The organism is Marinagarivorans algicola (assembly GCF_001292705.1).
Lineage (GTDB): Bacteria > Pseudomonadota > Gammaproteobacteria > Pseudomonadales > Cellvibrionaceae > Marinagarivorans > Marinagarivorans algicola.
Map to the genome: position 1 here is coordinate 1 of NZ_LGAK01000043.1, position 46,549 is coordinate 46,549.

Below are 46,549 nucleotides of genomic sequence, written 5' to 3' on the forward strand. Positions count from 1 at the left end.
CGCGCAAATAAATCTAAAACGACAGCTAAATAAGTCCATTCCTCGCCCGTCCAAATATAGGTCACATCGGTACACCAGACTTTATTGGGGGCGTCGACATCAAACTCACGATTCAGGTGATTGCCTACGTCTACATGCTCCTTTTAGTAACTTGCAGGGACACTCACTCAAAAATTTGCATAATAATTAACCAATAATCGGGGACACCCCAAACAAAAAACTGTTAAATCAATAAGTTAGTATTCTCTGAATCTAAACCCAATCCACAAAGCCGCATCAGTGGATGTATGTAGGCCGTGTATCGGTATGATGGGGTGTCCTCAATTACTCTAATTACCCCTATATCGCGATTGCCAAGCCGTTAAGTGCTGAATTTGGCCTTGGCTGGCGCAAGCCGTAACCTAACCAAACAGAGCCAAGTTGCCCAGCCCTTAAAAGGCAAAATCGGGGTTTAAGGCGCGTAGGGGGTAGCCGCTAAAGTGTTTGCTTTGGCGCATCACAACATGTGTGCTGATGTTGCTAATAGAGGGGCATTCGCGAATGAGTTCGTCGGTCAGCTCAATGTAGCGGGTCATACTGGCGCAGGCAAAGCGAATAATAAAATCGCTGGCACCTGACACTGTGTATGCCTCTAAGACTTCGGGCATTTGATCGACAGCGTGCTCGAGCTGCCGGAAGCTATCGGGTGAATGACTGGACATCGACAGTGCGGCAATACACTGCAGTGGCGAGCAGAGTCGCTCGACATTGATGCTGGCGTGAAAGCTGTTGATCCAGCCGTTTTCAATTAAACGCTGCAGGCGTTGGTGGCAAGCACTCGGCGACAAGCTCACGGTTTCGGCGAGCTCGCGATTGGTGATACGCCCATCGCGCTGCACAGTATCGAGAATACGTAAATCTGTGCGATCAAAATGTTCAGACATCTTTATTGGCATAACGCATGGCGGCCCAAGATAATAGTAACGCTATTAATAAGGTGCATACGTTACATCATAATGCGGTATTTTTCATAATTTAAATATCGCATGCCGACCTAGGCCGCGCAACAAGGCACTGTGAGTGACACAGCGCCTGCCTCGCCCCCAACTTGAGCCTTATTGGGCCCGTCTTTAGGTGTCTTGTACCTTATTTAAGAGTGTCGAGTGAGCGCTCGATGGCTGACACTGCAGTATCTAGTTGCTCGCATGAAATGGTCAATGGCGGTGAAATAGCCAGTGTAGCCACCGAGGGCAATGGCCGTACAATCACGCCTAGCTCGCGTACTTTAGCAGCGGCTTGCTGAGCCCATTTTGCTTTGGGGTCGGGTAATTGACCGCGCTCTTTATCGGCAATGAGTTGTACGCCAGCCAATAAACCACGCCCGCGAATCTCACCTACTAGCGGGTGACCGGCAAGGGTGTCGTGCAGTTTTTGGTGTAAGTAGGCGCCGTTGGTACGCGCTTGCTCGACTAAGCCTTCGCGCTCGATGATTTCGATATTGGCTAAAGCCACCGCAGAGCCTACTGGGTGCCCACTATAAGTATAACCGTGTGCAAAGTTACCCAGTTTGGCCGAGCCTTCTTTGAGTACCTCCCAGATGGGGTCGCTGATAAAAGCCGCTGACATGGGGAAGTAACCGCTGGTTAACCCTTTGGCGGTACTGATCATATCCGGTTCTATGTTTAACTCGGTAGAGCCAAACCAGCTGCCTAAGCGGCCATAGCCACATACCACTTCATCGGCGATAAGTAAGATATCGTTAGCGCGTAACAACTTGCTCAATTGCGGGTAGTAATCGGCGGGCGGCTCAATAATGCCACCGGCGGCGTGGATGGGCTCGGCAATAAACGCGGCGATGTTATCGGCACCTTCGCGCTCGATAAGATCACTGACGTTTTGAATCAGGCGCGAGCAAAATTCTTGTTCGGTTTCGTTTTCGAGTCCGCGAGTATAAAAATGCGGGCAATCGGTACGCAATACAAAATCCATAGGCAGCGGGAAAGCTTTATGGAAGCCACCTAACCCGGTCAAGCTCGCGGTACTGATTGAGGTGCCGTGATAGGCTTGCTCGCGCGCAATGACTTTAACCTTGTTCACGTTGCCACGTAGGTGATGATAATGCCACGCAATTTTAACGAGGGTATCGTTGGCATCACTGCCGCCACTGCCAAAAAAGACTTTGCCCATGGCGCCGGGCGCATGGTGAATAAGCCTTTCGGCGAGGGCCACTTGCCAAGGGTTAGAGGCATTGCTAAAAGTATGGTAAAAACCTAATTGCTCGGCGCTGGTGGCCATAGCTTGGGCAAGCTCACTACGGCCATAGCCGGCATTCACACACCACAAGCCAGCCACGGCATCCAGATACTGACGGCCATCGGCATCAAAGACATCACAGCCTTTGCCAGAAACCATCATTTGGGGGCCATTTTCACACAACGCAGTGATAGAAGAGGCAGGGTGTAGGATCAACTTAGGATCCATGGCGATTAATTCACTCAGTGATTGTTTCATTGCGATCTCCTAGACCTACTTGGTTATTCAATAGTACAAATTATAGAGACAATCGACAAAATCAAATTCGAAACTCACCACCACTGAAAAAACTTTATCCGGTTAAAGCCTATAAAAATCCCCCTTCCTTCGATGACTAATCGCAATCTTGCCAAAAACGCCGCGCACCGCAAGAGCCATCACAACCCTACCGAATATTGTTCGACAAAGGCGTTCTAAAAGAAAAGCACATTCGGCTTGGCTATAGGCATAATTTTGTGACATACATCGATTCAGCGGATTGAGTACAGCACCTATTCGCTCGAATACACAGCCTAAGCTAAAGCATAAATCACTGTATCAACGGCAATCGCAATCATACTGTAATAATCATACGGTAACCAATGAGCACGTAAACTAAGCACCGCTAAGTGCCTGTTTATCAAGGGATTTACGCACCGCATTCACACTCACAAGGCATCACATTAATACACTTATGAATGAACAACAGCGCCAATTAATAGAGCCCATTAACGCCTGGCAAGATGCCATGCTCAAACACACCCTACAAGCGTGCAATATCAACTCCGGTTCGTATAACCGTGAAGGTATCGCTGATGTGATCACGTATTTTGATCAGTTATTTGCTGATATTTGCGATCAACAACAGCGCATTACTTTACCCCCGCTGCAATCGATTAATAACCAAGGGGATGTTTTAGAGCAGCATACCGCTGAAGTGGCGCTATACCACATTCGGCCAGAGGCGCCGATACAAATTTTATGTACTGGCCACACCGATACTGTGTTTCCTAAAGAATCTGCTTTTCAAACCTGCTGGCAAGAAGGCGACCGCTTGCGTGGCCCCGGTGTCGCCGATATGAAAGGCGGTTTGGTTGTGCTGTACCACGCTTTAAAAGCGATACATCAATCCCCTTTTGCCGAGCAATTAGGCTTTACCATTTTATTATCACCCGATGAAGAAATTGGCTCGCCGCGCTCTGCCGAGCATTTAGTACATTGGGCTAAAAAGTGCGATATCGGCATGGTGTACGAGCCGTCATTAGAAGACGGTACATTAGCCGGTGCACGCAAAGGCAGTGGCAACTTTGATGTTGTAGTACAAGGCAAAGCCACCCATGCAGGGCGCGACTTTTTTGGCGGCCGCAACGCTATTGTGGCCGCTGCCAATATCTCGCAGCAGCTCGCCGCGCTCAGTAATAAAGAGACAGGCATTACCGTAAACATTGGTCGTATTGACGGCGGTGGCCCGGTCAATGTAGTGCCCGATAATGCCGTGATCCGCTTTAATGTACGCATCGAGCAGCCAGAGCAACAACAACCCATACTCGAAGCTATACAGGCTGTTATCCAAAACACTGCCGCACAAAATGCTGTGACCGCCGAGCTGCATGGCCGCTTTGGCCGCCCACCTAAACCGATGGATGCCAAACATCAAGCGCTGTTTGAGCAGCTTAAACACTGCGGCGAATTAATGGGTATCCCTATTGGTTGGCGCAGCACGGGCGGCTGTTGTGAGGGTAATAATTTAGCTGCTGCCGGCCTACCGACTATCGATACGCTCGGCGTACGCGGAGGCGCCATTCACAGTGAAGATGAATTTATGTGCATCGACAGCTTTGTAGAGCGCGCGCAATTAAGTGCTTTATTAATGTCGCGCATGCCCGACTTTTTAAAGCCCAAAGCTTAATTTTAAAACAATAGCCCCTAAAAACCAGTCCCTAAGACCTAGCCGAGCCAATAAGGACCTTTATGTTAATTATTAGACCCGTAGCACAACGTGATTTAGAGGATTTATTACAGCTTGCGCACAAAGCCGGGCAAGGTATGACATCACTGCCGCCTTGCGCCGAGACGCTCCAGCGCACCATTAACAAGTCTCAAGCGAGCTTTGACTCACTCACGCCGCGCGCCGAAGATTACTTTTTGTTGGTGCTAGAGGATTTAGACATCCACAAAGTGGTGGGTACAGCCGCTATTTATGCTCGCACCGACTCAAAGCAGGCCTTTTATGCCTACCGCGTGATGCCGGCTATTCATTACTCGCACTCATTAGCCAAAGAAGTTCGCTCTGACGTGCTGCACTTAGCCAACGACTACACCGACTGCTCGGAAGTAGGCACCTTATTTGTTGACCCCGATTATCGCGGTAACGGCCACTGGCTCGCGAAAGCCCGCTATTTATTTATGGGCGTATTCCGAGAGCGCTTTCATAGCCATGTCGTTGCAGAGCTCAGAGGCTGGCTCGATGATCAAGGCAAAAGCCCTTTTTGGGATGCCATTGGCCAGCACTTTTTTGAAATGAGTTTTGATGAGGCAGACCGCTTGTGTGCCACAGGCACCAACCAGTTTATTACCGAGCTTATGCCCAAGCACCCTATTTATACCCGGCTTTTGTCCGAGCAGGCGCGCGCCGTGTTAGGCAAGCCTCATCAAGATGGGCGTCGCGCTTTACAGCTATTAGAAGATGAAGGTTTTGAGAACGAAAACTTTATCGATATTTTTGATGCCGGCCCTATGCTGCGCGCCAAAATTGATGGCTTAACCAGCGTTAAAGCCATTAAAAAAGGCGCCGCAGCGGCACCATCTTTAGCCACTGAAACAGCAGGCACGGCAACACCCGAGACGGCAACACTGGCGCCTCAAATTGTGATGAACGGGCGACTCAATGATCTACGCATTATCAAAACCCCCGTCACTTATGCTAATAGCAGCGACAGCACAACTAATAACGAGGCCACCATTGAGCTGGCCCCGTCGGCGCTAGATGCACTAGGCATTCAGGCGGGCGACCTTATTTACACCATTGACCGCTCTTAGAGCTTTTATCACTAGAGTGCTTTCAAACAGTGGCTATACAAGAGAATATACAATGAGCGATGTAATGCAAAAAAATAGCGACACACAAAATGCATGGGCACAAGGCTCTTACATTAACGGTACATGGCTTGACGGCTTAGGTCAGCCGCTGGCCTCACTAGACCCGGCAACCGGCGAGAGTGTTTGGCAGGGCCACAGCACCACTGACAGCCAAGTCACCGAGGCTGTTACCGCTGCCGCAGCAGCGCAAATACCCTGGCAAGCGCTAGGGCTTGATGCCAGAAAAGACATAATCGAGCGCTTTGCCGCCGAGCTTACCGCCGAAAAAAACCCGCTCGCCGAGCTTATTTGCCGCGAAACAGGTAAGCCCCACTGGGAGGCTTTAGCCGAAGTTGACGCCATGATCGGCAAAATTGCCATCAGTATTGATGCACAACACCAACGCGCAGGTAGCGCGCAGGCAGGCCAAACAGCCATTGCCCATCGCGCCCACGGTGTGATGGCGGTATTTGGGCCGTACAACTTCCCAGGGCATTTACCCAACGGCCACATTGTGCCGGCTTTATTGGCCGGTAATACCGTCGTTTTTAAGCCTAGCGAGCATACGCCTTTAACCGCCGCCTTTACCGTTGAGCTATGGTTGCGTGCCGGCTTGCCAAGCCGTGTTATTCAGCTTATTCAAGGCGAGCGCGAGACCGGTGCCGCCCTTGCCGCCGCCAAAATTGACGGCTTATTATTTACCGGCTCGTCGGCCACAGGTAAGCATTTACACCAGCAATTTGGTGGCCGCCCAGAAGTGCTTTTAGCCCTAGAAATGGGCGGTAATAACCCGCTCATTGCCAGCGATATCACCTCGATAAACACCGCCGCTCAGCACATTGTGAGCAGTGCTTTTATCAGCGCTGGGCAGCGCTGTACGTGCGCGCGCCGCCTTATTTTGGTCGAAAACAAAACCACAGATGCGCTCCTTGATGCCGTGTTAGCACTGGTCGATAAATTTATTATTGGCCCCTGGCAAGCAACACCAGCCCCTTTTTATGGCCCAGTCATTCACCCGCAAACGGCGACGCAATTACAACACGCGCAAACGCAATTGTTAGCGTTAGGCGGTAAAGCATTGCGCACTATGGCGCCTTTAGCTTTGGGCGAGTGCTTTCTTAGCCCCGCCGTAATTGACATGACAGACGCTAAGCCCGCGCCAGATATGGAGTGGTTTGGGCCACTCTTGCAAGTGTATCGCGTGGCCACCATCGATGACGCCATCCGCATGGCCAACAACACACAATATGGCCTAGCGGCAGGGTTGCTCAGCGATGACAAAAGCGAGCAAACTCAGTTTATGAATAGCATTCGCGCAGGCGTCATTAGCATCAACAAACCCACCGCAGGTGCATCGAGCCGCTTGCCCTTTGGCGGGATTGGTGCCAGCGGTAATCACCGCGCAAGCGCCTTTTATGCCGCCGATTATTGTGCATGGCCACAGGCGATGTCCATTGGTGATAACACCGACCAACAAGACATGCCGCCATTGCGAGGAATACAATCATGAATACCGTTGATAATATGAATACCCAAGATGTGCGCGAGGTTAACTTTGACGGCCTGATTGGCCCAACGCACAACTATAGCGGCCTGTCTTTTGGCAACCTGGCCTCGGCCCGTAATGCGCAATTGTGCTCTAACCCTCAAGCGGCAGCCTTGCAGGGCTTGGCCAAAATGCGACGGTTACTCACGCAAGGTTACACTCAAGGCTTTATGCCGCCACAGCAGCGCCCTCAACTAGAAACCATGCGCCAGCTGGGCTTTACCGGTAGTGACCAACAGATTATTAACCAGCTCTACAAACGCAACCCGCGCTTGCTATCGATGGTGTATTCGGCCTCGCCGATGTGGGCCGCTAATGCCGCGACCGTTACCCCTTCAACCGACAGTGGTGACGGCCTGGTGCACTTTACCCCAGCCAATCTATTAACCACGCCACATCGCGCCATGGAAGCGCAAGCCACCACACACAGTTTGCGCACCATCTTTAATAATGCCGAACACTTCAAAGTGCACGCGCCATTGCCGAGCAATAATTTATTTGCTGACGAAGGCGCGGCCAACCATTCGCGCCTGTGTCAGCACTATGGTGAGCGCGGCATAGCAATGTTTGCCTATGGCCGCGACGGTATTGACTCCGGCGATCAGCCCTCGCGCTTCCCTGCTCGCCAAACTCGCCTTGCCAGTGAGGCAGTGGCCCGCAGCCATGGCGTCAATGATGATTACGCACTGTTTTGCCGACAGCACCCCGTCGCCATCGATACCGGTGCTTTCCATAATGATGTCGTTGCCGTCGCCAACGGGCCGGTATTGTTCTTTCATCAATTGGCCTTTGCCACCGACGACTTTGCCACGATTAAGCAACAACTGGCCGAGCAGTTCGCGTTTATGCCTTTATCGGTCAACCACAAAGATGTGCCCTTAGAAGACGCCATTAAAAGCTATTTATTTAACAGCCAGCTATTGGCAGCACCTAATGGCGATATGACTAAAATGCATCTTATTGCGCCCTCTGAATGCGCCGAAAACACAGCGGTGAGCCGGTACTTAAATACACTCGTACAAGATGAAAAACAGCCCATTCGCACTATCGAGTTTGTTGATGTGCGCGAGAGCATGAGCAATGGCGGGGGTCCGGCTTGCTTGCGTTTACGTGTGGTCTTAAATGAACAGCAGCGCGCAGCCGTCAACCCAGCCTTTATGCTCACCGATGCCAAAATTACTGCCTTAGAGCAATGGGTTAAAAAGCATTACCGCGATAAACTATTACCGGATGATTTAGCTGACCCTAGCTTTTATACCGAATCATTAGAGGCGCTGAATGCACTGACTGACTTACTACAGTTAGAGAGCTTTTATCCATTTCAGCAGACCGGTACGCTGTAAATTAATACTCCCATCAATGCGCTTAAACGCATCACAACACATTATGGCTATAACATCAGCCATAATGTGTACATTAAAAATACTTGCAACACATCCGTTAAGTACTCACCGATCAGTGACTAGCTCCCCACTTGGCATCAAAACAATTATTGAGTCGCCCTATTCTTTATTGTTGCTGCCGTAATTTTTATTACTGTTGTTATTACCGTTGTTATTACTGCTGTAATTTGTGCTGTTGCCATTTTTGTTATTATGGCTATTCCTATTATTAATGCTATGTTGCATCATTTTTTTGTCGCATCATTAAACACTGCCTGCGTAGTGTTTAATGGCGTTTAGTTAAATAAATCTCGATTTATTATATTTTGTATAATTTTATACCCCTTACATCAAACACCTAATTACCCCTTATGCTTGTCGCTAACAATACTGAAATTTTTACATCGTCGGTAGCGCAAACTGCGTTCACTTACTGAGTGACCAGCCTATTACTTTCTTACCTCTTAAAAATTAAAGCGATTGACACCCAAGTTAATTATGATCTCGAAAGGTCAAAAGCTATACGCCATGCAGAATATTTTATTGCAAGATAATCATAATATTTTTTTGTTTTTTAAAAAACAGCTAGCAAAAATTAATGTATTAGGTTACGTTTATTCGACTTATAACACTGCGTTTTAGCCTATGGATATCACGCTAAAGCAAGTACTAACAAAGCATCAATCAGGCCAAATAATGAAAAACATAATATTGAGCATGTCTATTGCAAGTATCATAGGGTTAACCGCTTGTGGAAGTGGAAGCGGCGGAGGACAGGAAAGGACTGCTGACGATAATATCGTCTTCGAGCCTACTTCACGCATTGTATTTGACCCTTCTAATGGCGCTTTATCCATACCGAATGACTTACTGTTTCAAGGCACCACCGATGGCACACTCAATTTGCCTGTCGCTTCCATCGATGGAAGCGACCCGCAGGTTGCACTTAATGCACTAGATGGCTGGTCTACGGTCAACCCTTTTTCATTAAAAATTGATTTTCCTGATGGCAGGTCACTTGAAGCCAGCTCGGTCAGTGGTGGCGTCAAAATTTTTGAAGCGACCATGGGCGGTAGCGCCGATGATGAAGAGTGTAAAACGGTGGCCCGAGGGCTTGCTTGCAAAATCGTGGCCGAACTAACGCCAGGCGTTGATTTTATTGCCCAAAAAGCAGACGACGGTATCGCCGTTGTGCCTTTAAAACCTTTAAAGCCCGCCACCACTTACCTGCTCGCGCTTACCAACACGCTAAAAGATAATACCGGCGACTCAGTGGGCGCCTCTAGTACTTATGAAATTATGCGCTTAGATGTCAACACGCGGCCCTTAGCCGGTGCCGACGCTATTGCGTTACAAACAATGATCAATAGTTTTGAGAAAGCCGTTGTCACTAAAGGTGTTGAAGCAGACAGCCTTATTTACACCATGGCCATGACAACGCAATCGACCACCCAAGTACTTAATACAGTCAAAGGCTTAATGGCGGCACAGTTAGCTCAAGGGGGCTCACCACCGGCAATTAAAATCGAGCCTTCAACTGTGACAGTGAATGATGTATTTGTCTCGCAAGGCCGCGTATTACCCGAGCCACTGCAGGCACTTTATTCTACTGCGAATTACCATACCGGCGATATCACATTACCTTATTATTCAGCGATTCCTAGTGTGGCCAACCCACTCGCCCCCATCAATAGCTGGTGGCAAGCACGCTGCGACTCGGGCGCCATACTCGCGGGCCTAGCCGCACAAGATGCAACAACAATTCCAGAGGGCCCTTTAGATGATAATGATGCCTTTTGTATAGCGGCAGGTTTACGTGACTTGAGCAGTGCTGTCGCAGTAGACACCGAGCGTCATTTAACTAAATTTAACCCCATCCCCATGCCACAGGGTGATAGCGACAACCCTAATATCGCCCACCCTGGTGACATTAACGTGCAAATGACCACGCCTAAGGTATCAGCCGAAACAGATGCCGTACGTAACAGTTATGGGCTACCACCTTTAGTTGAGCCAGCAAATGGCTGGCCTGTTGTCATTTTGCAGCACGGCATTACCTCTAAAAAAGAAGACATGCTGGTAATGAGTGGCATTTTATCAACCTTTGGTTTTGCCACTGTCGCTATTGACCACCCATTACACGGCAGTCGCGGTTTCGACTTAGACCCATCAAAACCAGGCGATGAAATTAACGCCTCAACGGTATCAGCCACTCACTACATGAACTTAGGCAGCTTATTAACCACTCGCGATAACTTACGTCAAAGCACCTCTGACATACTGGGTTTGCGCTTAGGGCTCAATGCCGTAGAAGGTGCCAAAGTCGACACTTCAGAGGTACATTATCTAGGGCATTCACTGGGCGGCATTACCGGTATCAATTTTGTTGCTGTCGCCAATGCACCGGTCAACCCCGCCATAGATGATATGTTTAAAGTGACGGCTAATTCTTTGGCCATGCCCGGCATTATGGTTGCGTGGTTTTTATTAGAATCTGGAGGCTTTGGGGATATCATCAAATCAAATTTAGCTTTTGCACAATCAGAAGATTTTCAAAAATTTGTAGCCAGCCAATATACCGACCCTACCGAAGCTGAGCTAAAAAGTGCTTACCAAGCTTTTTATGATAGCTTAAATGCCGAGCAACAAGCTGGTTTTAACGGTATCTTTGCGCAGTTTATCTATGCCGCACAAACAGTGGTAGATTCGGGTGATCCCATCAACTATGCAGCTCAAATGGCGAGCACCAAGACACCCACTCATCTAATAGAAGTCGTGGGTGATGATGCCAATAATCTTTCTGACCAAGTAGTGCCTAATACTTTAACCGTTTCACCTATTGGCGGTACTGAGGGCGCTATTGCTCTACTAGGCTTACCAAGCGTTAGCACAACCACTGAAGGCTCAGGTGTTGTGCGGTTTTTAAATGGTCATCATAGCTCTATTTTATCGCCCACTACTCGCGCTGAATCGCCAGACCCAGCGCTAAGTAGCGACGCAACTCAAGAAATGCAATCACAAGTGGCTGCCTTTTTTGCCAGCAAAGGCCAAAAAATTACGGTCACCAATGAAGCCGTTGTAAAGTAAGTTATCGCCCATAGCGCATAAACTTACATATAAATTTAAAAGCCCTGTAACGATACGCTACAGGGCTTTTTTATCTCTGCTAGCACCGCTATGCTCTTTACAGTAATACGCTATGCTCGCGCCCCTGACAATGAAAAGCCGCGACTAGAGAATACTGCATAAAACTCGCGCAAGTCGTCAGATAATCTCTAATCCAATACTGTATCTGCTCGCTCATATCGGCATTATTGTCGGACAGCGTAAACTGGCACTCAATAACATAAGGAGCATCTTGCATTTTACTACTGTCAGTGACTACCACCGACAATGTTGCTACATCAGGAAACCACTCAAATAAAAGATACAGTGAATCATTTTGAATATTGCTCACGAGCAAGCTGCAAGCTTTTTCAATGCATTGCTCTATCGCTAACTTCAGTGCTAAGTGCTCTGAATGTGAGCATTTTGCATTGTGAATAAAAGGGGTACTTTGAGTCCACTGTAAAAGCATTACATTACCTACTGTTGATTGATTACATCAAAATATCGCACCTTACTGCTGCTTTAACCGTAAGACAAATACTCATTTAAGCGATGTTGGATAGCGGTTAAAAGTGATATACACTCCTTTCACGCCAGCCATGATCAACCCATGCCGTACACCCATACACGGTGTTATCTTCTTGTGTTTCATTTTTCAGTAAGTGCCCCTATTTGTGAATAACGATTCCCCCCAGTATCCACGAGGCTCGAATAAAGGCCTTCATCCGCGTAACCTTCACCGAAAGGGTTATGATTTTGCAGCGCTATGTACTGCGCACCCTCCACTGACAGATCATCTAATATGCACTGCATACGGTAATACAAGTATCAATTATGCCGACCCCGCAGCCGTCAAACACTTAAATACCGCTTTATTAATCGGCAGCTACGGTATTCGGCAGTGGGATATCCCCCAAGGCTTTTTATGCCCACCGATTCCTGGCCGAGTGGACTACATTCACTATGTTGCCGATCTATTAAAAGCAGATCACCCGACTAAAAAAACTTTTGCACTATTGGATGTTGGCACAGGTGCGAATGGCATTTATAGTTTATTAGCCAGTCAAGTCTATGGCTGGACATGCACCGCTAGCGACATAGATCCCCTAGCGCTCAGCAATGTCACAACGATATTAGTCAATAACCCCACTTTAGAGACTAAAGTAACACTGCGCTTACAAACGCAGAGATCAAAAATGTTTGCAGGTATAATATTACCTAACGAATATTATGACGTAACTGTCTGTAACCCACCCTTTCATGCTTCACTAGAAGAAGCACTCAAAGGTAGCCAAAGAAAAAATAAAAACCTTACCGCCAATCGTCAATCGAGCACAAACACCAAAGCCTCTACTCTCAATTTTGGTGGTCAACAGGCTGAGCTGTGGTGTAAAGGCGGCGAATCAAAATTTATTCGCATGATGATTAAAGAAAGTCTTTTGTTTGCTCATCAATGCCAGTGGTTTACAACTCTTGTATCAAAGGCCGATAACTTGGCACCAGCCAAAAAACTTTTATGCAAACAAAAAGCCGCTGAAATCAAAGAAATTGCCATGCATCAAGGCAATAAAATCACACGAATTTTGGCGTGGCGCTATCGCTGAAGTGAAATTTTATCTTGTAGGATATAAGAGCCCGATGGTTTTGTTTTACACAATAGTATATTATTGAATTCGTTATCAAATGGCGCGCTATATAGGCTTTTAGCAAAGATGATTTTAATTCTCGAAACCATTAACCACGTGAAATCAAGGACGCCCCTCTGGGGTATATGCGATGGATAGTTGTTTATGCATTAACGGACCAAAGCAGCTTAATAGTTGAGTATTGCCCATTAATACACTGAATAAGATTGGTTAGGCATAGACATTTTTTGCTGACTCATAGTTAATCATGGAATATAAAAATTTTATAGTGAATAAAAATTATTTATTTGTACCTTATCGTTTGCGAGCGGTAAGCTGTATACTAGCCACCCTTATCTATATTTTAATCACCCTACAGTTATTAGCTATTAGCCAAGAAAGTATTAGTCAACAAGCTATTAACCAAAAAACGACAGATGGCCTTGCCTCTACAACCTCTACAGGAAGCTTGCGCTCGCTGCATAATGACACTGTACGGCTCAAAAGTTATGGCGGTACACAGTTAGATATGATTGGGGAAGTTACCGATATCATTCAAGATCCGACAGGATTTATTTGGGTGTCAGGTAAAAACGGTTTAGCGCGCTGGGATGGCTACCAGACTAAAATTTACCAGCACAAATCTATCGATCCCACATCACTGTCAACCAATTCTTTAAATGATTTACTGATTGACTCACAAGGCGTGCTATGGGTAGCCAGCTTTTGGGGGCTTAATCGCTATAATGCCAGCACAGATCGCTTTGAACGCTTTTTACATGATAAAAATAATGATCGTAGCCTAAGCCATAACGCCATTGTGGCGCTATTAGAAGATCGTAAAGGTCATTTATGGGTGGCTAGCAATGGCGGCGGCTTAATGCGCTTTAATCAAGCCACGCAAGATTTTGACCGATTTAAAGCCGAACCGGGTAACCCAGCATCCATTAGTGATAATATTATTATTAACTTAGCTGAAGATACTAACGGGTATTTATGGTTAGCTATTAAGAATATAGGTGTCGATATCTTTGACACTCAAAAAAAACAAGTCATCGAGCGCTTTGTACACCACCCAAATGACCCCTCAACATTAAGTAATAACTTCCCAAGCACTATCGCAAGAGATGCTCATGGCGTTATGTGGGTCGGTACTAACTGGGGCTTAAATCGCTATTTAGGTCAGGGGCAATTTAAACGCTATATGCCAGATAAAAGTGAGTATAGTTTGATTGCGGGAAGAATTCAAAAAATACTCTGCCTAACTAATGGCGAATTATGGCTAGCAACAGGTAACAACGGCATTGCACGCTACAACCCTAAGACCGATAATTTTAACGCCTACTTACACGCCAAAGAAGGGCGCAACATTATTGTTGGCACACTTTACCAAGATGCCAGTGAAGGTATTTGGCTAGGGTTTTCACCTGCCGGTGTTGCGCGCATTGATCGTTATTCTAACGCTATTTTAAACTACCAACATGAGCCTGGGAATGACAACAGTTTAAGCAATACCGATGTCACCTCTATTGCCGAAGATAAAGCAAATAATTTATGGATAGGTACACGACATGGCTTAAATTATTTTGATCGTCATAAAAATATTATATTGCGCCATAAGGATAATAAAGATCATTTTTTTTCACGAACGATCAGTGCTTTATTACTTGACGATAACGATTTATGGATAGGCAGCATAGGTGGCGGTTTAAGGCGCTACAACCTTAAAACACAAGTCTTTCAGGAATTTGTATCTGAATACGGCAACCCTTTTAGCCTGTCACATCAAGATGTATGGACACTGGAAAAAAGCACTGAGGGTGATATATGGGCCGGTAATGGCGAGGGCGGCGTTAGTCGTTTTAATACTGCACGCAATGACTTTACACAATATTTTTTTAAGCCAGAGCACGACGCCATTGCTGCTCCGGCACTAGATTTTCAATTTGATCATCGAGGTGATTTATGGATAGCCTCTGATGATGGGCTTTTTAGATTAACTAAAGATTATCAAGCATTCGATAAAAAAAATACCGAATCTCGAGAGCTAGCGAAATATGATTTTTTTGAGCTGGCAGGACATACTAAAGGAAGTGTCATTAATTTGCGAATGCCCATTGTATTAGTTGTTGTAGAGGATTCTAATAAACGCCTATGGATTGGTACCGAAGGCGATGGCTTACATTATTGGGATAAAAACAGTAATACAACAGGCGCCTACCGCATGCGCGATGGCCTAGTACACAATACCATAGAGTCGATTGTTGAAGATGATAATGGTGATATTTGGGTGGCCACGGGTGGTGGTATTTCACGCCTTAACCCCCACACACACCACATTAAAAACTTTACAACTGATAACGGCTTGCCGAGTAATATTTTTTCTTCTACAGCGGGTCTAAAGACGCACAGCGGTGAAGTGGCTTTTGGTAGTACAGAGGGCTTGATTATTATTAATCCTAAAAAAGTATTTACCAATAATTATATCGCTCCACTTGTGATGACCGGATTTAAATTATTTAATCAGGAAGTCTTAGTCACGCCCCCTAAAATTGATGTTAGCCAGTTTGAGCAGCAGAGTACGATCGATGATTATAAGGCAAATGTAAAAGATAAAGAGCGCTTAATATCTGATTTCACTTTAGCACAATCAATCATCCAAACAAAAGAAATCACGTTAGAATACGATCAAACTGTGATGACTTTTGAATTTGCCTTACTGAACTATGATGTTCCCGATAAAAATGAATACGCCTATAAGTTAGAAGGTTTTGATGATGACTGGACCTTTTCAGGATCAAGACGTTCAGCAGGCTATACGAATCTTGATTCTGGCCGTTATTTACTACGGGTTAAAGCCGCTAATAACGAAGGGATATGGCTAGATAACGAACTGACAATAAAACTGACTATTTTGCCGCCTTGGTGGGCAACTTGGTGGACTTACTTATTGTGTGTGTGTGTTGGGCTACTCTTAATTATTATTTTTTTGTATGGCCAATATACTAAGCGTAAATCTTTAGAGGCTAAAATTTCTGAGCGCACAAAAGAGCTAGAATTAAAAAATAATGAGCTACGAATAGCTTATAGAGTGATGGAAGAAGCCAGCTTTAGCGACCCTTTAACAGGCCTTAAAAATAGGCGATATTTTTATAATACAATAGACGCTGATATTTCTAAATCATTACGCTGCCACTACCTTAAAAATGAACAACAAGATACTAGCGCTACAGATAAAAATCTTATATTTTATCTGGTTGATATTGACCATTTTAAATCAGTCAATGATACTTATGGCCATAATAATGGTGATATTGTACTTAAACAAATAGCTAAGGTATTAATCAAATTTTGTCGCGGATCTGACTTAGTTATTCGATGGGGAGGTGAAGAATTTTTAATTGTATCGCGCTATGTATGCCCGGAACATGCCGGTGTATTAGCCGAGAAAATAAGAACAGCACTTTCGAATGAATTATTTGAATTAGACACCAAAGAAACTATCACACGCACATGCTCGATTGGCTACGCTTGCTTTCCTTTTGATGCAAATTCACCAGATGCTATTAATTTAGAACAAACCATATCTATTGCCGACTGGTGCTTATACCGCTCAAAACATAATGGCCGAAATCGCTGGACAGGTATAAAGCAAAAAAATGCAATCATCCAAGACGGTGATACTTTTATTAATTATTTGGATATTTACGAAGCCAAGGGTGAGATTGAGCTGGATACTTTCGGCGGCTAGATGATGAGATATCAGCCTATAAAACGCTGCCAAGCAATAGGGTAATCTTCGTCTTTTAAAATAAGCTGTTGCACTGAGCCCTCTTGGTTGTCAATGATCCCTTGCTGAGCATGCACTTTTTGTTTTTGATGTACCTTCACTTCTTGCCGCCGCTCAGGCAGCCCCTGTAGCTGCGCACTGCACGCTACGAGCAAGTGGTGATCAGTCAGTAACATTTGCTCATCGGCTTCGGTGGTGGCATCGCGTAATCTTTTTAAATAATAGCTGCCATCATGGGCATAAATTTTATCGCCGACAATAGGGTGGCCCAAATGAGCCAACTGAGCACGTATTTGATGCTTGCGCCCAGTTTGTAATTCACACGCAACAACAGAAAACACTTGATCATAACGACCATTGCCAGTGGCTGCAGTGAATGACTTAAGCACTGTAAAATGCGTAGTGCTGAGTTTACCCAGTTTTTGCCCGGGCTGAGCCACTGAGTGCTCGGGCGTGCAGTACATTTTACAGCGTATAGGGCTATGCGCTTGGGTGGCCAAACGGCAGGTGAATGTATACTTACGCCACACAGGTTTACCCCATACGACGGCTTGGTAAATTTTTTTTTGCAAAAGGCTTTTAAGCTGTGGTTGCCAAACTCGTGTACTGAGTTTATTTTTAGCAAAAAGTACTAAGCCGGCCGTCTCCAAGTCTAGTCGGTGAAGCGGCTGGGCTTCGGGTAAATGTAAATCGCGGCGCACCAACGCTGTTAATGTATTATAAATATTGCGTGTTGTGCGTTGCACTGGCAAATTAGCCGGCTTATGCACAACTAATAATGCTTCGTTTTGCCAGTATAGGCGCCACTGCGTATTGACCGTAGGCTCGGAATATTGATGTAAACTAAACGCAACCACATCACCAGCTTTTAACAGTGGGTTTCCTATAACTGGCAGGCCTTGTAGGGTAACCGTATCGGCAACCAGTACCTGAGACCAACTTTTTTTGACAAAAAAAGGAAACTGTAAATCTAAAAAATCGTAGAGCGTCATTGCTTGCTGCTTGGGTGTGACGTGCATTAAAAAAGAGGTCTGCATTGATGACAGCTACTGTTATAAAGAAAAACCAAAGGATACAGGTTTTTAGGCTGTTTAGGGTGACGAACATTTGAGCATAATGCACCTTTCCTTTATGATGTGGCGTTTTATTAACCTTTATTACATAGCTGTATTTAAGACAATACTGGCTTCAGGCTTTATCTATGTTGTGCTTCCGTTCTTCACTTTTGGCTTTAAGCCTGACCCTTAGTGCAGTGATAGCTGGGTGCTCTAATCACCCTAAAAACACCGTCCGCTACGATGATGGACAGCAAATGAATAGTCCTTTTCGGCTGAATTATGCAGGTTACTTACCGCTGCAAAATAAAGTCGCGGTTTTTATTAGCCCTAATCAACAAGCCATAGATTGGCAGGTGATTCAGGGCAAAAATAAAGTTGTATTGCAAGGCGTTACCGAGGACTATCGCGCGGACGATTTCGCGTCTGGCGATAGCTTTTACCGTATCGATTTTTCAGCATTAACAACTCCTGGCAACAATTATCGATTGCGCATTAATGGTCAGGAGTCTGTATTTTTTAGTATTAGCGATGACCCTTATGGAGACTTGAAATACGAATTTTTTGATTATTTTAAAGACCATGAACGTCGCGGCGACCACTTTAATCGCGCGGTCAATAATTGGACCGATCACAGTGTCACTCTAGATTTTGTCGCTGACGCAGGCGATCAGGGTTACTACCCTGTCAACGCCGCCGAGGCGCAGTGGGCACTGATTAACCTGCTTGAAACCTACCCTAACGTCAATGAGTATTACCAGCAGGCCGGTGATTATAATCAAGTTTATAGCCAGCTCGTTTTTATGAGCCGCCCCATGGATAAAATTATCTTTCCGGGGCAAAAGCTCGCAGCCGCTAAATTTGCAACTTTTACCAATACCACTTATGCCGTTTGCCCAGGCGCACCGGGTAATAGCGGGCCTTGTATTTCTAAGCCAGAAACCAAAGCTACCTTTTCGATCGCGCGCACACTCGCCGCTATGGCGCGCTTGCACCAAAACTACGGCAATACTGCGATCCGCGATCATCATTATCAATACGCCAAAATGGCCTTAGATAACGCACAACAAACACCTTTTGTGTGCATTACCCACAAAGATGTAGGCGGTGAAGGCGGCTACTACCCCAATAACGATAACTGGAGCTTATGGCGCGACCCTCGCAGCCACCGCGACCCCTGTGCTGATGGGCCCATTGCCGACCCTAAAGACAACAACATCAACGACGATCACTATGCGGCATTAGTCGAGCTCTATTTAGCCGCATTAACTTTAGGACACACAACCGATGCGCAACAGCTCAAAACGCAAATCGAAGCGCATAGCCATCATTTGCGGATAGACAGCTTCTTTTTTGGTGCGGTATCGCCAGAGGCGACGCTCTCACTACTCACGCATCAACCTAAAGACATGGACTTAAGCGCTGCCCATCAAGATCTAACAACATTTGCGAATACGATCTTGCGCAACCAACAAGTGGGCTACCCCGGCGTTACGTTGGATGTGCAAGCTAACATTTGGGATGCCAAGGATAATGACGACAAAGATAATAACTTTCGCTGGGCGTCTAATCGCATGCAATTAAATGATGCGCGTATTTTAATGGTGGCTGCTGATATCAGTTATGCACAAGGAGCCTACCAGCAAGCCGCCGATTATACTAATGGGGTTTTGCGAGTGCTTGACCAAATATCAGGGACAAACGCCGTGGCTTTAGCCATGTATACTGCCGAGCATTACCCCCACATTGAGCACGCAGTCACGCGTACACATGACGCCTTGGTCAGTGATAGTGAGGATGGTAAATTAGCACTGGGACCCAATAACTGGACCAACTCTAATGACCCCGAGATGCCCAAGTTTGGCTCTTTACCGGGTATGAAAATGTTCACTTTAACGGGTACTGGCTGGGCATCGCGCGAGATTGCCATTGATGGTAACGCCGCTCTAGTGCCTGTTGTTTATTTTGCTACCGAGGTAGCTGGTAAATACTTACGAGCGGCGCATAACCATCAACACCGCCAATAGCCCCCTAGCTCACCGTCCACAGCCCCAGCCTCGCTGAGTCAGTTATAACACCCGCAGAGAGTTTAGCTGGGGTCATTGAGTAAACCCACAACCCTAAATGTTATATGCAATACCCGTGGTTGTGGTTTTTATAAGGTTTGCACGATGGCCATAGATGACTTTATTGGCTTTGTGCTTTACCTGTTTTTAAGCGATTTGCATAATCATCTTCGCCATACAATGATTAAATACGTTAAAAATACATGTCAATTTATTTAAGTTGAATCTCATCTCAAAGTCCCAATACCATCGAACCCCGCTTTTATTGGGTCACATAAATTGTGGCGTGATTCATTGTTTTTTTTGTAAATAGTCATTTGGGACGTGAGATGTTTTGCTAAAAACATATAGCTGAGTGCGATGAACCCCTATATTAATGGTGTAAACGTGATGATATTGACATCACAAGACCGCACCACGCCACCGAACTAGTAGAGCTTAAATATCACAAAGTGAGACTTATTGGTCTGAGACTAATTTTTTGTCGTGGTCATTGGTAAGTAGCGATATCGATAGTTAACGACCCAATTTACTCTTATGCGCAGTACGCCCTAAAATCAAAAGCCATCTTATTTAAAATACTCTCTAATAGCCACAGTAATAGTGTGCCTAGGGGTCGTATTGTGCCCATAAATTAGTACTTCAACGGTTGCCTTCATCTTTATTTAGCAGCACTTTATTTGGCAAGACTTTATTTTACGCACAACATAATACATTCATAAATCACCCATCAGAGCTGATATCAATGGTCAATACACAGTACTTTTTTGTCGCCATACGCGGCTTTGGACAAAAGGTTGCCTTAGCAGCCATTACCGTTATGGCGATTGGGTGTACCGGTGGCACGACACCAAAGCCGCCAACATCCACCTCAAGTCAAGCTTCGTCAAGCCTAATGGCAAGCAGCGCTAGCAGTGTGGTAAGTAGCATGCCTATTAGTAGTACAGCGATGAGTAGTACACCGATAATGAGCCCACCGGCCAGTAGTGTGCCTGTCACACCGAGCAGCGCCATGAGTAGCTCTTCGGTCTCCATGATTCCTCATGCCGACCAATGTAATAACACACCCGATTGTCGTATCACTTATGGCTCACGCGCAACCGACTGTAGAAATAGCGCCGCTACCACGAGTGTATGCCTTTGTGGTTCAGCCCGCTGCGATAGTCTTCCACCAACTACAAGCAGTAGTACTGGCAGCACATCATCGGCATCTACAGGCTGTGATAATAAAGTAGCCGCAGGCAAAACCGCCTATATGACAGGCTGCCAGGCTTGTCATGGTGAAGTCCCCACTGATGGACAAACGCGCTGGGCAAAAGCCGGTAAAACCATTGATACCTTTGATAGCGATAACGATGGCTATCAACCCCGCGGTGGCGTCGGTAAGCAGATGATGCCATTGGGCGACTTTATTGCCATGTACATGCCTAATACAAGTACCGGCATTGGCCAACCTAAAGGCGATAACATCGCCGCTTATATCGCTCATACAGTCAAGCAACCTTGGTGCCCCGGTGATGATTGGCCTGATGCCGGTCAACACTCTTCGGGTAGTGCCTCGTCAACCTCTGGTGATTTATCTCGGTACCGCAAAGGCGAGCTGATTTACGAAGCTGATTTTACTGGTGGCAATCGCAACCAGTGGACCGGTGGCGCAATTCGCAATGGGATTTTTTCATTAGTCACTCCTGCAGGGGCTGGTCATGGATCGACTGCACGCTTATCGGGTTTAGCCGACTGGGATCAATACCAAGGCGCCAGCACCCGCAACAATCTTAAAGGCACCATTCCTAACGACTTCGACGACACCATCATTGAGTTTGACCTTAAGTTTGTTGTTGGCAACACCGTCAACATTGTGATTGATGACTGGTATTCACGTAAATACACCCATGCAGGCCACATTAGCCGCGTGCAAGTGAGCACCAATTTTATTCTTATTCGCGATGATATTGGTGGCGTTTTTGGCCTTAAAGAGGTCGAGAAAAAAGTCAGCGGTGCCGAGCTAAACCGCATTAAAGCGCAATACTTTTCAGACTTAGCCTCAAAAGATGTGCGTAAAAATCACTCTCTCGTCAAAAACAAATGGTACACCATGCGTGTTGTTATGCACGGCAGCCGCACTGAATTTCATATGGCAGAGCGCGGCCAACCCTTACAGTTCAAGCTTGCACTGGATTCACCCGGCAAAATAGAAGGCCATTTAGCACAGCCGCCAGTCGCACAAGCTGCCGACATTGGCCGCCCAAACAAACAGCCGCGCGGTTTAGACCACTTCAAATCAAAATGGGGTTGGACCACCCCCTCAGAAGGTGAAGTGCAAATGGATAACGTCAAAATTTGGGCCATTGTGCCGGAGTAAATCTGCAATATTCACCGCGCCACATTAAACCCCAAAGTGTAAATCTGACAGTGTGCGGTGAGTTCAACTAATGAATATTCACCGCATATAAAAAAGGTTATTCACCGGCGCTGTGCTTAAGTACACAACATAAAAAGCCTGTCATTTGCATAATACTGTACACCCAGGAGTGATCGGAACATGCAGGTACCACCTGTTTTAACGATTATCCGATTAGATTAAGAACGATAGAAAAACCATTAAGCTGTTGCCAATGGGAGGCATCCTTATGTTTACACCACACCTACTAACGCTCGGGTTACGCGCGGTTAAGCCCTTTACGCTTAAGCGCCTAGCACTGGACGCATTAAAACCGGCTTTAGCCCTATTAGCTGCCTGCCTGATTACCGCCTGTGTATCAGAGCCTGTCGACCCCGATAACAGTAGTGCTGCAACCTCGAGCGCCGCGCCCACCCCTAACAGCTCATCAGCCAATAACCCAAGCAGTGCTAATACAGGCCCAGACTTAGTTAAGGGTGAACAAGAATATGATGCGCAATGTGCCGCTTGCCACGATAAAGGCGGTGTACGAGGCGTGAGTACAGCCTTTGGCGCAACCAGCCATATTATTAATGCGGCCACGGGGCAATTTGCCTGTGAACACACAGACTGTACAAAAATCAATAAATTAAAAAACTACATTATTGCCAGTATGCCACTAGGCCCTGTTGATAACTGCATTGGGGATTGCGCGCGCAATACCGCCGCGTTTATTGCTACCTTTGATCGCTTAACGCCGGCGTCATCCGCTAGCAGTGTAAGCTCTAGCGGTGGTGAAAATGTTGTTTACCCCTACCCTGGTAATGCGCTAAACGGTGCCACAATTTATGAGCAACAATGCCAAGATTGCCATGGCGTCAACGGCCACAGCGGTGCCGTTAACTACCCGCTCACACCCGGCGAATGCAGTACCTGTAGTGACCCTCAAGTACTCATCAAAAAGATTATCGACACCATGCCTACACCTGGCGCATGTGTAGGTGAGTGCGCCATCGATGTTGCCACTTATGTCAAAACCTTTACCAGCCCAGTGAGCGTCACGTGTAACAATAACGACATTAAACCAGGCCACTCGCCGATGCGACGCCTCAACAAACGCCAATATGCCAACTCACTCAAAGATCTTTTAGGTGTTGATGTGGCCTTAGCCGCAGACTTCCCCGATGAAAACATTTTAAAAGGGTTTGATACCAACGAAGACGGCCTAGATGTTTCGGGTGCACATGTTGAAGCCTTTGAAGTTGTTGCTAAAAAAGTCGCCATTGAAGCAGTCAAAAAGCTTAATAGTGCCGCCAGCATGGTACCGGCATCGGGTGATCAGTGTAATAGCACGCCCGACTGTAAGGCCACTTACGGCAATACAGCTAACGATTGTAAAAACAGCGCCGCCGCCAATAGCGTGTGCATGTGTGGCGGTGCACGATGCGATGCCAGTAGCCCCACGCCTCCGGCAGCAGGCGATGCCTTGCTAAGCTGTGCAACACTCGATAATGCCTGCGCGCACGGCTTTATTAACGACTTTGGTCAAAAGGCCTTCCGCCGCCCTCTCACCAACAAAGAAAAGAACTCTTTAAAAGCCATTTTTGCTGCGGGTAAACAAGCCACAGACTTTAAAGGCGGTATTCAGCTTGTCCTTGAAACTATTTTGCAGTCACCAGCTTTTATTTACCGTGCTGAGTTTGGTGCCAGTGGTACGCTCAACAACGGCGTTGTGCAACTGACCTCTTGGGAAATGGCATCGCGTTTATCGTATATGTTTTGGGCCACAACACCTGACGACATACTCATGGACCTTGCCCAGCAAAATAAATTGCGCACCAAAGCGCAAATACGGGCACAAGCCGAGCGCTTATTAAATGATGAGCGCGCCAAGCCTGTTATTCGCGATTATTACACCCAGTGGTTAGGCATTGGTGATATTGGCTCGTTAGAGCGCACACCAGCCGATTACCCAGGCTTTACGGCCAATACACCCAACCAGCTACGCCGCGAAACCGAGGCCTTTATTGACCATGTTTTTTGGGATGGCACCTCGACACTCGATGAGCTATTAACAGCTGACTACACCTTTGCTAACAATAACTTAGCCGAGTTTTACGGCATTACTAAGCCCGGCACTAATAATTTTGTAAAGGTTAATAACCCCGGTAAAAACTTTGGTCTTTTATCGCAAGGCAGCTTAATGGCCACTGGCGCGCGACCCGATGAAACAGCGCCGATTTTACGGAGTGTGTTTGTCTTAGAAAAAGTAATGTGTGTCCACCTTGCCACACCAGACCCAACCGAGGTGAATATTGTCTTTCCGCCACAAGATGCATCTGTGACAACCCGCGAGCGCTGGACGCAAACCACCGGCTCTGGCAACTGCTTCCAATGTCATCGTATTTTAAACCCTGCAGGCTTTATTTTCGAAAACTACGACCCTGTTGGCCGCTGGAGAGATGAAGAAAATAACTTGCCCATCGATAGCTCTGGCGAACTAATTGCCACCGATAGTGACGGTACCTTTACCGGCTTAGCCGATCTCTCACAAGCCTTAGCGCAAAGTGATCAAGTGACCCATTGTGCCGTAACCAGCTGGGCTAACTATGCTTATGGTCGCCATATTGATGAAGTCGGTGATGACCATTGCAGCATGGAGCAAGCCTACGAGGCGTTCTCTACCAAAGGGAAAAACCTAAAAGAGTTATTAGTTGAGTTAACGCAAACTCATGCCTTTATGTACCGAAACGAGGTCAATTAACATGAAAAATAAAGTCACTCGCCGCGACATATTAAAAAAAGGCACGGCAACCTTAGGTTTACCTTGGTTAGAGTACTTCGCCGGCTCTACAGCCATGGCTGCCGATGAAACACCTAAGCGCCTATGCGTTTTGATCAACAGCTTAGGCACCATTCCTAAGGAGTGGGTAAGCGGTAACGCCAGCAATTACAGGTTGGGTAACATCTTACGCCCCCTCGAGGCACATAAAGACAAGATGACCATTATTCGGGGTCTTACCCAAAATGGCGAAAACGGTGCTCATCCCGGTGCGCAAGCGGGGTTACTCACTAGCCGGCCTCTAGAGGGCAACAAAGATACCTCTAATAACGTTCAAGGCCCAAGTTTTGACCAGCGTATTGCCAGTCAAATAAGCAACGGCGTATCTCGACGCTCTATTCATATGGCCCTAGATGCTACAAAAGCATTCAGCCATAAAGGCCCTAATCAACCGATTTTACCTTTGATGGACCCTTTCAAAGCGTTTGATCAATACTTTGGCGGCATTGGCGGTGGTAGCGGTAGCGCTCCCACCCGCGAAGAAAAACTCAATGTTGTACGCGCAACGGTCTTAAACGATACCCGCGCACGCTATCAAGAGCTCAAAGCACGCGTTGGTGCAGAAGACAAAGGCCGCTTAGAGCAGCATCTAGAGGGTTTGAATGAACTCATTAGCCGCTTAGAATTTCAAAATAACAGCACCAACGATACCGATATGAGCGCATGCGAACTACCTGTGATTGGCAGCCAAATGTCGCTCCCAAGCCAAGGCAGTAGCTTTAAAGAAGGTGATGCGCTACGGAATAATCAAGCCAAGTACAATGCGATTAACCGCACCTATATGGATATTACGGCACAGGCATTTGCCTGTAACGTGACCCGCGTTTCGGTGGTGAATATTGGCAAGTATCACGCGCACGGCGGCGAAAGCCATAAAGCTAACGTCAATAACCGTGCCTCAAATGCGGGCGCCTACGATGCCATCGTAAATGCTGGAGCCCAAGCGGCGCACAACATTAACTACCTCGTCAATACGCTTTCGGCTATGCCCGAAGGCAACGGTAGCGTGATGGACAATACCATGATTATGTGGGCCACTGAGCTCGCCGATGGCGCAGCGCACTCTGGCAGAGACTCGCGCCAATTATTGATAGGCAATGCCGGTGGCGCCTTTAATATGGGCCGCTTAGTCGATGTACCCACAAGTGCTAACCGCCCCCACAGCGAGCTGCTCACCTCACTGATTAATTGTTATGGTATTAACGACACGCAGTTTGGTGTTAATAAATGGAAAGGGCGTGGCCGTTTAGCAGAGCTACAGGTTAATGTATAAGCTGTTGTGATTATTCAGCCAAACTGACACACCTTATCTGGTAAATGATGTTCTGGGTATGTGAGCAGCAAGATGCGACTTTGCAGGAGCGCAAAGTCGCAGATGGCTTGAGCAACCCAGCCAATAACTTATTGGCGCCCAATTCCCGTATTTCTGAAGGTTACACCTGTTTTAACATTTTAACGGCAAAATACCCAACGAGCTAACCGCACTTAAACGTCAATAACGACTTTACCCATTCCCTCTCCACTGGCCAAACGCTCATGCGCTTTACCCGCTTCTGTCAGGCTATAAGTCATTTCATCAAGCACAGGCGTTAATTCACCGGCTTCAACAATCGATGCTATGGCTTTAAGAATTGCAGCATGTTTGTCACGAGCATGATTGTGCAGCATTGGAATCAACATAAACACCACATGCACAGACAAGCCTCTAAAATGTACCGGTGATAAATCAATCTCTAATAGCGATACTGTCGAAACGACATGACCATTCAGTGTTGCAGCATTAAATGAATTAGTCATATTCGCGCCACCTACCGTATCAAAGACAATGTCAAAACCCACACCTTGTGTATGCTTTTGCACGTAATCTTCGACTGACTCGGTTCGGTAGTTAATCGGTGTTGCACCGAGTTTTTCAATCAAAGCTGTTTGCGCACTACCGCCACCGGTTGAAAATACATTAGCCCCAAAATGGCGAGCTAACTGCACAGCCACATGACCGACGCCACCCGAGCCCCCATGCACAAGAATATTCTGGCCTGCCTTTACACCCGCACGCTGTAATCCTTCATAGGCAGTAATGCCCACCAATGGCAACGCAGCCGCTTCACGCATTGACAAGTTTTTAGGTTTCAAAGCCACCAACCGCGCGTCTGCTACAATGTATTCGGCCAATGTACCCGGTAGATCGGCCAACCCACCTGCGCAACCATATACCTCGTCTCCCACGCTGTATTCGGTGACGCCCTCACCCACTTCTTCAACCACCCCGGCAAAATCCATACCCAAAAGAGCAGGCGCCGCGGGTGAAAGGGGGAGCTCAGGGCCCATCTGTCGAATCATCATATCCACAGTGTTAACACTGGTTGCTGCAATTTTTACCAAAACATGTCCAGAACTTACCACTGGCTTAGGCAGCTCAGTTACTTCAAAAACATCTGGGCCACCAAATGCGTTTACTATCATTGCTTTCATATTTATCTCCAAAATTATCATTCACTAGTCTTTATTCAGAAAGCCCTGATGACAGAATTGTGTTTTTCACATATCACAAGCTTTCCGTATAAAATATAGAATACTGCCAAGCACTCTTTAATCAGAGGCTATTCGATGCTTTTAACACATCAAAACACAGTACACTACGTGCTACTGGCAAAAAATTATTGCTGATTATCTATCCGTAATGCTGATACAGGGTGTTATTTAAAACACGCCTATCATGTTTAATCCGTGCACTAATTCATCCCAAAGAGGGTAGAATTGTTAAATTCTAATGTGCAAATACCCACATCAAGTTCAATATATTTTTGATTCAACTTAGAAGGCTCTTTAAACCCTGAAAAATCATTGACTGTGACATACTCAAGCCCTTCCACAGCAGGTCATAAACTTTCCAACACCGCTGTTCAGGATTATCTTTTTTGGGAAACATGAAAATCGCTGCCAGATCGAATATAGAGCGTTGATGGTTCAGACGCGCTCAGCATATGTTGAAACTTTCCAGTTGAACTAAAGTAGCTGCCCGGCAATAGTTTTTTAGGTTCTGTTGTTTCTTTGGATTTATACATAACCTCACCGGTTATTACGACAACTCGAAATTCACTCGCATCCGTTTTTAACTTACCGTTAAAGCCGGCGGGAATTTTTATCATCGAACCTCTTAGCTTGTCTGCATTTTCCCATAGCGCCGTTATTTCAACGTCGCCGCCCTTTACCCACGTAGAGTCGTCTTGATTTAGCCATACTATGTTGGATTTATGTTGATTGATCGGCCTTTCACCATTGTCAAAATGCTCAGCAGACGGTTTCACTAAATAAGGACCCTTGTCAATCTCCAAGTAAATTAAATTAGCTTTTCCGTTTGCTGCGGTAATGTGGTTTTGCCCTGCCGGCTGCATCCAAAAAGAGCCTGGCGGCATCCACATTTTTTCAGCATTAGGCGTATCGTTATGCATCATGCCTTTGATAACCACACCGCGGTATGTAATATTATGAATATGCGGCGGTGAAGAAAACCCCAGATTAAATCGGACTAACATACCGGTAGCCACACTTTTAGTACGATCGCCCCATAAATCAGCTGCGCCAGGGCTTTTGTCACCACGGAGTGGGTTCAAATAACCCCAGTGCACATCTTCTACGATTACAACCTCGGATTGTGCATCTTTATTTTTAGGCAGCGCCGCGGTAGAAATGCAAAAAACACTCAAAATTCCAGTAATTATTACTTTTATAACTGTCATAATATTATTCCACTATAAAATAAATCATTTTTACCAGCGCGATATACTGGATCATCAATACTCAATAAAAGGCGAAGAACCCTTTCTTGAGCAGTCTTTTAACAGGCCGCTATATCGAGATTTATTATAAACAACTAGTTAATGTCTTTAACTTTCATTGCAAAATCATTCCAGTTGCGCTGATTTTTAAGATCGTATTCCGAACCTTGCTCGCCCGCAAAAGTAAACCGCTTGCTTACACGCATTGGTATGAGCGGTCATAAATATAATTAAAGCCTTCATACTTCATCGTGATTTTCTCTCTAAGATGTAGGTTAGAACGTACAGCGTTGTTATGAATTACAGTAAAAATAGTACGAAAACGAGCACCTCATTCTGTTTAGATATTATTTATCCCTTGTTTTATTAATATCTGCTCAATGGCCGTGATAAGTGCTTTGTTCTTTACCTCATCGAGTGCATCTGGGTGCGGCTGAGTCCACGTACCGCGATCATTATCAAAATACTGCCCGGTAAAACCTGAAAAGTCATCGCTCAACGCAGCCCTAATCAGTATATTTGCCCCGATATGTAAATCTTTCCCTTCATGGCCGTATGCTTCTTTAACCATTTTACTCCCAAGAAATGAGGCAGGGTTAACAGCAATAAATGCTGGCGCATCATTACCAAGTATTCGTGCCAGCTGGAATGTCCACATGGTCAATGCGAGTTTACTTTGTGCATAGGCATCGCTATCAGATAAAATTTGATCGCCATTTAACGCCCGCAGGTTAACCGATGCCTGGGCCGCCGAAGAGAGATTAATCACTCGGCTGCTACTATTAAATACAGGAAGTATTTTTCTAGTTAAAAGATAGGGTGCGATTGTATTTACAATGAATCGAATATCGTAGCCTGTACTGGTAATAGGATGCGGAGTTTTAAAAACACCTGCATTATTAATCAGTACATCAATCGTCGAATAACGCTCTTGAACAACAGAGGCAAATGCCTCAACGTCTGCTAAATTCGAAAAATCTGAGCAATGCGTTTCAATCACTATTTCTCGATATTGCTGAGCAAGGACTGATTTTGTATGACTTAACTTTGGTTCATTGCGACCATGCAATAGTAAAGTATGGCCTTTGGCAGCCAGCATTTTTGCCGTTTCAAAACCAATACCATCAGTCGCACCTGTTAATAAAATAACCTTTCCCATATTTGTTTCCTATTTATTCAATTGGCAAGGCACAGTTACTCTACTGTATCAGAGCATTTTTGCTATGCATGCCGCTGGATCTTTGGTCTGTTATTTATAGCGCACCACTGTGCGTGTTTCGATACTTTTTCTAGGAAGCTGTGATTTTTTTTCGCCACTAATATCGAGCGCGCTATGCGCTAGGTAATGCCTTCCATGGTTGTCATATATATTAAAAATGATGGCTTCATCTGGCTGCATATTTGATTGGTAAAACCATTCATGCTTAGGGTTAAATGCAGTACCTAAAATTTCACCTTGTCGATCTGAATAGACTAATTCTATCGTCATCCAATCTTCTGGCTTCATCGAACTTGGACGAATAAAGCCGAGCGGTGAATCGGTAATCGGGCGTTCAATCGGCCGCCATACATTAACAAAACCAAACGAGCCGCTTTCAAAATCAGCCGCACGTTGTTGACCAACAAGGTCAATTAATCGTTGTTTTGCACCCACACAGCTGTAATCGTTATGAACATTTCGCGCCGGCTTGCGAGCAGAGTCAGGATCATCAATTCTCACTGTATGATCAAAAACAATCACCTCACATGCGTTGATAGTCTTTTTGAGAAGCGCCTCAATTTCATGATTGTAGCGCGACTCATCGTCACCCATCGTTTCAAATTGCTCGATTGCGGAGTTATGTTTGACAAAAACAATACCGTCATCGTCAAAATTCACATGGCGAGCCTTTCCCCGGATATCCTTAACATCCACCTCAGTCGCTACGAGCTTAGGGGAAATCAAATTTCCAGCAATACCGCCTACATCAAAGTGGAAAGCTTGAGGGCTCTTACTCACCACATGATAATTAACAAAAGCTCTTATGTTCATATTTGACCTCGCGATACATAACTCATAAGCCGGCGCCCCCAACTAACTGTTATCATCCTAATAACTTTGACTTCACGTGTATATGCGATATAAAGGGAATCAGAATTCTGATTTTGAGGATAATTGATGGATACAAGTGGTATAAGGCTCTTTGTGACAGCAGCTGACATGCTAAATATCAGCGGTGCAGGGCGTAAACTTGGCCTCACATCTTCCATGGCCAGTGCGCGATTATCAAAACTGGAGCTTCAGGTAGGCGCCGACTTATTTCATAGATCTACCCGCAAAATAAGCTTATCCATAGAAGGCGCGGAATTCCTACCTTATGCCAGAGAAATCATCGCACAAGAAGATGCTGCCTTTGCCGCCCTAGGCGCAGGTAATGCCCATGCCAGCGGAACTTTAAGACTTGCCGCCTCTAGTACTTTTGCGCAACGTTTTGTGGCCCCGATCCTACCCGAATTTCTTGAGCTATACCCTAGCGTTAATATCGAGCTCAAATTATCAGATACGCAAGTTAGTATAATTGAAGGCGGCTTTGATTTAGCTTTGCGTAACTATGTCGCTCAAGACAGTAGCCTTATTGGTAGAAAATTAGCGGATGACACCCGAATTTTATGTGCCTCACCTTGTTATTTAGAAAAATACGGTACTCCAAGAGAGCCTCAAGATCTCAAAAATCATCAGCTATTGGTATTTATGAATTCAACACCAAGAAAACTAATATCAAAAAAGCATTCAGCCACTTTTTCATTCCCGGCAATAAATACAAAACCTCGTGTTATTTGTGATGATGGTGCTAGCATGCGAATCGCGGCAGAGGCTGGTATTGGCATTTGCATGAGCTCAATGTGGAATATTCATACAGAATTAAAAACAGGGGCATTAGTTCGCATATTACCCGACTACCAAATTGACGACCAAGCTGCTATTTGGTTAGTTTACCCAAAATCAAATGTGCTATCTGCTAAAGTAAGAGTTTTTATTGACTACCTCATTGAAAAAATAGGAACGCCACCTTTTTGGGAAAAATAGTATAAAATACTGAGCCAGCCTGGATTTAAAAAACGCGCTCCCAGCGCTTAAATACCTAGAAAATATCCATCAGCACACTTATCAGTTTAATTATTTTAGCTTGGTTGAATAGTTACCCATTAAAAATGGTAAGTCGCTTCCAACGTTATATGATCGGCTTTACGTAAACCATAGATAATATTCTCTGGCGTTTCGCTTAAGTACATTCGGCCATCTAAGCTTACAGTCCAATCATCACCCATACGACGGCTAGCTTCTATAAAGGCTAAGCGGCTATCACTATCGGTCAAATCTTGGATCACACCGACTAAAAATGCTGTATCGCTTATATCATTAAAAGTCAGCCGTGCGCCAACAAAAAGGTCATGTTGCAAAGGGTCATCAGCTTGTCCATTGCGGCTATCGCGATGTAATTCAACCAGTAAACCCAAATCTTTTGCGCTGTCGGCAATACTGATTAATGTATATTCAAAACCCGCTGTTAAAGCAGCGTAATTTCTACGATTATTTTCTTGGTGAATAGCCTCCAACTTCCAAAGCCAACTGCCCAGCGTAGCTTGCACTTCTAAACCAGCTTGTTCAATTTGTAAGTAATAGGGTACTAGTTGTATGCCTTCACTATTAACAACAGGCGCTAATACTGGTGCACGGTCAGTCCCTTTAAAATATGACAAGCCTAAATCCCATACCCCTACAGTCTGTGAATAGCGCAGTGCATAATCGGTGTGCTCTTGCTTTTTATCGCTTTCATAAATAGCATCACTGATAAATAAGCCTATATTTAAAGGACTATCAATACTGGCCAATGTACGTTCACGAAAGTAAGGCAAGACAAAAGCATCAACCGTACCCCAATGATAAATACCCGACCAATTGATCATCGGTTGCCCAAGCTTAGCTTCACCATCGGGTGTTTCTACGCTATCGGTTTGATTAATAATATCTACCCGGTGCGCCGACTCAGTTACGCCCCAAAACACTTTACCTATACCCGCTTTTATTTCCCAACTATCGGTATAGTATAGCCACATAAATTCACGAATATCCGCATGGGTGCGCTCACTATCTAAGCTATCCATACGGCCAAAAAGAGTTGTGGTAAAGCTATTATTCGTACTTTCACTTTGCCAATGGACTTCGATTTCACCAAAAACAGAACCTTGCAGCTTTTGATACTCAGTAAAGCCACGAACACCACTACCTGTATTGCCGCGTACATCAACATTATGAATAAAGCTGTTATCGGCTACCGCGAATTGACTAAAAAAGACAATGATATAGCTTGCTAATAAAACGTTTTTCACCGCGTTATCCTTAATAGTTGGTTCAAATATAAGAGCCTAATAAATTATGGTCGCAATGCCTAAAAATACTCACATACCCTGAAAACCATATTGAAAAATATTTTTTAAAAGCCCCTAAATCAAGTCCTAATGAATCATTAATTTAACCACCCAAGCCATCCATAACTGTGATGTAATGTGAACGGTCTTGGTGCTTATATAGCACCCATAGATGACTTGAGCGACACAGACAATGATTCATTAGTGCCCAATTTAGGTACCTCTGAATAGTTACATATTTTTTATATTAACGTGCGCGCTTTAAGGCATTCTTATTAAAATCTGCATCATTCAAACCCGTCTTAAAGGCATAATCCTGCCAATTTAAAATCGTGCTTTTACCCGTTTGATGATTACTGACTTTGTACTCCATAGCCCGCCAATATTTTCCAAAAGCTTTATATTCGTTAAATTCTAATGTTTTCAAATGTGATGCCTTGCGGTCATAAAATTCTATTTTACGAAACAAGTATTCTTTTTGATCGATCCATACCTCTAAATGGGTATAACCCGAATGACTGTACTTAGGGGTATATTGAACAACAAAAACACGATTACCCGCTAAAGTATCTTCACGTATAAACTCATAAGTATACTTTTCTACTTCAAAAGAAGATAAGTCTTCGAACGAAAATTCACTACCTAAAAACGGGCCCGACTTGTTAGCCGAGCTAATACGTTTAACCCGCTTAAGCGCAGGTAAGTATAACCATTGTTCGTCAGCTTCTAAGGCATGCGAATAAGATAAAAATGCTGTACCTTGCACATCACGTGGTGTATGGAAGACCGTTAGCGATTTATCGCCATCACCGGCTACCTCTAAGGTTTTAAGCTCCATGGTACGGCGACTACTTTGCCCTTGTTTATTGCTGAGTATCATTTCCATTTTGGCATGACTATCACCCCAACCGCTATCACGGTCTTGCACCTCTTTGGCAATGGTGAAACCTTTGCTGTCTTTATTGGCGCTATCGCTAACGACCTGAGCGCCAGCAAAGCTCAAAGAACTAGCGAGGCACAATAAAGTAGCGGTTAAAAAAGCAGAGTATTTTAATAACATAATTAAATCCTTACAGAGTGATTAAGCAGGTTCTACCGCAGAGTTTGGAGTTGATATAGCTTGCGCGGGTGGCTTACCAACCGCTTTTAAAGGCTTTTTGTCGAGTGCCATAAGCAATGGCGGTAATAGTAGAAAATCAATAATTAATGCTGCAGCAATAGTAATAGCCGTCACCAAACCCATATCAGAGTTTAATTTAAAACTCGATAATACCAATATCATAAAGCCCGCAACCAAAACCAATGTTGTCACCACCAGTGCTTGCCCTACTTGATTAAATGCATAGAGCGTAGCTTGCTGTGCATCCAACCCTTTTTCACGGCGGGCTCGCAAATATTTGCTTAAAAAATGCACGGTATCATCAACCACAATACCGAGTGTCATACCCGCAACCACCGAAACCGACATACCGACTTGACCATTGACCATGCCCCAAATACCAAAAGCAATGCCTGCTGGTATCAAATTGGGAATCAAGCTAATTAAACCAATTTTTATTGAGCGCAATGCTGCCATCAAAATAAAAGAAATAAAAATAAGTGCAATGGTAGTACCACCCAACAAGCTATGACTATTGCGCACACCAATATGAGCAAACATTAAAGTAGGACTTGCCGCCATGACTTTGTAATCTGGCACATGACTGTTTAACCATTTTTCAATAGACTGCTCTAGCATAAGTACTTGATTGCTACTTAAATTTTTAGTCGTCATAGTAATACGCGTCGCAGACTTATTCACATCAATCTGATTATTTAAGTCTAAACCATAGGGTAAAGACATTTCATACAATAATAAATATTGTGCCGCAAGCTCACGCGAATCAGGTAGCATATACTGACTAGGATCATCGCCATGCATGCTTTTGTTAAGCCGTTTCATGGTATCGCTAAACGTATTAACATGGCTCACTTCGGGGTAGGTTTTTAAGTGCGCAACAAAATTTGACACGGCCTGTAAATAAGCGGGCTCCGCAATACCCCCATCATCTTGCGCATTAAAAGAGTATTCAATGGTGTAGGCGCTAATTAAATGCTTGGCCGCATAATCGCTATCAACACGAAATGGAACGCTCTCATCAAAATATTTAACAAACTCATCGTTGATTTCATTTTTAGGAACAAATGCCGTAAAAAATATACTCACCGCCAGCATGACCCACAATAAAGGCTTGCGCTTATGGATCACTAATTGACCGAGTTTATTTAAAGCCGTATTTTTTTGGCTAAAATTAGTCTGCGCTTTAATGCGAATCGGTAAAACAGCCACCAGCGCAGGTAAAAAACTAATGCTGAATACAAAAGCCAACAACACACCCACAGCTACAATATTACCTAAGTCTGCTAGCGGAGGCACCTCAGAAAAGTTCATACTTAAAAAACCAAGAATCGTGGTAGCAGACGTCAAGAAAATAGGCATCATATTGACGCGTAGACTTTCAATTAAAGCGTTGTGTTTAGTTTCGCCGTTACGCATATTCCATAAAAAAGTAACCAGTAAATGTACTGCATCAGCGACTGCCATAGTTAAAATAATGATAGGAGCAGAGGCTGTCGGTGGCGTTAGCTTAAGGCCTTGCCAACCAAAAATGCCCATGGCAGCCACAATAGAAAATATAATCAATAAAAATGTACTCAATGTTGCACTAAAGCTGCGCAATAAAACCCCTACCACCACAATGACAACCAAAAACATCAGCGGAATCAACGTAGCCATATCTTTTTGTGCTGCCTCGGCAAATGAGGCATTCATCATAAGCAGACCCGTCAAGCGTACTTCTAAGTTGGGGTCTTGTGCTTTAAGTTGCTTGGCTAAGTCACGGGCAAAAATTGCGGCTTCGGGGACTTCGGTCAGGGTTTTACCTGGTAATTGAATCGTAATATTGACCGCTGTGATACTTCCATCAGTATTAATCAAGCGCTGTACCAGCAACGGCTCTTCGGTGGCAATTTTTTTAATTTTTTGAAGTTGCGCCATATTAAGCGCATTGGGTTCAGAGATTAAATCAGCCACATTCAGATCATCTTCGATGGCCTCGGTATGCTGATAATTAGTTATCGAATCAACCCTTGTTGAGTAAGGTGTTTGCCACGCTTGTTCAGTTAACCACTGCACACTGCTCAATGTTTGAGGCGTAAAAACTTTGCCATCTTTTGGAGTGAGTACAAACAGAATATTATCACTTTTATCATAGGTATTTTGCATGGCCTCAAAAGCTTCGAGCTGAGGATTTTCTTTCGCAAAAAAAGCACGGTAATCATCGGTAAACGCGAGATTTTTACCACCGGCTCCTGCCAGTATCACCCCCATAATACTGGCAGTAATAATCAGCCAGCGAAAGCGTAAAACGCCTTTGGCATAGCGAACGACAAGTGATTGGGTCACTGTAATACTCCTTGAATAAATGTTGGCATCGGTTGACAATGATTGGTATGACAGCGCTGAATCACACTGCTGGCAGGGCAATATTAATAAAAGCAATATTAGTAAAAGCAATAACAGACTAGTTGCTGGGGTTCAGTAGCATACAGATTAACTAGCCTGCCAATATTCGTTTACTCAATTTAACATGCGCTATTTTTGCAGTATTAATCATCGTCTCGATGGTAATGAGCCGACACAATAAATTAACGAGTGAATAATTAAATTAAGCAAGTTAGCCAATATAGGCATAAAACCCCGCACGCATGATACTCAGTTGGGTGATTATTGCATGGGGTTTTCATGCCAAAAAGCTAAGCCCAATGCCATTTATTCAATGCGAAAATAGCACTAAGCCTTTTCTACTATCCTTGAAAAGGAATTACACTCAAGGCATCAGCTTAATAGGCACTGATAAGAAAGGCGCCACCGCCAACAACCTATTAGCTTCTGTAGTGCCCTTATCCTTTACCTACTGGTTCCCTAACCTCAAGTAAAAAGCCTAAAACACACTAAAGTATGAGCGCATAGAGACAATAACGACCACTTTAAGTGGCTAAGATATACCCAAAGCGTGCGATATAATGGACAATCGTGTAAGATTTTACCTCAAATACTAAATTATACGATTTGGTTATAGTTATAATGACTAGCTATTTCAAAATGCTTTTTGACAAAAGCATTAAAGGCGTCAAAGATTGTGGAGGCAACCACAATTACTCACAAGGAAATACAGGATGTTACAAGCAGTGTTAAACACAATACCCAGCCCCGTTAAAATAAACAGCAAGAATTTAGCATTTGATAGTGACGAGCGCCGCACAGGTGTTGCTCCCATCCCTGAAAGCATTGATTTATACCTCAACGATGCCCAAATGGAAGCTCTCCAGACCATGGAATATTTTGGCTGGCAACTCGCTTTTATTCGCCGTAGCGACTTGAATAATATCATCCCCGTGATTCAGCATATTCAGAGTAAAGAATTTGCCGTACTCGATACCGAGGGCGATATTATTCGCGATCCCGATATCGGCTTAAGACAGTGATCTACAGGCAATCAGAGAGTCAAACGATTGCCATGACATATCAGCTCGCACCGCCTGAACACTCGTGATTACAGCTGTTATCGATGTAACTAATAGGTATCGGCGTAGCTAAAACAAGCTACACCGATAATTAGCAGGCTCTAACATTTTGCTAAAGCCACACCAACGCTCCAAAGTTCATAGCCTAGGCATGACCTAAGTCGTCAAGGCCATCGTCAAAACTTGCTCTACCACATCAAATCATCAGGGATCACATAATCTTTATACGGGTCGTCTTCTGCTTCTTTCTCTTGAGCAGGCGCAGTATTGGTTACCACAATAAACGAATCATCGCGTTGCGCAATTTTGTCGGCAACCATTGTCGGCACTAAATGATAGGCGCCTTCTAAGCGTGTAATCGTTAAAATACCATTGACAATTTGACGCTGAACACTGCTGGAGACCATCATTTTTTTGATTGTCGTGCCATCGGTAAAATTATATTCCACCTCTGTTTTACTGTCTCTATCAAGCTTGGGCTTACTGTGATTTTGTATGAGCTGCTTAATTTGTGCCGCAATAGCCTTTTGCTGTGCTTGCTCTTCGCGCTGCAGGTTTAGTGCTTTATCTTTGGCAATTTTAGCGGCACGCGCTGCTTCGGCAGCCGCTTTGGCTTCGTCTATCTTGACCTCTTTGCTGCGCCTATCAACATTGGCCTGTTTACGTTTTTCTTTGTTTGCTTTTTTAGCCTTTTTACCATCAATAAGGCCAGCGTTTAACAGTTGATCTTGAAGAGATGCCATAATTCAACTCGTACAGGTTATAAAGTTTGGTGGGGTAAATTTTTGATTTTCCAATAAGCGGCAACCGTACCGGCAATACCAATAAGCGCCGCACCTATAAGAACCCCCCAGTATACACCCACAGGCCCTGCCCATTGGCCACCATAGTAAGCAAAAGGCACAGTAAATATCGTCGCCTTAGCAAAGTTAAACCCTGTTGCCCAGGTCGCAACGCGCAAATTATTAAACAGCGCGTTAGTCACAAACGTCATACCATTAAATAAACTCATTAGGCTTAAGCCATAGCAATAAGCGCGAATCAGTTGCGCGGCCTCACCTTCCACATTAAATAGCTGAATAATAACATCGGTTAATGCAAATAAAAGAAGGCATGCCACTAGGCAGTAGGTAAGGGTAAATAGTAAGCTATCGCGCAAAGTACGCATAATACGCGGATACAATTTAGCGCCTAAATTTTGCCCAGCAATAGGCCCAACCGCCCCCGAAAGCGCAAATAATCCCGCAAACATTAACGGCTGCACTTTGCTGATAATCGCATTGCCGGCGACGGCGCTATCACCAAATTGCGCCATCGTGGCGGTAATGTAGGCCACACCTATCGGCGTAGAAAGGTTCGTCAATACTGCCGGTAAAGCGGTATAGCCGTAATGCTTAGCATCGCCCAGCCAACCCGCCCAATGTGGCATAGCTAATAGCTGATAAGCTTTACCCACGCGGTACAATCCATAGCTCAACATGGCAATACGTGCGCATACCGTAGCAACAGCTGCGCCCTCAATATTCATGTCCAAGCCAAAAATAAATAGCGGATCTAAAACCGCATTCACACCACCACCAATAAGCGTTAAATACATACCTTCTTTAGCGTGCCCTAAGGCGCGCATTACACCACTACAGGCCATAGCCAAGGCCATTAACGGTAAACTAGGCACAATAATTTGCATGTAAGCATACGCCAAATCAAACGCCCGCCCTGTGGCACCTAATTGCTCAAGCAAAATGGGTAAAAAGACAAAAACAGCAGCCGCAACGGGGGTTGTAGCCAGCACAATGGTCGTAAATATGTGCGCAATTAGTTGCCGCGTACTGTGTGTATTACCTTCGCCAACCGCTTGCGATACCAATGCACCACAGCCAATCGATAAACCTATGCACAATGAAATTGTAAAAAACAAAATAGAACCGGCATAACCAATAGCCGCCGCCAGCTCGATTTCACCGAGCAAGCTCAGCCAATACATATCGACCAAATCGACTAAAAATAACGACAACAACCCAGCTGTTGCTGCAAAAGTCATTACACTTACGTGTTTAAAAATAGAGCCTTGTGTAAATTTGGCTTGCATAGATTGGCCTAGAGTCGTTTTAAAAGCTTACAAGGGCTGGTTTGGCGGGCGAACATCGCTTAAGTTCAATTTTACCCGCACGGGTGAGCCATTATTAATGTCAGCGGTATTAACGCAAGAGCAATACTCAAAAAAGCCGCCGCTTAGCGAGTGTATTAATCTATCTGGTGCGCACAAGGCTACCTACCTTGTGGACTTTTGCTACACTTGCGCCAGTTTTCGTTAGTCAACACCCTTTATTTATTTACCAAGGAGCCACTATGCGCTTATTTGCTAACGGCCTCACGCTATCGCGTTTGGCTGCCACTATAGCCAGCCCACTGTTATTGGCTAGCTGTTTAGCCGTCAACCCTGTCACTGGCGAAAGAGAGTTAGTGCTGATGCCGCTCAGCCAGCAAATCTCTATGGGTGAGCAATACTACGGCCCTTACCAACAGCAGCAAGGCGGGCAATATACTGTCGATCCGGGTCTAACACGTTATGTAGCCGGCATTGGTAAGAGGCTGGCCGCCGTGAGCGATCAGCCCGATTTACCGTACGAATTTGTTGTACTTAACGATAGCAGCCCTAACGCATGGGCTCTACCTGGCGGCAAAATTGCCATTAATCGTGGCCTACTGGTGATGCTAGATGACGAAGCGCAGCTGGCAGCAGTTATCGGCCACGAGATCGTGCATGCCGCCGCCGGCCACAGTGCCGCACAGCAAACTCGCCAAACACTTTTGGGCATGGGCACACAAGCCCTTGGCGCTGTTGCTCAGCAAACCGAATACGGCGGCTTAATTATGATGGGCACACAATATGGTAGCGGCGCATTAAATGCGCACTATGGACGCGATGACGAACTAGAGGCCGATGAATACGGCGTAAAATACATGGAGCGTACCGGCTATCACCCGCAAGCAGCTGTAGAGCTACAAGAAAAATTTTTAGCCCTTAAAAACGGCAACGACGGCGACTTTATGAGTAACCTACTCGCCAGTCATCCGCCTTCTGGCGAACGCGTAAAGCGCAACAGTCGCTACGCGAGTGGTAAAAGTGGTGTGCGCAACAAAGCCGCCTTTCAACAGGCAACAGCGCAGCTACGCAAAGATCAAGTAGCCTATGATTTACACGCCCAAGCCTTAAAATACGCCAATAATAAACAAATGGATAAAGCCCTCGACATGGCTAGCCAAGCTGTTAAAAGGCAACCTAAAGAAGCTTTATTTCACACCGCTTACGGGCAATTATTATTAGCCAATAAACAACCCAGCCAAGCCTATAGCGCCTTTACAAAAGCAGTACAGCAAAACCCCAACTACTTTTTGCCGCAATTAATGGCAGGCTTAAGCGCTAAAGAGCTAGGTAAAAAAGCCGAAGCGCAAAAATATTTAAGTACCAGTTTGCGCCTACTGCCTACCGCACAAGCTAACTATTATTTGGGTGAGCTAGCACTAGAAAGCAATAAAAACGCTGCTGCTAATTACTTTAAAGCCGCCGCCACCGATCAAGGCGAAGTAGGTAAGGCCGCTCAAGCGCAATTGGCGCGCCTAGGTATTGGCACTCAACAATAACACAGTGCAATACTCATAAGACGGCACCTGCGTTTATTGAAACGCCAATGCAGGTGCTAGGTCTTGCCGCCATTGCTCTAATGTTATTTTGACCTGCTGAACTTGCGCTGGAGAGCTCGCCGCCTGAATAGCAATCACTTCACCGGCAGTCAAACAGTACAGGGCTAAGTCATTCGCTTCTACTGATTGATCAGCCACTGCAACATAATCGGAGCACGAAGCCTGCAGTAACTCTAAGGCATAATCGACAGGTTCTATCTCTACATCAGCAATAACGGGACAAGCCAACAGTGTCGCTAGGGTAAAAAGTGTTATTTTCTTCATCAACATCGCCTTTATTATTTTGTCACTATTCAGAGCTGCCGAAATTGGGTGTGAATCCATCAGTACCCCATGAGGTGAGATTTATTCGCTTGGCTAAATAGTGACATTATTTTTATTCATTACTGGGTGTCATTTTTGGAATTTAAGCACTCAAAAATACTGCCCTCTTAATTTATTACCCCGCTAGTGAATTGGCAATGCAGCAAGCAATATGCCTGTCATGCAAAGCCGCTTTATTGCGCACGATTTAATATGCACATTAAAAATAAATATATTTTGTCATGAAATTATCATATTTGTAAAAAAATGGTTCATAAATAAGGCTCTACCGCTGCTTTTACGAATCAGGATAAATCGCGATATTTCACGGTTTGTTTTAATTTTTAATATTAATCAAAAACTCACTACACCGTAAAGATAAGGCTCAATATGTCGACTCTGACCCACTTTTTAACCCTGCTAAACACACAACCGCACACCATTAGCTTTCAACAAACAATGGCAATTATTAAACAGTACTATCACTATACCCCCACCGCATTTACCAATGGCCGCTTAACCAATGCGGCTGGGGCCAACGAAGGGTCGTGTCAGTTATTAGCCTTTGCTCAGGCACAAACACTGGCCTGCTTTGGTGATTATTACCGTGTCGATGTGCTGCAAAACCCTCAAAATACAGATCACGCCAATATTCGCAATTTTATGCAAACCGGCTGGGCAGCCGTGCATTTTGACGGTGAAGCACTCCATCGGCGCTAAGCTCCAAAAGTCATCGAACTTTTTGAGCTAAGATCCATCAAAGACCTTTAAAAGATAATTATGAGACACGCATTAACCCTAGATTGGCTTACCTACCTTACACACCACCGGGAGTACAACGTGACCTCAACCCTAGACCCGCTTAAGAGCTACACATGTGGATTACCCTGCTTCAAGAGTTACAGCGCACATATACGCAATTACAAACCCAATTAAACCAGTGCAATACTGCGCTGCAGCACAGTGACTGGCCTTTTTTTGACCCGGCCAAACCTAACGACATAACATCGCCCAATCGCGTAGCGCTGGTTAACACCATGCTGAGTATCAGCCCGCACATGCCGGCAAGCGATACCATTAATGCCGGCCTACTATGTGCCACACCTGCTAATATTGCGCTGCTCGAGCAGCTCAACCACACAAAGCAGGCCTTTAAAAAAGCCGTCGGGCGTATTCGCGCCTTTGAAAGCAAAGACGGCAAAACACGTATTGATGTACTGATTGATCGCGTATTAAAGGAAGAAGGCCGCAGGGGCGAGTCTTTAAGAGCAGCCTTTAGAGACATTGGTTTTAGTGGCGTCGATTTATTACGCTGCTATGCCAATATTCGTATTTTACCCAAAAAACTCGAATCCATTAGCTGGACGTGGGCTAAAAAACACGCCTCTATTATTAAAATCACACAACCAGAGGCCCTGCTGCTAGCCGACGAATTACCCAGCCCCCGAGCCAAAGAAGTTGCCCTTTACCTGCTGGGGCAGCTACCCAAGCAAACCCCCTTAGTGATTCAAAAGCAACTGCCCAACCAACTACGCGCCAATATTAAATGGCAAGAAGACAAACAAATACACCGTAAAGCAATTACAGTCTCAGGCGTAGTTGTCAGCCAAGACCCAAGCTTGCCTAAAATAACATGGCGCGATAACCCAGGCCCGCCCTGCGCAAGTAAACCGGTGCGCGGTGATAGGCGCATTGACCCCACACCTTATATTAAAAGCCTCAATATTCACTGTTATTTGGATGAAATACCCATTCACGCAGCCCAAACCTGACCGCCTCGTCCAGCTCTGCTATCATCGTGTGATACTGCGCCAAGGGCGCCACGATATCTGACCCAATACCTTACCCGTAATGTACACAAGGCCCTTTATGACACACACACTTCGTATTGCAACCCGTAAAAGCGCCCTTGCCCTTTGGCAGGCCGAGCATGTTAAAGCCCGCCTGGAGGCACTTCACAAAGATTTAACCGTGGTGCTTGTACCGATGGTGAGTCGTGGTGATAAAATTTTAGATGTGCCTTTAGCCAAGGTGGGCGGCAAAGGTTTATTTGTCAAAGAATTGGAGCATGCACTCTTAAATGACGAAGCTGATATTGCCGTTCATTCAATGAAAGATGTGCCGATGGAGTTCCCTGAAGGTTTGGGCCTAACCACTATTTGTGAGCGCGAAGACCCGCGCGACGCCTGGGTATCGAGTACCTACGCCAGCATTGATGAGTTGCCTGCTGGCAGTGTTGTTGGCACATCGAGCTTGCGCCGTCAAAGCCAACTGCTAGCTAAGCGCCCAGACTTAACGATTAAATTTTTGCGCGGTAACGTCAATACCCGTTTAGCCAAGTTAGATGCTGGCGAATATGACGGTATTATTTTAGCCGCGGCCGGTTTGCTGCGCCTAGAAATGCCCGAGCGCATTCGCCAGTTTATCAGCCCCGAGCAAAGCCTACCCGCTGGTGGTCAAGGCGCGGTTGGTATTGAATGTCGCATGGCGGACCAAACCACCATCGATTTACTCACCCCATTGCACCACGACACCACCGCCGAGCAAGTGCTCGCCGAACGCGCATTAAACCGTCGCCTAGAAGGCGGTTGCCAAGTGCCTATTGCGTGCTACGCCATTCAAAAAGAAGGGCATTTATGGTTGCGCGGTTTAGTCGCCAACCCCGATGGTAGCGAAGTGATTTATGACGAAATTACCGGCAAACCCAGCGATGGCGAAAAAATGGGCGTAGAACTCGCCGAGCGCTTATTAGCCGCCGGTGCCGATGTAATTTTAAAAGCCGTTTACGCGGACGCACAATAAACGGGCAGTCACAAAAGTACCGTATTACCTTTATCTGCAGATATAAAAAAGGCCGCTAACGATTAGCGGCCTTTTTGCTTTAACCTTCAACGCTTAATAAAGTACTAAGGTACACGGCTGATACATTCTTTTAGACCGCTAGCGTTTTCATTCCACTGCCAAGGCCAGCCACCGGCATAACCGTAATCGGCTAAGCGCTTGCATAAGTCTTCTTTGTCAACTTTATCGCCTAAAACATCTAGCGCTTCTTTGACATAAAATTCACCCACAACAATAGGCTTATTAACACCCCAGTAATCTGCCTTATGATGAAAAGGCGACCAAGCACCGTTGCGACCTTCATTGTTGTAATAATGGGGTTCGTAAAAATCTAATGTCGCTTGCATATCGCCATCGGCAGCAGCAATTAACGCTTCATCGCTATACCAATTACTGCCGCCAGCCACATCCGAGTTGTATTTGCCCATTGATTTAGAGCCTGTGGTCACTAAAGCCACTTCACCATTGGCTATCGCTTCGCGGTGTATTGCGGCTGCCATTTTGGCTTGCGTACGCTGTAGCTGCGCTTTAGTAGGTATAGGGCCACCATAAAATTCCATCCTTTCTCTAAACCAGGTTTCCGTCATGTTTTCGGGTTCGTTAAATAACTCCCATGCAATTAATTGCGGATGTTTATTTAACGCTTTTACCATAGGCACTAGCGCATTATCTAAATAAGATTGCAGCACATCGTCGTTTGATAAAAGCTGGTAATTATTTTGAGTCGGTGTTTTACGAAAGCTGTTATCGAGCAGCATATCAAAAGACCACAAAGCTGGCACAATATAGACGTTATATTCGGCGGCTATATCGAGGGCTTTTTGTAAGTCGGCAATGGTTGTGCCGCCTGTGCCTACAACCTGTTGTACGCCATTCACATCACCCCATTCAGGCGATTTTGAACCGTCAGTATGTAACCACCAGCGCAAACTATTGCCGCCAGAGCTACTTACATCAACCAAGGCTTCGCGTAGCTTCGCTTCATTAAAGCCCGCACCAAAATCAGCTGCAAAATCTAACCAGGCCACATTAAAGCCACTTAAATAGACTTTTTCGCCGTTATACATAATGTGATCAGGCGAGGTACCGCCGCCTGTTTCAGGTGTATCAATACGGCAGTTGCCCGGCGGCACATCACCAGCGCCGTGCAATACAATACAACTTGCATCGTTTTCCCAGCCCCAGCCGTCTTTAACACCATTTTCATCCGCATCGGTTAAATCACCTTGCTGGCAATAAGCTACGCCATTAGCCGCAACAGTACATACAGGTAAGGCTTCGCTCGAAGAGGTCATGGCACTCGAGCTGCTCATGACAACACTCGAACTCATTGCGCTAGAGGGTGTAATACTTGATGACGATGACACCGTACTCGATGGTGTAACCACGACACTTGAGCTAGAGGCCACCGATGAACTAATGACAACACTACTCGTACTGCTTTGAGTTGTAGATGACGGGGTAGGTGATTGTGTGCCACTATCGGCACCACCGCCGCAAGCTGCCAGTAACTGTGCGGTTAACGCCAAGCTGGCCCCGCGAATAAGACCAATAGGCAAAAAAGAGTGCATGATGGATTAACCTTGATTAAATATTCATGCAACAACATAGCAGCTAATGCGCTTTTAGTGGCTAACCTAACGCACATTTTAATCGTCGAGGCCTAAAAATGGTTCATAATTACAATATTACAGCGCCACTAAACCTACTGCCACTCGATGACTTAACCGTGCCTTTAAAAATTTAATCCAAAAAAAGGCATTAAAGCGAATCAACACTTTAATGCCTTTTTTATTACCCGG

The 46,549-nt window shown here is 45.4% G+C and carries 33 protein-coding genes and 1 pseudogene; 18 read left to right on the forward strand and 16 right to left on the reverse strand.

The annotated features are described in order from the left end of the window. From AC438_RS16855 to AC438_RS13020, 3 genes and pseudogenes are all read right to left on the reverse strand, one after another. Nucleotides 1-143, reverse strand: a pseudogene (locus tag AC438_RS16855) (IS3 family transposase); the annotation flags it as partial. 288 nt (nt 144-431) lie between these two features. Next, nucleotides 432-923, reverse strand: a complete 492-nt coding sequence (locus AC438_RS13015) for an Lrp/AsnC family transcriptional regulator (RefSeq protein ID WP_053981702.1) — start codon at nt 921-923, stop codon at nt 432-434. Nucleotides 924-1,125: 202 nt separating this feature from the next. Continuing rightward, the gene (locus AC438_RS13020; RefSeq protein ID WP_053981703.1) at nt 1,126-2,490 is read right to left on the reverse strand and encodes an aminotransferase family protein; all 1,365 of its coding nucleotides are present in this window, start codon (nt 2,488-2,490) and stop codon (nt 1,126-1,128) included. A gap of 475 nt (nt 2,491-2,965) precedes the next feature. Here AC438_RS13020 and AC438_RS13025 point away from each other — a divergent pair, with 475 nt between their 5' ends. From AC438_RS13025 to AC438_RS13045, 5 genes are all read left to right on the forward strand, one after another. Further along, nucleotides 2,966-4,180, forward strand: coding sequence for a hydrolase (locus tag AC438_RS13025; protein ID WP_053981704.1), 1,215 nt, complete (start codon nt 2,966-2,968; stop codon nt 4,178-4,180). A gap of 62 nt (nt 4,181-4,242) precedes the next feature. Beyond that, the gene (locus AC438_RS13030; RefSeq protein ID WP_053981705.1) at nt 4,243-5,310 is read left to right on the forward strand and encodes an arginine N-succinyltransferase; all 1,068 of its coding nucleotides are present in this window, start codon (nt 4,243-4,245) and stop codon (nt 5,308-5,310) included. A 52-nt stretch (nt 5,311-5,362) separates the two neighbouring features. Then, a complete protein-coding gene (astD, locus tag AC438_RS13035; RefSeq protein WP_238376392.1) occupies nt 5,363-6,859 on the forward strand; it encodes a succinylglutamate-semialdehyde dehydrogenase in 1,497 nt (498 codons plus the stop codon). Then, nucleotides 6,856-8,238, forward strand: coding sequence for an N-succinylarginine dihydrolase (gene astB, locus AC438_RS13040; protein WP_238376393.1), 1,383 nt, complete (start codon nt 6,856-6,858; stop codon nt 8,236-8,238). The genes astD and astB overlap by 4 nt, the downstream gene beginning before the upstream one ends. Nucleotides 8,239-8,973: 735 nt before the next feature. Then, nucleotides 8,974-11,364 (forward strand): VolA/Pla-1 family phospholipase, encoded by a 2,391-nt coding sequence (locus tag AC438_RS13045; protein ID WP_082354159.1) that lies wholly within the window; start codon nt 8,974-8,976, stop codon nt 11,362-11,364. 97 nt (nt 11,365-11,461) lie between these two features. On the opposite strand, the gene AC438_RS13050 is transcribed toward AC438_RS13045, so the two are convergent. Continuing rightward, on the reverse strand, nt 11,462-11,854 hold the full coding sequence (locus tag AC438_RS13050; RefSeq protein ID WP_053981707.1) for a hypothetical protein: 393 nt from the start codon (nt 11,852-11,854) through the stop codon (nt 11,462-11,464). Nucleotides 11,855-12,059: 205 nt separating this feature from the next. On the opposite strand from AC438_RS13050, the gene rlmF reads away from it, so the two are divergent. After that, on the forward strand, nt 12,060-12,989 hold the full coding sequence (rlmF, locus tag AC438_RS13055) for a 23S rRNA (adenine(1618)-N(6))-methyltransferase RlmF (protein ID WP_053981708.1): 930 nt from the start codon (nt 12,060-12,062) through the stop codon (nt 12,987-12,989). A gap of 289 nt (nt 12,990-13,278) precedes the next feature. Then, nucleotides 13,279-16,761: a ligand-binding sensor domain-containing diguanylate cyclase gene (locus AC438_RS13060; protein ID WP_053981709.1), complete on the forward strand. Its 3,483-nt coding sequence runs from the start codon at nt 13,279-13,281 to the stop codon at nt 16,759-16,761. Between the two features lie 11 nt (nt 16,762-16,772). On the opposite strand, the gene AC438_RS13065 is transcribed toward AC438_RS13060, so the two are convergent. After that, a complete protein-coding gene (locus tag AC438_RS13065; RefSeq protein ID WP_053981710.1) occupies nt 16,773-17,837 on the reverse strand; it encodes an RluA family pseudouridine synthase in 1,065 nt (354 codons plus the stop codon). 275 nt (nt 17,838-18,112) lie between these two features. Here AC438_RS13065 and AC438_RS13070 point away from each other — a divergent pair, with 275 nt between their 5' ends. From AC438_RS13070 to AC438_RS16860, 5 genes are all read left to right on the forward strand, one after another. Continuing rightward, on the forward strand, nt 18,113-19,882 hold the full coding sequence (locus AC438_RS13070) for a cellulase N-terminal Ig-like domain-containing protein (RefSeq protein WP_162230745.1): 1,770 nt from the start codon (nt 18,113-18,115) through the stop codon (nt 19,880-19,882). A 784-nt stretch (nt 19,883-20,666) separates the two neighbouring features. Next, complete coding sequence (locus AC438_RS13075; protein WP_053981712.1) at nt 20,667-22,283, forward strand: cytochrome c family protein; 1,617 nt, start codon at nt 20,667-20,669, stop codon at nt 22,281-22,283. A 268-nt stretch (nt 22,284-22,551) separates the two neighbouring features. Beyond that, on the forward strand, nt 22,552-25,065 hold the full coding sequence (locus tag AC438_RS13080) for a DUF1592 domain-containing protein (RefSeq protein WP_053981713.1): 2,514 nt from the start codon (nt 22,552-22,554) through the stop codon (nt 25,063-25,065). Between the two features lies 1 nt (nt 25,066). Then, a complete protein-coding gene (locus tag AC438_RS13085; protein ID WP_053981714.1) occupies nt 25,067-26,416 on the forward strand; it encodes a DUF1552 domain-containing protein in 1,350 nt (449 codons plus the stop codon). Nucleotides 26,417-26,460: 44 nt separating this feature from the next. Beyond that, nucleotides 26,461-26,622, forward strand: a complete 162-nt coding sequence (locus AC438_RS16860; protein WP_156317079.1) for a hypothetical protein — start codon at nt 26,461-26,463, stop codon at nt 26,620-26,622. Between the two features lie 6 nt (nt 26,623-26,628). Here AC438_RS16860 and AC438_RS13090 read toward each other — a convergent pair whose 3' ends face one another. From AC438_RS13090 to AC438_RS13105, 4 genes are all read right to left on the reverse strand, one after another. After that, on the reverse strand, nt 26,629-27,615 hold the full coding sequence (locus AC438_RS13090) for a zinc-dependent alcohol dehydrogenase family protein (protein ID WP_053981715.1): 987 nt from the start codon (nt 27,613-27,615) through the stop codon (nt 26,629-26,631). A gap of 437 nt (nt 27,616-28,052) precedes the next feature. After that, the gene (locus AC438_RS13095; protein ID WP_053981716.1) at nt 28,053-28,883 is read right to left on the reverse strand and encodes a DUF4437 domain-containing protein; all 831 of its coding nucleotides are present in this window, start codon (nt 28,881-28,883) and stop codon (nt 28,053-28,055) included. A gap of 379 nt (nt 28,884-29,262) precedes the next feature. After that, entirely contained in the window at nt 29,263-30,081 is an 819-nt protein-coding gene (locus tag AC438_RS13100) for an SDR family NAD(P)-dependent oxidoreductase (protein WP_053981717.1), read from the reverse strand. Nucleotides 30,082-30,171: 90 nt separating this feature from the next. After that, nucleotides 30,172-30,954 carry a CmcJ/NvfI family oxidoreductase gene (locus AC438_RS13105; protein ID WP_053981718.1) on the reverse strand — a complete coding sequence of 261 codons (783 nt, stop codon included), beginning with the start codon at nt 30,952-30,954 and terminating at the stop codon, nt 30,172-30,174. A 153-nt stretch (nt 30,955-31,107) separates the two neighbouring features. On the opposite strand from AC438_RS13105, the gene AC438_RS13110 reads away from it, so the two are divergent. Continuing rightward, on the forward strand, nt 31,108-31,989 hold the full coding sequence (locus AC438_RS13110) for a LysR family transcriptional regulator (protein WP_202904766.1): 882 nt from the start codon (nt 31,108-31,110) through the stop codon (nt 31,987-31,989). 119 nt (nt 31,990-32,108) lie between these two features. Here the strand turns inward: AC438_RS13110 and AC438_RS13115 are convergent, their stop codons facing one another. The 3 genes from AC438_RS13115 to AC438_RS13125 all read right to left on the reverse strand — a co-directional run bounded on the left by AC438_RS13115 (nt 32,109) and on the right by AC438_RS13125 (nt 36,777). Continuing rightward, a complete protein-coding gene (locus tag AC438_RS13115) occupies nt 32,109-33,293 on the reverse strand; it encodes a hypothetical protein (protein ID WP_053981720.1) in 1,185 nt (394 codons plus the stop codon). 286 nt (nt 33,294-33,579) lie between these two features. Beyond that, nucleotides 33,580-34,392, reverse strand: a complete 813-nt coding sequence (locus AC438_RS13120) for an outer membrane lipoprotein-sorting protein (protein WP_053981721.1) — start codon at nt 34,390-34,392, stop codon at nt 33,580-33,582. Nucleotides 34,393-34,413: 21 nt separating this feature from the next. Then, on the reverse strand, nt 34,414-36,777 hold the full coding sequence (locus AC438_RS13125; RefSeq protein WP_053981722.1) for an efflux RND transporter permease subunit: 2,364 nt from the start codon (nt 36,775-36,777) through the stop codon (nt 34,414-34,416). A gap of 773 nt (nt 36,778-37,550) precedes the next feature. Between AC438_RS13125 and AC438_RS13135 the strand changes: the two genes are divergently transcribed. Next, nucleotides 37,551-37,859, forward strand: coding sequence for a hypothetical protein (locus tag AC438_RS13135; protein WP_053981724.1), 309 nt, complete (start codon nt 37,551-37,553; stop codon nt 37,857-37,859). A 227-nt stretch (nt 37,860-38,086) separates the two neighbouring features. Here the strand turns inward: AC438_RS13135 and AC438_RS13140 are convergent, their stop codons facing one another. Then, nucleotides 38,087-38,641, reverse strand: a complete 555-nt coding sequence (locus AC438_RS13140) for a DUF2058 domain-containing protein (RefSeq protein ID WP_053981725.1) — start codon at nt 38,639-38,641, stop codon at nt 38,087-38,089. Between the two features lie 17 nt (nt 38,642-38,658). Next, complete coding sequence (locus AC438_RS13145) at nt 38,659-39,987, reverse strand: MATE family efflux transporter (protein WP_053981726.1); 1,329 nt, start codon at nt 39,985-39,987, stop codon at nt 38,659-38,661. Nucleotides 39,988-40,247: 260 nt separating this feature from the next. Here AC438_RS13145 and AC438_RS13155 point away from each other — a divergent pair, with 260 nt between their 5' ends. Continuing rightward, entirely contained in the window at nt 40,248-41,543 is a 1,296-nt protein-coding gene (locus AC438_RS13155; protein ID WP_053981728.1) for a M48 family metalloprotease, read from the forward strand. A gap of 33 nt (nt 41,544-41,576) precedes the next feature. On the opposite strand, the gene AC438_RS13160 is transcribed toward AC438_RS13155, so the two are convergent. Next, entirely contained in the window at nt 41,577-41,867 is a 291-nt protein-coding gene (locus AC438_RS13160; protein WP_053981729.1) for a hypothetical protein, read from the reverse strand. Nucleotides 41,868-42,296: 429 nt separating this feature from the next. Here AC438_RS13160 and AC438_RS13170 point away from each other — a divergent pair, with 429 nt between their 5' ends. The 3 genes from AC438_RS13170 (at nt 42,297) to hemC (ending at nt 44,708) form a co-directional block, all read left to right on the forward strand. Then, on the forward strand, nt 42,297-42,626 hold the full coding sequence (locus AC438_RS13170) for a HopJ type III effector protein (RefSeq protein WP_053981731.1): 330 nt from the start codon (nt 42,297-42,299) through the stop codon (nt 42,624-42,626). Between the two features lie 155 nt (nt 42,627-42,781). After that, nucleotides 42,782-43,678: a hypothetical protein gene (locus AC438_RS13175; protein ID WP_053981732.1), complete on the forward strand. Its 897-nt coding sequence runs from the start codon at nt 42,782-42,784 to the stop codon at nt 43,676-43,678. 97 nt (nt 43,679-43,775) lie between these two features. Beyond that, nucleotides 43,776-44,708: a hydroxymethylbilane synthase gene (gene hemC / locus AC438_RS13180; RefSeq protein ID WP_053981733.1), complete on the forward strand. Its 933-nt coding sequence runs from the start codon at nt 43,776-43,778 to the stop codon at nt 44,706-44,708. A gap of 104 nt (nt 44,709-44,812) precedes the next feature. On the opposite strand, the gene AC438_RS13185 is transcribed toward hemC, so the two are convergent. Beyond that, the gene (locus AC438_RS13185) at nt 44,813-46,318 is read right to left on the reverse strand and encodes a cellulase family glycosylhydrolase (protein WP_053981734.1); all 1,506 of its coding nucleotides are present in this window, start codon (nt 46,316-46,318) and stop codon (nt 44,813-44,815) included. Nucleotides 46,319-46,549 lie beyond the last annotated feature (231 nt).

Bases quoted from the DNA above. Each gene is read 5' to 3' on its own strand.
- AC438_RS13065 (WP_053981710.1), bottom strand. From the start codon at position 17,837: ATGCAGACCTCTTTTTTAATGCACGTCACACCCAAGCAGCAAGCAATG.
- AC438_RS13060 (WP_053981709.1), top strand. From the start codon at position 13,279: ATGGAATATAAAAATTTTATAGTGAATAAAAATTATTTATTTGTACCT.
- AC438_RS13175 (WP_053981732.1), top strand. From the start codon at position 42,782: ATGTGGATTACCCTGCTTCAAGAGTTACAGCGCACATATACGCAATTA.
- AC438_RS13045 (WP_082354159.1), top strand. From the start codon at position 8,974: ATGAAAAACATAATATTGAGCATGTCTATTGCAAGTATCATAGGGTTA.
- AC438_RS13070 (WP_162230745.1), top strand. From the start codon at position 18,113: ATGAATAGTCCTTTTCGGCTGAATTATGCAGGTTACTTACCGCTGCAA.
- AC438_RS13015 (WP_053981702.1), bottom strand. From the start codon at position 923: ATGTCTGAACATTTTGATCGCACAGATTTACGTATTCTCGATACTGTG.
- AC438_RS13135 (WP_053981724.1), top strand. From the start codon at position 37,551: ATGTTACAAGCAGTGTTAAACACAATACCCAGCCCCGTTAAAATAAAC.
- AC438_RS13155 (WP_053981728.1), top strand. From the start codon at position 40,248: ATGCGCTTATTTGCTAACGGCCTCACGCTATCGCGTTTGGCTGCCACT.
- AC438_RS13085 (WP_053981714.1), top strand. From the start codon at position 25,067: ATGAAAAATAAAGTCACTCGCCGCGACATATTAAAAAAAGGCACGGCA.
- AC438_RS13030 (WP_053981705.1), top strand. From the start codon at position 4,243: ATGTTAATTATTAGACCCGTAGCACAACGTGATTTAGAGGATTTATTA.
- AC438_RS13105 (WP_053981718.1), bottom strand. From the start codon at position 30,954: ATGAACATAAGAGCTTTTGTTAATTATCATGTGGTGAGTAAGAGCCCT.
- AC438_RS13100 (WP_053981717.1), bottom strand. From the start codon at position 30,081: ATGGGAAAGGTTATTTTATTAACAGGTGCGACTGATGGTATTGGTTTT.
- AC438_RS16860 (WP_156317079.1), top strand. From the start codon at position 26,461: ATGATGTTCTGGGTATGTGAGCAGCAAGATGCGACTTTGCAGGAGCGC.
- astD (WP_238376392.1), top strand. From the start codon at position 5,363: ATGAGCGATGTAATGCAAAAAAATAGCGACACACAAAATGCATGGGCA.
- AC438_RS13095 (WP_053981716.1), bottom strand. From the start codon at position 28,883: ATGACAGTTATAAAAGTAATAATTACTGGAATTTTGAGTGTTTTTTGC.
- AC438_RS13025 (WP_053981704.1), top strand. From the start codon at position 2,966: ATGAATGAACAACAGCGCCAATTAATAGAGCCCATTAACGCCTGGCAA.
- hemC (WP_053981733.1), top strand. From the start codon at position 43,776: ATGACACACACACTTCGTATTGCAACCCGTAAAAGCGCCCTTGCCCTT.
- AC438_RS13020 (WP_053981703.1), bottom strand. From the start codon at position 2,490: ATGAAACAATCACTGAGTGAATTAATCGCCATGGATCCTAAGTTGATC.
- AC438_RS13185 (WP_053981734.1), bottom strand. From the start codon at position 46,318: ATGCACTCTTTTTTGCCTATTGGTCTTATTCGCGGGGCCAGCTTGGCG.
- AC438_RS13145 (WP_053981726.1), bottom strand. From the start codon at position 39,987: ATGCAAGCCAAATTTACACAAGGCTCTATTTTTAAACACGTAAGTGTA.
- astB (WP_238376393.1), top strand. From the start codon at position 6,856: ATGAATACCGTTGATAATATGAATACCCAAGATGTGCGCGAGGTTAAC.
- AC438_RS13080 (WP_053981713.1), top strand. From the start codon at position 22,552: ATGTTTACACCACACCTACTAACGCTCGGGTTACGCGCGGTTAAGCCC.
- AC438_RS13090 (WP_053981715.1), bottom strand. From the start codon at position 27,615: ATGAAAGCAATGATAGTAAACGCATTTGGTGGCCCAGATGTTTTTGAA.
- AC438_RS13050 (WP_053981707.1), bottom strand. From the start codon at position 11,854: ATGCTTTTACAGTGGACTCAAAGTACCCCTTTTATTCACAATGCAAAA.
- AC438_RS13140 (WP_053981725.1), bottom strand. From the start codon at position 38,641: ATGGCATCTCTTCAAGATCAACTGTTAAACGCTGGCCTTATTGATGGT.
- AC438_RS13120 (WP_053981721.1), bottom strand. From the start codon at position 34,392: ATGTTATTAAAATACTCTGCTTTTTTAACCGCTACTTTATTGTGCCTC.
- AC438_RS13160 (WP_053981729.1), bottom strand. From the start codon at position 41,867: ATGAAGAAAATAACACTTTTTACCCTAGCGACACTGTTGGCTTGTCCC.
- AC438_RS13170 (WP_053981731.1), top strand. From the start codon at position 42,297: ATGTCGACTCTGACCCACTTTTTAACCCTGCTAAACACACAACCGCAC.
- AC438_RS13075 (WP_053981712.1), top strand. From the start codon at position 20,667: ATGGTCAATACACAGTACTTTTTTGTCGCCATACGCGGCTTTGGACAA.